Source organism: Paenibacillus sp. CECT 9249 (genome assembly GCF_918697855.1).
Taxonomy (GTDB): domain Bacteria; phylum Bacillota; class Bacilli; order Paenibacillales; family Paenibacillaceae; genus MSJ-34.
Map to the genome: position 1 here is coordinate 1 of NZ_CAKKLI010000026.1, position 57,671 is coordinate 57,671.

At 50.3% G+C, this 57,671-nt stretch carries 45 protein-coding genes, 1 pseudogene and 1 other annotated feature; of the genes and pseudogenes, 40 read left to right on the plus strand and 6 right to left on the minus strand.

The window, feature by feature from the left end; translation table 11 throughout:
* Positions 1-139: 139 nt before the first annotated feature.
* The 8 genes and pseudogenes from LQ229_RS17380 to LQ229_RS17415 all read left to right on the plus strand — a co-directional run.
* Positions 140-619: pseudogene (locus LQ229_RS17380) on the plus strand (AAA family ATPase); the annotation flags it as partial.
* A gap of 234 nt (positions 620-853) precedes the next feature.
* On the plus strand, positions 854-3,538 hold the full coding sequence (locus tag LQ229_RS17385) for a DEAD/DEAH box helicase (protein ID WP_230192380.1): 2,685 nt from the start codon (positions 854-856) through the stop codon (positions 3,536-3,538).
* Positions 3,539-3,762: 224 nt separating this feature from the next.
* Complete coding sequence (locus tag LQ229_RS17390) at positions 3,763-6,306, plus strand: DEAD/DEAH box helicase (RefSeq protein ID WP_230192410.1); 2,544 nt, start codon at positions 3,763-3,765, stop codon at positions 6,304-6,306.
* Between the two features lie 21 nt (positions 6,307-6,327).
* Positions 6,328-6,789 (plus strand): NERD domain-containing protein, encoded by a 462-nt coding sequence (locus tag LQ229_RS17395; protein WP_216540035.1) that lies wholly within the window; start codon positions 6,328-6,330, stop codon positions 6,787-6,789.
* 119 nt (positions 6,790-6,908) lie between these two features.
* Positions 6,909-7,115 carry a hypothetical protein gene (locus LQ229_RS17400; RefSeq protein ID WP_230192381.1) on the plus strand — a complete coding sequence of 69 codons (207 nt, stop codon included), beginning with the start codon at positions 6,909-6,911 and terminating at the stop codon, positions 7,113-7,115.
* Positions 7,099-7,686 (plus strand): hypothetical protein, encoded by a 588-nt coding sequence (locus tag LQ229_RS17405; RefSeq protein WP_216540036.1) that lies wholly within the window; start codon positions 7,099-7,101, stop codon positions 7,684-7,686. Before LQ229_RS17400 ends, LQ229_RS17405 begins: the two co-directional genes overlap by 17 nt.
* 52 nt (positions 7,687-7,738) lie before the next feature.
* Positions 7,739-9,532, plus strand: coding sequence for an AAA family ATPase (locus LQ229_RS17410; protein ID WP_216540037.1), 1,794 nt, complete (start codon positions 7,739-7,741; stop codon positions 9,530-9,532).
* Positions 9,529-10,896 (plus strand): nuclease domain-containing protein, encoded by a 1,368-nt coding sequence (locus LQ229_RS17415; RefSeq protein ID WP_230192382.1) that lies wholly within the window; start codon positions 9,529-9,531, stop codon positions 10,894-10,896. The genes LQ229_RS17410 and LQ229_RS17415 overlap by 4 nt, the downstream gene beginning before the upstream one ends.
* 297 nt (positions 10,897-11,193) lie before the next feature.
* On the opposite strand, the gene LQ229_RS17420 is transcribed toward LQ229_RS17415, so the two are convergent.
* From LQ229_RS17420 to LQ229_RS17430, 3 genes are read right to left on the minus strand one after another with little or no spacing between them, the layout of a single operon-like run.
* On the minus strand, positions 11,194-12,135 hold the full coding sequence (locus LQ229_RS17420) for a site-specific integrase (RefSeq protein WP_036715667.1): 942 nt from the start codon (positions 12,133-12,135) through the stop codon (positions 11,194-11,196).
* Positions 12,132-13,259, minus strand: coding sequence for a tyrosine-type recombinase/integrase (locus LQ229_RS17425; RefSeq protein WP_036715666.1), 1,128 nt, complete (start codon positions 13,257-13,259; stop codon positions 12,132-12,134). The genes LQ229_RS17420 and LQ229_RS17425 overlap by 4 nt, the downstream gene beginning before the upstream one ends.
* 10 nt (positions 13,260-13,269) lie before the next feature.
* A complete protein-coding gene (locus LQ229_RS17430) occupies positions 13,270-14,787 on the minus strand; it encodes a site-specific integrase (protein WP_216540040.1) in 1,518 nt (505 codons plus the stop codon).
* A 75-nt stretch (positions 14,788-14,862) separates the two neighbouring features.
* Here LQ229_RS17430 and LQ229_RS17435 point away from each other — a divergent pair, with 75 nt between their 5' ends.
* The 18 genes from LQ229_RS17435 (at position 14,863) to leuS (ending at position 32,717) form a co-directional block, all read left to right on the plus strand.
* Complete coding sequence (locus LQ229_RS17435) at positions 14,863-15,036, plus strand: hypothetical protein (RefSeq protein WP_156124784.1); 174 nt, start codon at positions 14,863-14,865, stop codon at positions 15,034-15,036.
* Positions 15,037-15,058: 22 nt separating this feature from the next.
* Positions 15,059-15,817 (plus strand): hypothetical protein, encoded by a 759-nt coding sequence (locus tag LQ229_RS17440; protein WP_230192383.1) that lies wholly within the window; start codon positions 15,059-15,061, stop codon positions 15,815-15,817.
* A gap of 270 nt (positions 15,818-16,087) precedes the next feature.
* Positions 16,088-17,731: a recombinase family protein gene (locus LQ229_RS17445; protein WP_290370046.1), complete on the plus strand. Its 1,644-nt coding sequence runs from the start codon at positions 16,088-16,090 to the stop codon at positions 17,729-17,731.
* The gene (gene sigK / locus LQ229_RS17450) at positions 17,685-18,221 is read left to right on the plus strand and encodes an RNA polymerase sporulation sigma factor SigK (protein WP_216540043.1); all 537 of its coding nucleotides are present in this window, start codon (positions 17,685-17,687) and stop codon (positions 18,219-18,221) included. The genes LQ229_RS17445 and sigK overlap by 47 nt, the downstream gene beginning before the upstream one ends.
* Positions 18,222-18,573: 352 nt before the next feature.
* The gene (spoVAE, locus tag LQ229_RS17455) at positions 18,574-18,924 is read left to right on the plus strand and encodes a stage V sporulation protein AE (RefSeq protein ID WP_216540044.1); all 351 of its coding nucleotides are present in this window, start codon (positions 18,574-18,576) and stop codon (positions 18,922-18,924) included.
* Between the two features lie 142 nt (positions 18,925-19,066).
* A complete protein-coding gene (locus LQ229_RS17460; protein ID WP_216540045.1) occupies positions 19,067-20,023 on the plus strand; it encodes a MoxR family ATPase in 957 nt (318 codons plus the stop codon).
* Between the two features lie 3 nt (positions 20,024-20,026).
* Positions 20,027-21,259 carry a DUF58 domain-containing protein gene (locus tag LQ229_RS17465; RefSeq protein WP_216540046.1) on the plus strand — a complete coding sequence of 411 codons (1,233 nt, stop codon included), beginning with the start codon at positions 20,027-20,029 and terminating at the stop codon, positions 21,257-21,259.
* Between the two features lie 2 nt (positions 21,260-21,261).
* Entirely contained in the window at positions 21,262-23,481 is a 2,220-nt protein-coding gene (locus LQ229_RS17470) for a transglutaminase domain-containing protein (protein ID WP_216540047.1), read from the plus strand.
* Between the two features lie 184 nt (positions 23,482-23,665).
* Positions 23,666-24,157, plus strand: coding sequence for a YqeG family HAD IIIA-type phosphatase (locus LQ229_RS17475; RefSeq protein WP_216540094.1), 492 nt, complete (start codon positions 23,666-23,668; stop codon positions 24,155-24,157).
* Positions 24,158-24,178: 21 nt separating this feature from the next.
* On the plus strand, positions 24,179-25,312 hold the full coding sequence (yqeH, locus tag LQ229_RS17480) for a ribosome biogenesis GTPase YqeH (protein ID WP_216540048.1): 1,134 nt from the start codon (positions 24,179-24,181) through the stop codon (positions 25,310-25,312).
* Between the two features lie 27 nt (positions 25,313-25,339).
* Positions 25,340-26,194, plus strand: coding sequence for a shikimate dehydrogenase (aroE, locus tag LQ229_RS17485; RefSeq protein ID WP_216540049.1), 855 nt, complete (start codon positions 25,340-25,342; stop codon positions 26,192-26,194).
* Between the two features lie 45 nt (positions 26,195-26,239).
* Entirely contained in the window at positions 26,240-26,530 is a 291-nt protein-coding gene (gene yhbY, locus LQ229_RS17490) for a ribosome assembly RNA-binding protein YhbY (protein WP_216540050.1), read from the plus strand.
* Between the two features lie 39 nt (positions 26,531-26,569).
* Positions 26,570-27,199, plus strand: coding sequence for a nicotinate-nucleotide adenylyltransferase (nadD, locus tag LQ229_RS17495; RefSeq protein WP_216540051.1), 630 nt, complete (start codon positions 26,570-26,572; stop codon positions 27,197-27,199).
* Positions 27,177-27,749 (plus strand): bis(5'-nucleosyl)-tetraphosphatase (symmetrical) YqeK, encoded by a 573-nt coding sequence (yqeK, locus tag LQ229_RS17500; protein WP_230192385.1) that lies wholly within the window; start codon positions 27,177-27,179, stop codon positions 27,747-27,749. Before nadD ends, yqeK begins: the two co-directional genes overlap by 23 nt.
* On the plus strand, positions 27,746-28,093 hold the full coding sequence (rsfS, locus tag LQ229_RS17505) for a ribosome silencing factor (protein WP_216540053.1): 348 nt from the start codon (positions 27,746-27,748) through the stop codon (positions 28,091-28,093). Before yqeK ends, rsfS begins: the two co-directional genes overlap by 4 nt.
* Complete coding sequence (locus LQ229_RS17510; protein WP_230192386.1) at positions 28,090-28,998, plus strand: S1-like domain-containing RNA-binding protein; 909 nt, start codon at positions 28,090-28,092, stop codon at positions 28,996-28,998. Before rsfS ends, LQ229_RS17510 begins: the two co-directional genes overlap by 4 nt.
* Before the next feature lie 11 nt (positions 28,999-29,009).
* Positions 29,010-29,789: a class I SAM-dependent methyltransferase gene (locus LQ229_RS17515; protein ID WP_230192387.1), complete on the plus strand. Its 780-nt coding sequence runs from the start codon at positions 29,010-29,012 to the stop codon at positions 29,787-29,789.
* A gap of 107 nt (positions 29,790-29,896) precedes the next feature.
* Positions 29,897-30,157, plus strand: a binding site (T-box leader).
* Positions 30,158-30,275: 118 nt separating this feature from the next.
* Positions 30,276-32,717 (plus strand): leucine--tRNA ligase, encoded by a 2,442-nt coding sequence (gene leuS, locus LQ229_RS17520; RefSeq protein WP_216540056.1) that lies wholly within the window; start codon positions 30,276-30,278, stop codon positions 32,715-32,717.
* Here leuS and comER read toward each other — a convergent pair.
* On the minus strand, positions 32,698-33,543 hold the full coding sequence (gene comER / locus LQ229_RS17525; protein WP_216540057.1) for a late competence protein ComER: 846 nt from the start codon (positions 33,541-33,543) through the stop codon (positions 32,698-32,700). The genes leuS and comER overlap by 20 nt on opposite strands.
* A 190-nt stretch (positions 33,544-33,733) precedes the next feature.
* Here comER and LQ229_RS17530 point away from each other — a divergent pair, with 190 nt between their 5' ends.
* The 6 genes from LQ229_RS17530 (at position 33,734) to holA (ending at position 40,703) form a co-directional block, all read left to right on the plus strand.
* On the plus strand, positions 33,734-34,318 hold the full coding sequence (locus LQ229_RS17530; protein ID WP_230192388.1) for a helix-hairpin-helix domain-containing protein: 585 nt from the start codon (positions 33,734-33,736) through the stop codon (positions 34,316-34,318).
* A gap of 108 nt (positions 34,319-34,426) precedes the next feature.
* Positions 34,427-34,933 (plus strand): dCMP deaminase family protein, encoded by a 507-nt coding sequence (locus tag LQ229_RS17535; protein ID WP_216540059.1) that lies wholly within the window; start codon positions 34,427-34,429, stop codon positions 34,931-34,933.
* Positions 34,934-35,061: 128 nt separating this feature from the next.
* Positions 35,062-37,656, plus strand: a complete 2,595-nt coding sequence (locus tag LQ229_RS17540) for a ComEC/Rec2 family competence protein (protein ID WP_230192389.1) — start codon at positions 35,062-35,064, stop codon at positions 37,654-37,656.
* 192 nt (positions 37,657-37,848) lie between these two features.
* Complete coding sequence (locus LQ229_RS17545) at positions 37,849-38,397, plus strand: sigma-70 family RNA polymerase sigma factor (protein WP_216540061.1); 549 nt, start codon at positions 37,849-37,851, stop codon at positions 38,395-38,397.
* A gap of 14 nt (positions 38,398-38,411) precedes the next feature.
* Positions 38,412-39,437, plus strand: coding sequence for a zf-HC2 domain-containing protein (locus tag LQ229_RS17550; RefSeq protein WP_290370047.1), 1,026 nt, complete (start codon positions 38,412-38,414; stop codon positions 39,435-39,437).
* 246 nt (positions 39,438-39,683) lie between these two features.
* Positions 39,684-40,703 carry a DNA polymerase III subunit delta gene (gene holA / locus LQ229_RS17555; protein ID WP_216540063.1) on the plus strand — a complete coding sequence of 340 codons (1,020 nt, stop codon included), beginning with the start codon at positions 39,684-39,686 and terminating at the stop codon, positions 40,701-40,703.
* A gap of 65 nt (positions 40,704-40,768) precedes the next feature.
* Here holA and rpsT read toward each other — a convergent pair whose 3' ends face one another.
* Positions 40,769-41,041 (minus strand): 30S ribosomal protein S20, encoded by a 273-nt coding sequence (gene rpsT / locus LQ229_RS17560; protein WP_216540064.1) that lies wholly within the window; start codon positions 41,039-41,041, stop codon positions 40,769-40,771.
* 196 nt (positions 41,042-41,237) lie between these two features.
* Here rpsT and gpr point away from each other — a divergent pair, with 196 nt between their 5' ends.
* The 6 genes from gpr (at position 41,238) to LQ229_RS17590 (ending at position 53,976) form a co-directional block, all read left to right on the plus strand.
* Positions 41,238-42,239, plus strand: coding sequence for a GPR endopeptidase (gene gpr, locus LQ229_RS17565; protein WP_216540065.1), 1,002 nt, complete (start codon positions 41,238-41,240; stop codon positions 42,237-42,239).
* Positions 42,240-42,474: 235 nt separating this feature from the next.
* Positions 42,475-43,722 (plus strand): stage II sporulation protein P, encoded by a 1,248-nt coding sequence (locus LQ229_RS17570; RefSeq protein WP_230192391.1) that lies wholly within the window; start codon positions 42,475-42,477, stop codon positions 43,720-43,722.
* A 7-nt stretch (positions 43,723-43,729) separates the two neighbouring features.
* Positions 43,730-44,209 carry a hypothetical protein gene (locus tag LQ229_RS17575; protein ID WP_230192392.1) on the plus strand — a complete coding sequence of 160 codons (480 nt, stop codon included), beginning with the start codon at positions 43,730-43,732 and terminating at the stop codon, positions 44,207-44,209.
* Between the two features lie 102 nt (positions 44,210-44,311).
* Positions 44,312-46,129: a translation elongation factor 4 gene (gene lepA / locus LQ229_RS17580; RefSeq protein WP_230192393.1), complete on the plus strand. Its 1,818-nt coding sequence runs from the start codon at positions 44,312-44,314 to the stop codon at positions 46,127-46,129.
* Positions 46,130-46,177: 48 nt separating this feature from the next.
* Positions 46,178-47,380 (plus strand): radical SAM family heme chaperone HemW, encoded by a 1,203-nt coding sequence (gene hemW / locus LQ229_RS17585; protein WP_230192394.1) that lies wholly within the window; start codon positions 46,178-46,180, stop codon positions 47,378-47,380.
* Positions 47,381-48,363: 983 nt separating this feature from the next.
* Positions 48,364-53,976 carry a family 10 glycosylhydrolase gene (locus LQ229_RS17590; protein WP_230192395.1) on the plus strand — a complete coding sequence of 1,871 codons (5,613 nt, stop codon included), beginning with the start codon at positions 48,364-48,366 and terminating at the stop codon, positions 53,974-53,976.
* 108 nt (positions 53,977-54,084) lie between these two features.
* On the opposite strand, the gene murQ is transcribed toward LQ229_RS17590, so the two are convergent.
* Positions 54,085-55,050, minus strand: a complete 966-nt coding sequence (murQ, locus tag LQ229_RS17595) for an N-acetylmuramic acid 6-phosphate etherase (RefSeq protein WP_230192396.1) — start codon at positions 55,048-55,050, stop codon at positions 54,085-54,087.
* A 212-nt stretch (positions 55,051-55,262) separates the two neighbouring features.
* Here murQ and LQ229_RS17600 point away from each other — a divergent pair, with 212 nt between their 5' ends.
* Together LQ229_RS17600 and LQ229_RS17605 are read left to right on the plus strand one after the other, a co-directional pair.
* Positions 55,263-56,456: an anhydro-N-acetylmuramic acid kinase gene (locus tag LQ229_RS17600; protein ID WP_230192397.1), complete on the plus strand. Its 1,194-nt coding sequence runs from the start codon at positions 55,263-55,265 to the stop codon at positions 56,454-56,456.
* Positions 56,457-56,559: 103 nt separating this feature from the next.
* On the plus strand, positions 56,560-57,417 hold the full coding sequence (locus tag LQ229_RS17605; protein WP_230192398.1) for a MurR/RpiR family transcriptional regulator: 858 nt from the start codon (positions 56,560-56,562) through the stop codon (positions 57,415-57,417).
* The last annotated feature ends 254 nt before the right edge of the window (positions 57,418-57,671 follow it).

A 57,671-nucleotide genomic window follows, 5' to 3' on the forward strand; every position in this document is an offset into this window, starting at 1 on the left:
AGGGGGAAAGTGTATCCACATAATGTTGACTTGAACCGAACGAACTGGGAAACCTCCACTTTTTTACAGTCCGCGAGGCAGATCCACTATATTCAGTGTTTGATATTACGGGCTTTCGAAATTTAGGGTAACTTTTAATAAAAAGCGTTCAAAAGGCGGAAAATTACATGATGAAACATTCTGGATTATAAGAAAAGTTAATAATGTTACTGAGGCTCAATCCTATGATACAAATCCAATAAAAACTTCATATGAGTTAATGTGGCAAGAACTTAGATTTGCAACACAGAGTAGTTCTTCAACAACGGTTCAAAACTTGATTCGTAGAATTATAGAAAACTATTTTAAAGTATTTGGTAATTTTAGTGAAGATGATATACTGAATAAATTCGATGAAGAGGAAAAGTTAATATGTAAATCGCTTTTATCCTGGGCAAATGACGGGTCACATTTTGCAAGTGATGATTTGTATATTGAACATCCATTAGATACAAACGCTAGATACCTTAATATATTTGAAAAAATATTCAAAGTTACAAATCATCATGCACATTATAAAATGATGATGGGAGTAGAAGAAGCTGATCAGAGTGAGATCCCTCATGCACAGGTATCGTGATTGATTGAGCCTTTCCCATTAACAATAACAAATATACAATACAATTTACCCAAACAAAGCGTTTCTTTATTACTTTGTTTGGGTTTTTCTTATTTTTACAGGACTTATTGCCTATATTGTCGAATTAGCAGCAAGGGGGTTTTATTCCATGAGAACGTATATTCTATGACAACATGTTGTCTAATCAGTATGTTCTAATATGATCAGCAGACATTAGCGATGGAGGGATTAGGAATGGCATTTCTGAAATGTTCCGCATGCACGAGTATGCTGAAGGCGATTCAAATTTCTAATAAGATCAGTCAAGTCGGGGAGCAACGGCTCCTAGAATATTCGCCAACCGGGATCAAATGCTCAGACTGGACTCCTGTAATTGAAAACCTCCGAGGATACGAAGAGGGAATTTACTGCCCTTCTTGTTTTGCTATCGTTCCTCTAGAGAAAGAAGAATTTATTCTATGTGAAGATAACCGAATTCCCGGCGTAGTAAGTCATGAGTTTTCATCCGATGATGTACTGGATAAGCTGAAGAAGTTGGCCGAGGAAGAAGTTGCCGAGATTTATGTTCATACACTTCCTGCGAAAAAAGCTACTTTTGCGGATATTCCTGAATCAACGCCAGAGCCCATCAAGGACGCCTTACATCGAATGGGAATTACGCAGTTATATTCTCACCAAGCACAAACAGCCGATGCAGTCCATTCTGGGTCGAATGTTGTCTTGGTCACTTCAACATCATCCGGAAAGACGTTGTCCTATAACCTGCCGATTCTTAGTCGTTTATATAACCATCCTGAAGAACGTGGATTATACATATTTCCAACAAAAGCGTTAGCAAATGATCAGTTGGATCAAATTAAACGTTTTGGCATGCAACGAACGGAGAATAATTCTTCCTTGGATGAGTGGTTTGAAACTCAATTGCACTTAGGAGATCGCCTGATTCATATCGGCCGGCTGGATGGGGATACCGAGAATGGGCCGCGGCAGCGAATCATGGAAAAAGCACAGGTATGGATGACGAATCCGGATATGATTCATTACTCCATTCTCGGGCAAGTTCAGAAGGTGAAGTACGCGACCGCACACCACATTCGAAATTATCTGCGGAACCTCAAATTTATCGTGCTTGATGAGATGCATATGTACCGAGGTACATTCGGAAGTCATGTCGCATTGGTACTCAGACGCCTGCTTAAGGTTTGTCGAGAACTTGGTAATACTCACAACATCCAGATTATTACGAGCTCAGCAACGATTGAAAATCCTATTAGATTAGCAGAGGATCTTACAGGTCTTAGCGGATTCACCCTCATCAATACAGATGGTTCCGCCCATCAGAAAAAGGGGATTGTCCTCTGGAATCCCGGTATGTCAGCCGATGAACAAGTCCGCCGCGCGCCTTCTACCGATGCCATTACGATGGCGAAACAGATCATGACTGTTGATCAGAAAGTGATTAAGAGCATCATTTTTCAACCTTCTCGCAGCCAGACTATGGTATTTACCCGTTATATCAAAGACGTCTTGCGCCAGCCTCTCCGACTACCAAAAGAGAAAGTGGAAGGAGAAAAACTCGCGGCATTTTATACCGGAATACTGCCGAATGATACTCGGAAACGGATTATTGAGAGACTCAAGTCCCACGACATTCATGTCATTATTACTACCAATGCCCTTGAAGTCGGGATTGATATCGGTGATTTGAGTCTTGCCGTTCTTGTTGGTTATCCCGGATCGAAAGCGGCATTCTCCCAACAGATCGGACGTGTTGGCCGCAAAGGCGAGGGTGTTGCCATACTGATCTGGCAGGATGAACCGCTTCAGCAGTATTACATGCGTAACCCGCTTGAATTTATCCATAAAGCTCCCGAGGTAGTTAGGATTAATCCAACAAATTACAAGTTGTTAGCCATGCACATCCCGTTACTAAGAGAAGAGCTCGGGAGAGAAGTCACGAAGGAAGACTTGCAGGACATGTTTCCTGGATTACTCGGAGATTATATTGAGACTGTACTGCAAGTAGCTGCAACAGCTAACGATGAGGCGACCGTTGATGACAAGTTTAGTCTTCGATCAATGTCTGGTAAAAATTACAGCGTAACCATTCGGGGACAAAATCAAACGATAGTAGACAGTTTGGATGAGTGGAGTGCTCTTCGTGATTTTTATGAAGGCGCGATCTATTGGACTCCTGGAGAGAAAGGCTATCGAGTAGACTCTATCAATCGCAGAAAAGGTGAAATTATTGTATTGCCTATTCAGGAACTAACCTATTACACTCAATCTACTTATCGCGATATCATCGATATTATGCAGACTTATCAGAAGCAACACATCGAAGGAATCGATATGGCTTATGGTGAACTGGAGATTAAGCGGAGTGTCTTCGGTTATAAAAAAGTTTACTTCGGACAGAAGCATGAGTCTGAGCAGGTTCAATTGGATCATCCGTCCGTCACCCGATTCACTCCGGAAGGAATGTGGGTTACACTAACGGATTCTCAATGGAGCCAATTGAAAAATGGCATTCAGGAGTTAGCGGATGAGGGCAGATCCATCGACTTATTGGCTGAAGCTTCCCTTCACGCTGCAGGTCACGCTATGACTTCGGTTATTCCTGACCTCATTATCTGCGACGCTAATGATTTTACAGGGTTTTCGGCGAGCGGGATGACGGCTTTTGCCAATAGACCTGTTATCGGCTTCTATGGCGAGAACGGGTCCGGTCTCGGGACCATCGAAGCGATCTATGAGAAACTTCCGCAAGTGCTTCGAAAGGCTCTTGAACTTATTGAGAGCTGCCCTTGTGCCGAAGGATGTCCTAGCTGCGTGCAGCTCCCAGGTAAAGGGAATATTGAATTGTTCAAACCTGGAGCCAAAATGCTGCTGAAGATTTTGATAGAAGGGATCGATTAAGAATGCCTGTAATCTGTTCCGCTTGCGGAGGCCAAAGACCTTACGGGGACTTCATTCAAATCAGCTATAAGGCGGATCCAAAGGGCTATTACCGTAAGATCCATCAACGGGCAAACGGGATTCGAGTTTCAGAATGGCGCTCCCTTGAACCCGATACGGAGTCCTATATAAACAAACCATCCGGCGTTTATTGTTCACATGATAGACATTCAATCTTGGACGACATGCTGACACCGGAAGAAATGGAATTGCTCACAGACCGAAGACTTCCTGTTCAACATGTATTCGATAGTGAAAAACTCGTCCAGAATTTGCTCGAACTCGGAACTCGTATTCGAAGTGACGTCCACGTGCATCAAATTGACGCCAACCAAGGCGCTTATGCTGACCAAATCCTTATGCCCAGTTGGCTGCAGCGGAAGCTTCATTCTCTGGGGATTAATAAACTGTATGAGCATCAAGGGGAAGCTATACAGAACATCCGTGAAGGCAGAAATGTCGTTCTCTGCACGAAAACCGCATCTGGAAAATCATTGGCGTACAATGTTCCCATCATCGAAAAATTGGTTGCTGATCCGAATGCCTGTGCGCTTTATTTGGCCCCGTTCAAGGCATTAGTCGAGGACCAGTACGCTCACTTGAAAAAATGGGCTGATGATGTAGAAGAGCAGGGGAATCAAATCTCGCTTAATGGATTTTCTCGATTCTCTGTTAATGGACAGCAATTATCCGTTGGGGTTCTCCACGGGCAACGTAACGTTCCAGAGCATATGAGAAAAGATCAGGCATCTAGCTTCGTGTTCTCTGAGGGGCGCTATTGGCTGACCAACGTACACTATCTGCATTTAATTCTTCAAGGTGCAGGTTCGCCTAAGGGAAAAGGCCCTGGGCTGTTGCGCTTTCTGCAAAATCTTCGGTTTGTCGTTATTGATGAGCTTCATCAATACTCAGGCTTGTTAGGTTCAAAGGTTTCTTTGGTCCTTCGCAGATTAAGAATGTTATGTGACAGGTTGGGAAATAAAAACGTCCAGTTTATTGCCTGCTCGGCTACAATTGCTAATCCAAAGTATCTAGCTGAAGAATTAACAGGAATGCGTGGAATGAAAGGATTTCATGAAATATCGGGAGTACAAGCGCCAGTAAAGAAGAAAGCGATTTTGATGTGGAATCCGGGCTTATCAGACGATGAGCAAAAGAAAAGGGCCGTTGTTTCCGATCTCTATGAGATTCTGCGCACGATCTACAAGGATGGAAGATGGCCGAGAAGTATCATTTTCACAAGCAACCGCCAGCAAGCCCAGCTTTTAAGTCGTGAAATAAACATGATACTGCGCAGCCACCTTCATGATCATGGCGGGCTTTCGGCAGACGAACCACATGAATTTTTTCTGCCGTACCATGCATACCTCACGCAAGAAGTTAAAGAACGAACCATACAAAAACTTGAGCAAGGCGAGATCCTTGGAGTGGTCACTACTAGCGCCCTAGAGGTCGGGATTGATGTGAAGTGTCTGGATGTATGTATCTTACTCGGATACCCTGGCTCCCAGGCTTCCTTTTGGCAGCAGGCTGGACGAGTGGGACGCAGCAGAGACGGTGTGGTGATTATGATGCTTCAGGAAGAGCCATTGCAGCAATACTTTGCCCACAATCCTGAAGAATTCTTTAAGCTCCCGCCTGAATCAGCAGCGATTAATACAACGAATCCCAAGCTATTAAAGGAGCATCTCGCATACGCAGCTCACGAACTGGGGGGAACGTTGACCAATGCTATGAATTATGTTCGCTCTTCGGCGCTTCGCAAGGTGGTTGCGGAAGCAAGCGACCAGTGGCAGCAGATCGAAGGAAAACTCCTCTATCATGGTGAAACGCCAAGATATCAAACTTTGTTTACAATGGGGGCTACTTATACGGTTGTAACCAAGAACGGCTGGAATGAGGACATCTTGTTTCAAAGTGTAGATGAGCGTTCCTTAATAAGAGATTATCACGTGGATGCAGTATTTCTGGGACCTGACAATCGTACCTTCTATAAGGTCAAGTGGGTCAACGGTAAGCAACGCAAAGTGGTTGTGGAGCCGGTAAGAACGGATTATCATACCCGCGGAATTGTTCGCGATAGCATTGAAATCCATGACATAACCAATCCACTGAGAAGTGACGCGGCGATCAAATCCAATCTTGGAAACATCATCGTAAAACGAAGCACATTTGGCTACAAAAAAATCTACAATCACGGCGCAACGCCTCCCGAAACCGTGCAATTGACAAACACATATCCTGTCAGTTTCCAAACCGAGGCGTTTTGGCTGATGTGGGATCACCAAGGAAGGGATGAACTTAAAGGTCTGCTCAATGATGTACTGGATCGCGATACCATTGACTTGGAGACCATGGCTGAGGGAAGCCTTCATGCGGTTGAACATGCCATAGCTTCGGCGATACCGGCCGTTGTAAGGTGCAGTATGGCTGATTTTCAGCACACCTCTTTTTATTCTGGCTCAGCATTGTTTGGAATGCCCGGAATGTTCTTCTACGACAGCCAAGCAGGAGGCGGTTCAGGTATAGTCGAGGTCGTTGCGGAAAAATTCGAGGTTCTCTTGGAGAAAGCCCAACAGATCATTAGCAGCTGTGGTTGTTCGGACGGCTGCCCATCCTGCATTCAGCTGTTTCATTGTGAGAAGCAGAATGAGCCGCTGCATAAGGCTGGGGCTTTGATTGTGCTGGGTGATTTGCAGAGGTCATTGCGGCCAAATAACAATAACTGAGATGCGGGAGGAAGCAAGAACTTGATCGCTGAAATTCATAACAAAATTTCAAGGTCCGGAAGCAATTTGTCAGATCGCCTTGAAGACCAATTAACCGGAGATTTTTTTGGAACCATTCGTTATTTACCTTTTCAATTCGGTTTGAAGCATGTATTGCAAGCTGTTCGCTTCCGGAATGATGTGCAAAACTCGGATTTATTATGGTGGAAGATACTTGGTTTAATCGAAGATTACGAATATAAAATGCATTTTTGGTTTCGCCATGCGGAAGGAGAAATTGATCTGGTCATAGATCATCCCAGAGTTGTTATTGGGATCGAAGTGAAATATTATAGTGGACTTTCATCTAACGATGAGGATACAGAGGAAATCGCTACTCCCGAAGAAAGCTGCCACCAGTTAGCGCGATACTCCAGGTTGCTTGAAGATATCGACAAGGACGCCAGGCTTATCTTATATTTCTGGCTCCCTGCGATATTCTGATTCCCGTTGAAGCAGAATTGATCGGTCGATCCATAATATCTCCAGATATCTCGTTAGGCTTCTTAGCTTGGCAAAACGTATTAGAACAACTGAAAAATATCGAAATAACCTCTTTGGATATGGGGCAGCAGCTGATAATCAAAGATCTCACCGATCTTCTCATTAAAAAAGGCTTTGAACGATTCAAGGGGTTTCTCAACGGTATCGAAAAATTAACAATTCATGAAAATGCATATTCATTCAATGGAAAATCACATGAACAACGAACTATGCATTGGCCAGTGCATATTTCAGTACAGGAGGGTAAATATGTCTTCAGCAAATGAGTTTGGTGGAAATATTAGTCTATCAGTAAGAGTGCTGCGAGAAACGTATAAAAATATAAATCTGCTCTTAAACGAAATGGACGTCATTGGTAAAGAACAAGGCTTCATTCCTCTGAATCCCAAATTCCTTCGTTGGAAATCAGACAGCTACGAGGATGGCTGGTTGCTTAGTAACTTTATCAAGGTATACCAAATGGAAGGCGGCTCTGCCGGTAATGAAATGGTTCAGGACTTGAGAGATGGGGATGTATTTGTCGTTGAGATTGATTTAGAGGGTGAAGAAGCTTATCCGGAGATAACATTGTCACGATTTCAATATGATCTGACGAAGTGGGAACGAATGCCCGCCATTTCGGATCACTGGCTTTTTCATGACCCCTATCGTCTAGATAATCATTTCTCAATTGAAGAAACAGATGGTTTATGGAGATGTAAGACAAAAGAAAAATCGATCCATCGTTACTGGGGGCTTAAGCAGGCAATTGGCAAGACAATCCCCCTAACTACAGTTTGTGACTCTGCTTCGATTAAAACTAATATATTTGAATCATTGTTAAAGTTACCGGAGTAGCATCCCTTGGCGGAGCTCGCCTTTAAACAACAATGAAAGGAAGTATAGGTTTATGGCACAATTTAAAGAATGGGATACAGCCGCTATTTACCATTACGCGAATCAATGGAAAGAGAAAAGTCTTGTTGAAGGAACATCATTGCTTTGGCCGCCTGAACAAATTTGGACCACAGCGAATTTGAATGCATTTAAGGCTTGCTTCATAGAGAACGTAGATGAATCATCAGAGATCTTTGAGAACAAACTGCAAGGACAACTGAAGGGTCAGAAGCAAGAGGTTGTTCAGCTTGCATGCGAACTCGTCTATCTCTACTTGCTGTTTCCCTCCACGATTACATTTCGAAGAAAAAAGGAACTTTTAAATACGATTGCATCATTTGCTGGACTTACACTGGACGATCAGAATGAGGCACTGACAGCATTGGAGCATGGCATAGGCGGACCGGGTATCGCCTACAATACAAGACGTTATTATGAAATACGTTATATAGCTATGTTCGCAGATGCGGTTCTGCAGAAACCTGAAAATGACCGGATTATGTTTTTATCCGACCATATCAAGGTACGAAATATGCTCGATACTATAAAGGAGGACACGAACCCGCTATCCCGACATATTATTTTGCACCTCCTATACCCTGATCAATATGAAAGAATGGCTAGTCAGGGTCATAAGCAACAGATTGTTGAGGCCTTCCTGGAAATTCTGGATGAAGACTCCGTGCCTGAAGATATTGATGATCGCATCCTGGCTATTCGAACAAAGCTCGAAGACATTCTTGGAGAAAAGGATCTTGATTTCTATCGAAGTCCACTCGTTGAATGTTGGGATTATAGTGACCATGATTCGGAGGTTCTCACCATTCAAGGGCTGCAAATCAAGAAGCAGATTGTTTTGTATGGACCTCCGGGAACCGGGAAAACCCATGAAGCAAAGCAATTAGCCGGACAGTTTATTCGCCAAGAGACGTTACGCCTGTGGGGAGCGGGGGAATTCTTTAAAAAGCAAGAGGATGTGAACAAGCTAGTAGAGCAGAGGATTCGCCGTGTACAATTCCATCCGGGCTATGGATACGAAGATTTTATACGGGGGATGCAGCTTGAACAGAATCGGACCATTTATAAAAAAGGCGTATTTCTACAGGTCTTAGAGGAAATTGAAGCAGCGGAAGGCGGAAACGGTAAAGGCTTGCCTTATGTCCTCATTCTCGATGAAATGAACCGGGCGGATCTCAGCAAGGTGTTGGGAGAGTGCTTTTCCTTAATGGAGGATCGTGAAAGTGCTGTTCTGCTTGCCGGCCAGGATGGCCAACCATATCCGCTAACTGTACCCGAGAATCTGTATATTATTGGAACTATGAATTTAATTGACCAATCGCTGGAACAAGTCGATTTTGCACTTCGCCGCAGATTTCTCTGGTTTTTCCGTGGGTTTGATCGTAATGATCTAGTCACTTTACTGAAGGGAAAATGGGAACGTTGGCCGCAGAAGTATGGAAAACCACGTAAATGGAACCGTGTGGAGGATGAATTTGAACTTCTAGCGGACCGTTGCGTCCAGTTGAATCATTTAATAGCTGGGCATGAACATATGGGACCGCTTTATGTCATTGGTCATACCTATTTCAGTGACGTGGTTTCATTTGCCCAGAAGTATATTTATTCACAACCGGGCGTTCAGCAAGTACTATGGAACCGGAATAAGCAAGCTCGTGGGCCTGTAACTGCTTTGTGGAATTATTCGTTGGCTCCGTTATTGGAACAGTATTTGTCCGGGGCCGATTCATACGAAAGAAAGCAATTTATGGAACAAGCGAAAAGCACTTTCCTGTGGGGGAAGGTATGAGGTCCGCACAAGGAAGAACAGAAATCATTGCAAATGACTTATCTGAGATCGAATTAATAAATGATGATGAGAAGATATGGTTGCAGAATTTGTGCCGTTATCTCGATAAAGAACTGTTCACAATTCGTCTCACTGACAAATCGGAGGATGAGCCGGTAATCGAGTTTCGCCACGGACGCTGGTATGCGGGAAGGTATGTTGGAGAAATCCAATATATGGGGAGGACCCTGCGTATAACACCACGTTATGAAAGCTCCTTTCATCGTTGGATTAGCACCATTTGGGGAGTGCGCATGATTCAAAGCAAGGGCTCCTATCGTAACGCGAATATGTGGCTGTGGGAGCTAATCGCCCGAATTTGGGGTGAGCAGCTTATCCGTGGAGCAAAGCATGGGTTACCGTATACTCGAATGGAAGAAACATTGAAGGCTCCATCGCTGCGCGGTCGTATGAAAGTGATGGAAACGGCTCTGGAGGTAGGCAAGGGGACGAATCGACTTGCAAGTCTATCCAGGTGCAAGGTTATTCATCCTGACATTGCGTACATACTCAGTAACGGTTATCGAAGAATTAAAAAGGAATTGGGGCATCGAAATGCACATAACTGGTTGTCCGACAGAGGAAGGGAAATCATAAGCCTTTTACTCCAATCCGAAGGATGTAAAAGCTATAAGACCATTTATAAGATTCCCAAAATTAAATATACCCCCATCCTTGAATCTTATCGTCCAGTTGTTGATTTAACTTTAAGAATCTTGCAACAAAAATCATTCGGGGTCTCTTTGAAAGGGGCCCAAGAAGTAACAGGAACCCTCCTGGATATGGCTGAAATTTGGGAGCTTTATGTTTATCATCTTCTAAGAAATGCTCTTGTAGGGGTAGAGGTGATCCATACTGGACGAGTTAGAGAAGCCGTTGGCCATTTGTTTGTAAACGGGAACGGCAAGAAGATTGCTGCTCAAAAGCCGGATTTTATTATACGGAGGCCATCTTCGAAACAAGTGTTAGCGGTAGTCGATGCAAAATATAAACACACTTTTGTAACTTTATCAAAACCAACGGGTTTGGAACGAAATGATTTATATCAGATTCATGCATACATGGATGCTTTCTCCAATCAGGGTTCTTCGGCTCCGGGTGTTCTGGTATATCCGGATGAAAACGATGCTGAAATTCGGCGATATCAACAAGGGAATCCGTGGTTTTCATCTCAACTGAAAAGCAATCTTTATTTTTATGGGGTTAATGGTGAATTAGGCGAAGAGAATTCGGATAACGGGTTGACCCCATCCGAGGAGCGATTCTGCATGGGAATTCGAGAATTGCTGATGGGGAATTTAAATAATGGGATTTGGGACGAGTGAATCGATTGGACACTACACATTGAAATTAATCATTACTAGATTTATAATGTAATTATTCTTTCTATCGCTTCTGTTCCCAACGGAAGCCTAATGAGTGGCCATCCTCTGGCCCAAATCATGTCCTCGCGGGACAGTTGATTGATACCATTTCCTCGAGCCAGGTGCTTTCGGTATCCAATTCCCTTTATGGTGATTAATTACAACACGGGAGTAGTCTGTCCTTGTGTACTATAATTGTTCAAATAATGAACCCGAATGAAGCATTTTTTCTTTGCTTTCTTCGGGTTCTTTTTGTTGTTATTGAAGAAGATCGGAACACGCGTCATTCAGCAGCTTCGCAGCGTCAACTGGAGGAACATATCGCAAAGTTGTTGATAACTGCTTATGGCGTAGTTGTCGTTTTATAGCGATAATGTCAATCCCACTGCTCTGCATCAAGTATGCCGTTGTATGTCGAAAACTATGGGCAGTGACTGTCTTTTGTATGCCGGCCTCTAGGCAAAGATTCTTGATGATTCGGTTTAATGCTGCTTTTGTTAGTGGTCGATTGTTTTCAAAGAAAACCTCGGAATGTCCGGAATTCCGCCATTCTTCTACAACCGGATGATGCAAATAACGCTCCAACTCAACAACGAGGGAATCGGGCATATAAACGACTTCGGAGGAGGTTTTCTGCCCTTTGTTCACCAGAATAACCTTGCGCTCAAAATCAATCTGTTCGTACGATAGCTGTATAATCTCCCTGTTTCGAAGAGCGGTCGTTGACATTAGCAATATGAGGATGTAGAACTTCCGGACAAATGGATCGGCTTTAAGCGCTGCTTGAAATAATCGTTGACATTCACCAATGGAGAGGGAACGATCTATTATTCGGCGTTCATAATACGGATTCGGATAGTTTTTCATGGGGTTATTTTTAATCATCCCAAGACCGTGGAGTAACGTGAAGAAGTGTTTCAGGTAAACAATGTTATTGAAAATGGTATTCTTTGATGCCTGAAAATTTTGCTTCAGGAACTGAATATAACCATCAATGCAATCAGCATCAATAGGTCGATAGGTCTCAGATTCCGTGTCGTAGTAAAATTTGTCGAAATCCAATTCTCCCTCAAAGTCTAAGCTCAGATATTGTTCAAACTTCATGAACTGGCGGCTATATGTGTAAATTGCTGAATCCTTGAGGTGAGTATGCTTCTTCCAGTTGGCATAGTATGTGGAATCCAATAATAAACGGTTCATTTGTTCTCCAGCCTTTCTCTTATTTTCTGAACAACCTCTTGAGCGAATGGGTGTTTGTTTATGGCGTCTCGCAGTTGATCGTCGAAAAGTCTCAAGTACTTCATCGTACTGTCGAGCGATTCATGACCGAGAAGCTTTGCAAGAGTATAGATATCGATTCCCGCTTCAAGGCCTTGAACGGCAAAAGAATGACGAAAAGAGTGAGGACCTAAACGATCTTTGTCTTCCTCTTTTATCGACCGAGACTCGCGAATAATACGTTTCATAAATTGCTGAATGGCTCTAGATGTAATGGGTTTATCCCCGGCAGTGCTTGAGAAGATATAGAGCCTCTGATAATCGGAATCTGGCATCACCTCGCGAGCGCGACTGTATTTTTTCTCTATAAAATCTGTGAGCATCATTAGGGCGAGCTCGTTGATTTTTCGGACTTTCTTGGTATTCTCAGCCCCTTTGGGTGTTACCTTGATTGTTTGAGTATCAGGAGTGATATCACCGATCCTTAGATGGCAGAGCTCGTTTATGCGAATTCCACTCCCAAGGAAAGTCCAGATAATTGCAGTGTAAAGGCTATCGTGGTTACGAGCTTGAGCGATCTGCAAGATTTCCGCGATCTGCACTTTAGTAAAGGCTTTTGGTGCGTCATCGTTTGACCATCGAACGCGTAGTATAGTCTTCAAGTCCCCGAGATCCTGATGACCAAAGAATATTTTGTATGTGGTCTTTATGAAGGTTCGAAGAAAGGAAGACTTCTTGGCTTTTGTATTAGGATCCTCATTAAGCTTAATATAGTCGGACAAGAATTCGCCGTTTGATACCTTTTCAAACTGCGGATCGTTGCCAAACTTTTCCTTCACATGTTGCTGGAAAAGTTTCATCTCTGACCGATACGTTGTTTGCGTGGTCCGGCTAAGTCCAGAAAACTTGCTGCTTTGATAGAAAGCATCAACGGCTTCGAGAAATGAAACGTTCCGCACTGCCGGGGGCATATTAGGTTTTGGCTGTGTCTGGACAGGCAAGGTTTCCATAACTTGCCGCATTTTCTCTGGACCATAAAGACATAACAGCTGATTCAGTTGTTCTTTAAGTTCGGTATACTTTGTATCGTTGATTACTTTAGGCATGGGAACCTCCTCAGTAATTGATTTTGTTTACAGCACTTGTTAATTGATTGGGGCTCCGGTGGACGTATCGTGCAGTATTTTCTGGCCGATCATGCCTTGCCAAGTACATAAGCAATTGTGACGGGCAATCTGTACGTTCCGACAACCTGCTGATGAAAGTGTGCCTCAGTAAATGGGGCCCCCCTGGATATTTCCATCCCGAGACAAAAGAATAAAGTTTGTACTGTGCCCTTAATTTGCGAATAGTTGATTGGCTGTTGTTTCCAAACAGATGGACATCTTGACCTTTGTTGACAACAAGCTTTTGAAAGTAATTCTGTAGCGGATCAGGTAAGGGTAGAATGGCCGATTTCTCGTTTTTTCCGAAGACAGAGATGGTTCTATTCTCGACATTGATATCCTGATAGCGAATGTTAGCAACTTCATGAATTCGCAAACCGAGACAAAGCATCAACCCAAAGGCTGCCAGTTCCAATGTGGGATGATCAGAATAGAGTTGGATATTATGAAAAAAACACTGGAGTTTAGCATCTGTTGGTAACTCGCGATAATAGTATCTCTCGTACGGGATTCCTGTAACATCCATTGTTATGTCTTTAGCAAGCCAGCCCAATTTATAGAGGTTAGCCAGAAGAAATCGGATATCGTAAAAACAATTGCTAACCGTTTGCTTGGTATATATCCCTTTATTTTCCAAACGGAGTAAATATTGCTTGAATTCGAGTAAATGCTCCTCAGTAACTAATGACAATGGTAATTCGTCGCATGAAGTGCTCTGGAACTGAACGTATGTTTTATTCAACCAGTTTAAAAATAGGGCGTAACTGATTTTATATTTACCGTTAACGCTTTTTTCCTTGACTCCTGAACGGTGTAAATCTTTAATATGCGCAGTGATAGCGGGATGATTTATATCTTGAGTCCTCTTTTTTGTAGAAATACCGTTTGTTGATTTCTTTAATTCGAACCCATTAGAGATTAATTTGCGAGCTATTGCTAGAATCATGTCACGTTGAACGAAATTGTAGGAAGAATGCTCAATGAAATTAATAAGTGCATCTTTATTTGCCAATTCTTTGTTTTGAATGGATCTAGCATCAAGCCCATAACGGGTTTTAAAAAAATCAATGATCTCTAGTGCGTATTCCATCAAAGAAAAGTAGCTGGTGGATTTGATCGACTTTTTATTATCAAGGTAATCCAGTAGCACGGGGGCAAAGATTTTGCCTTGAATCTGGGTTGAAAAGATCCATTCATTTAATGCAAGAGAACCACTTTCTGGTGAACATATCTCGACGTCCTCTTCAGGCCAACGAAATGCATACATTGTATTCAAGAACAACAGCACCTTCTCCCAACTTAAGCTCTTGATATCATGATTGCCATTTGGGGCGGTTTGTAAACATTCTTGCGAAGTAGAGTTCTCATAAGAAGCATTCTCTGAAGTAGTTTTCGCATTTTGCTTCCAATGACATGAATTCATGAATCCCAAAATATCGATATCTCTAATATTCTGAACGTTATCCATCTACATCTCTCCCTCAGATTCTGTTTCATCGACCGTTCAGACCGCAGTTTTTGCTTAGAAAGGAGGTGGGGCCCGATGGTCCACATCATTGATGTAAAGGTATCATTTGCTTTGACTTCTGTCCCGGTTGCTCCACATTTGGAGCAAAAACACGTTGATTTTCGGGTTGTGCGAGGATTTTGGTCGAAAGAAACAAGAATCTGCTCCATTTGTGGAGAGTTGATGATGGATGCATTGATACGGGATTAAGATGATGGAGTGTAAAGCTTAGTTGAAGGACGATCTTCTTCAACTAGCTTTTAAATTCATCCATGATGAAATAGATGAAATAACTTATGTCAGTAAGCACGATCGGGACTGGTATGAGGTTAAAGAATTGGCTTCTACCGATCCAGTAACTTTCGGTATTTTGTTACGGAAACTTTCTTTGCCTAATCGTAGAAAAGCAATGATACAGGCTTTTGGTTTAAGGACAGCGGAGTTAAGAACACTCTTGCTAGGAGAATTTTCGGAATCTTCTTCTACGATTTCCGACCTAACTAATCCTTCGAAATCCAGAAGATTCAGCAATGAATTGCTGGCCAAATTTGGCATTATCCACCGCGTGCCTTTTGATTGGGTATATAAGGATGGGCTTGTAATGGAACGATGGGATTTTAAAAATTTTGATTTTAGCGGGACAGTTTTAACTTGTATGGAAGACATAGTTCCGTTATTGAGACTGGCTAAGGATCGTAGCAGAGATGTAAATGGATATGTTCTTCAGCCAAATACGGATCAAGAACGTTTTATCCGATTAGAATCACGAGCGGATGTGATCGTCGTAGATCTTTATCATGGTGACTTATTAAGTTTGGATAATCTAATGACTACTCTAAAAACCACTTCCTTCAAATGGTCAGGATCTATTAGTCAATCCGTTGTACCTGGGCACCGATACTGGACATTCATTGGGGCGGATAATGAATCGGCTATTGTTCGAATCATGGAAACGGAGTTCAAGTATATCCAAAACACCATGCGCTTGTGATAGGACAAACCGCAGACGGAATAAGGTGTATTGAGGTGAAAAGTATGGAGCGAATGCCGACAATCAAAATCGTATATGTGCCTCATACTTTATGCAGTGATACAGCACAAATCTCAAACACCTTATCCGCTGCAGAAGCCAAAAATGCCGTTATAGATTACATCTTAAAGCGTTTGATCTTGAAACCGACTGAATAAGCCGGTTTTTTTGTTTCTCCCTTTGTCCATACTGGGAAGTATTAGCAGTAAGAAAGGAGAGTGGTGATACTCCATGTATACGGCCATATATCCACGGGTCTCTACAGGGATGCAAGCATCAGAGGGCACCAGCCTGGATGCGCAAGTAGAATTATGTATTCGGAAAGCCAAGGATTTGGGAATCCCGAAAGCCAATCTGAAAATTTATCGCGAAGAGGGTTTTACGGGTGAGGACATCGACCGTCCGGCGATGAATGAATTGAGACAAGACGTCGCACAGGGAAAGATCGCTCGATTGATTGTTACCCATCCCGATCGATTGACAAGGGACTTAACCGATAAATTAATCCTCTGCCGAGAGCTGGAGCGGAACCAGGTTGAATTGGTGTTCGTGGACACGGAATATCGGAATACGCCGGAAGGGCAGCTGTTTTTCAATCTCATGAGCTCGATTGCTCAATATGAGCTGTCCTTAATCAAGAAGCGGACGGTACGTGGAAGACTTAAAGCGGTGGAAAAAGATAAGAAGATCATGCCCATGCGTGTGGCTCCCTATGGATATGACCTTCATGAAAATACTTTGATTATCAATGAGCAGGAAGCCGAATTTGTCCGGAAGATATACCACTGGTATGTTCATGAGAACTATACGCTTCGTGAAATCGGGGATCGACTCTATTCCTTAGGGGCGGTACCCAAACGGGGGGAAAGCAGGAACTGGAGCGCCAGTTCTATTCGAAGGGTCCTTACTTCAGAGGTATACATCGGCAAATTCTATTACAATCGTAGAGAAACCCGGAAGATTCGCGGGGAGAAAACCAAGAACGGTACACCGAAAAAAACATATTCCTTTCGCGAGGAGAAGGATTGGATCGAGGTTACCGTGCCAAGTATCATTGACCCGAATCTGTTCGAATTAGCCCAGGTGCAGAAAGAGAAAAACATGAAACGGTCAGGGAATGTAAAATATGAGTATTTGTTAAAATCCATGATCCGGTGTGGGCATTGCGGCAGAATGTGGCAAGCAACTACTTATACAGGCCGAGTAAATAAAGAAACGGGAGAAAAGATCCGTTATACCTGCTACAGGTGTCCGAACCTATTCCCGAAGAAGTACGGTGAAGGAGTTGAGAAGTGCCCGACTCAAACGTTACGCGCCGATATGCTGGACCATTACGTCTGGAAGCTGATCTTGGAGACATTGTCGGATCCCGATGATTATATGGAAAGACTGCAAAGCAAATCGAATGAGATTAACCTGGAACTTCAATCCGCCGCGGACCACATCAAACGTCAACTGGAGCAGAAGGAGAAGGAAAAGGAAAAAATCAAAATCATGTTCAAGCGGGAGGTCATTGATGAGCAGGAGATGCTTACCGAAATGCAAAAGATTAATGCCGGACTAAAGCCGTTGGAGCAAGAGCTTGCCGGGTACGAAAAGCAGTTGTCAGAACAAGCGGAGAAGGAAATATCGGCCAATCGGATTGCAGAGGTCTCCAAAGCTGTCCGATACTTCATCGAGAGCGCCGGTCACGAGCTTACCCTTGAGGAGAAGCGACATATTGTAGAGACACTGGTTGATGAGATCGTTATCCGTTACGACGGGAATGAAGTGCAGGTTACGGCTGTGGGTGCCCTTGACGATTTGAAACGGCAACAGTTTCTTCAACATGAGAATGACATCGGTTCGTGTTCACAACCTCAAGAAATTCGATAATACCGGCGAGGATTTGGAAGATCTCATCTCGATTGGCACAATCGGGCTGATTAAAGCGATCGAGAGCTTTCAGCCGAACAAAGGGACGAAGCTGGCGACATTTGCGGCCCGTTGTATTGAAAACGAGATCCTGATGCATTTACGCAGTTTGAAAAAAACCCGCAAAGACGTCTCTTTGCACGATCCCATCGGCACGGATAAGGAAGGAAATGAAATTACATTAATTGACATTTTGGGAACAGATTCGGATGAAGTGATCGATAAAGTTCAGTTGAAAATCGAAAAAAGTAAAATATACAGAAATTTGGACATCCTCGACGACCGCGAGAAGGAAGTCGTGATCGGCAGATTCGGCCTTGAACAAGGGGGAGAGGAGCGGACGCAGCGCGAAATCGCGAAGGAGCTCGGCATCTCGCGTTCCTATGTGTCCCGGATCGAGAAAAGAGCGCTGATGAAGTTGTATCATGAGTTTTACAAGTCGCGAAGGTAATCTAAACCTGCAGGCGGTATCCATATCGTTTCGCATGACGCAAACGCTCCACCCTTCGCACCATTGCCGGCAATCTACATACTATGTAGCAGGTGACTAATTTTTCTCCTCCCGGAAAGGAGAGCGCGATGTCGAACAAGTATAGGAACCTGCTTATCATTTTAGTGCTCTTTATCCTTTTGGTCATCATTTTGCTTTGTTTCATGTAGCCATGCCGATGAAAGAAGCCTCGCAGCCAATGCGGGGTTTCTTTTCATTTTTCTAGCGATAAGCGCGGTCGCCCGTACATAAGGGGACACGGTTTGGCAAATAATGAAATCGATAAGTTTGACATTAGAGGAGGACATGCAGTATGCAGTTTTTATGGGCGTTTATTGTTGGAGGAATCATTTGTGTCATTGGACAGCTCATGTTTGACGTGGCAAAAATGACTCCGGCCCATACGATGACGACGTTGGTCGTTGCGGGAGCGGTGGTGGACGGAATCGGATTGTACGAGCCGCTCATTAAATTCGCCGGCGCCGGCGCGACCGTGCCGATTACCAGCTTCGGCAACTCCCTCGTGCACGGCGCGTTAACCGAGCTGCAGCGGGACGGTTGGGTAGGCGTCATAACGGGCATATTCGAAGTAACGAGCGCCGGGATATCGTCGGCGATCATTTTTTCGTTTTTGGCGGCGCTGCTCGTCAAACCGAAAGGGTAGCTAACGCCCTCAAGCCTTCGGCTTGGGGGTTTTTTGTAAGAAATGCCACCTAAGGCTATGCAACTCTACTATATACTCCCCCCTTCCATTCATGTAAAATAAAAGAAAGATGCATTATTTACTGTATAGGAGGGGTTTTCATTTGACTATACGCCAGGAGTCTTTACAAGCCGTTTCAGCCATTCGCGCGCAGTTGGAAGCTTGCATATTCGGGAAAACCGAAGAAATTCAACTCCTCTTAACCGCCGTTTTGGCAGGAGGCCACGTTCTAATCGAAGATGTGCCGGGCACAGGGAAGACTCAACTCGTCAAAGCCGTCGCGAAAACGATGGACGGCCAATTCCGCAGAATCCAATGCAATCCCGACTTATTGCCGAGCGATATTACCGGCGTTTCCATCTTTCATCCGAAGGAAGACCGGTTTATTTTTCGCCCCGGACCGATTATGACGAACATTATGCTCGCGGACGAAATTAACCGCGCAACGACGAAGACGCAATCCGCCTTGCTTGAAGCGATGGAGGAGCGCCATGTTACGGTAGACGGGGAGACCCATCCTTTGCCGCATCCTTTTATGTTGATCGCTACGCAAAATCCGATAGATTTCGAAGGAACGTATATGCTGCCGGAAGCCCAGTTGGACCGCTTTATGATGAAGATGACGCTAGGATATCCGGATGAGGAAACCGAGAAGCGATTGATTTTTTCGCAACATCAAGGCCAGTTAATCGACTCGGTTCAGTCCGTAACCGATATGAAGGAAATCGGCCTTATTCAGTCCGAAGTGCGGCAAGTGCATATGGATCTTGTAGTCGGAGACTACTTGGTACATATTATCCGCAAAACGCGCGACCATTCGGCTTCCATGCTCGGAGCGAGCCCGCGCGCGTCGATGGCGCTCATGACGGCGTCCAAGGCGCATGCCTTTATTCAAGGACGGGATTATGTCATGCCGGACGACGTGAAATATTTGGCTCCGTACGTTCTCGCCCATCGCGTCTTGATTCGCCCCGAGGCGAGAATGAACGGCATGACGCCGCACGCGTTGATTCAGTCCGTATTAGAGCAGGTGAACGTCCCGATTCGATTGGAGCGTTAACCGATGCGAAGCAAAATGTCCTCAACTTCTAAATTATATACATTTTCCAAACGGTTTTGGATTATTCTCGCTTTTTGGCTAGGCTCGTTGTTCTATTTGCTTTTTCAGGGCGGCAAAACGGCCTTTATGCTTCTCGGCATGGCAAGCGTTCTCACCGTCTATTTAACGATGGGCTACTGGAGCGGCATATCGCGCGCGCGCGGAACGAGAGTGTTGGAGCAGGGCGGCATCCCGCGCAACGTATTTCACTCGGGCGAACAATTGAAGGCAAAGCTTCATGTCCAAATCCCCGGCTTATGGACGACGCCTTACGTCGTGCTGAAAGACCGGCTCTTTCGCCGGAACGGGGAGACATTGGAATTCGAAACGCTGCTGCTATCCCATTGGAATCGAAGCGGAAGCATGGAATACGTGACGCCGCCGCTTCGAAGGGGGATCTACACGTTCGGGGAGACGGAATGCGTAACCGAGGACATATTCGGGCTATTCGAACATAAAGGCGTGTTTAAGGTGCCCGGCCACTTTTCCGTCTTTCCGCAAACGGTGGAAATCCGGAATTGGAAATTGTTCGACCGGCGAAGAGCCGGATACGCACGGCAGGCGCTGCTCAACCGTTCCTTCAAAGAAACGACCCAAATTAACGGGGTCCGGGAATATATATACGGCGACCGCATTTCGCGCATCCATTGGAACGCCACGGCGAAAACGGGCGAATGGAAATCGAAAGAGTTCGAGCGGGAGTCGTTGCCCGTAACGATCATCGTGTTTGACCGGAACAAGGACAATTACGCGGACGCGGAGCAATTCGAGCTTGCCGTATCCGTGACCGCTTCGCTGATCGAGTACGGTGCCAAGCGAAACATTCCGATGGGATTGTACTCGTACGGCAAATCGATTCAAATGTTCCAAGCGGTCCAGACGCCGCAAAACCGGAAACAAATTCTCGAACATTTACTCGAGGCCGAAGCCGACGGGGACGAACCGTTGCTCCCGCGCTTGCAAAGCGATGCAAGATCGCTTGGAAACGGGTCCGTGTATGCCATCGTCAGCCCAAGGGCGGACGATGCCATGCTGCAATTGCTCCGTTGGGCGCAGCGCATGCAGCTCGTTCCGTGCCATCTTCACATTGACGGTTCGCACGGAACGAGCGGCTGGCTTCCAATGATTCGCTCACAAGGACATCTTGGCTACTCCGTCTCCGCATTGGAAGACTTGCCGAAGGTATTGGGAGGTTGATCATGAAACTTGCAAATTCCCGCTTCGTTCGTTTGCTTGCATTGGAATGGCAATCTAAGCTCTCGCAATTATTTATCGTCATTATTTTATGGCAATGGCAGGCGATGGTCGAACCTGTCTGGTATAATGAAACGTTGGACATCTGCCGCCTTTCGTTAATCGCCGTTTTCGCGGTACATGCCTTGATGCCGATTCATATCGCTGCGCGCAGGACCATCATTGCCGTCCTTGTCGTCGCCATTCACGGTTTCGTACTGAACCGGTACGGATTGCTGCATTCCATAGACGGGAAGTTTCACGAGCGGCTCGTCCAATTTGGTCTCGATATCCTCCCTTACTTATGGTTTGCCCTTCTGATCTGGTTTTTATATGAATTCATTAATCATATCGTTGTCGGCAAAGGAAGAATTATCGCTTTTCTGGTTGTGGACATCGTCTGCTTGGGCATATTGGATTCCTTTACGATGGCGATGCTGTGGGAGGAAGTCGCCTTGACCGTTATCGCCGGCTTAGGGTGGCTCGCCGCCGAACATTTCAACCGGTTCAAGGCGAAATATCCGGAGGGCTGGAATTATGTCGCCAGCTATCCGCTTAGGCTGATTATGACGGTCATACTCATCTTCACGGCCGTCATACTATCCGGCATATTCATGCCGGAAGCCAGACCGCTGCTGATGGACCCTTATACGGCGTGGAAAACGATGAAAGGCGAGGAAGTGCCTGTCTTTATTAACGGCAAGGGAGAGGCGGTCTCGATATCGCGCAACGCCTCCTCCGGCTATAGCCGGGAGGACTCCGAGCTTGGCGGCGGTTTCGAATACAGCTTCGATCCGATTATGAAAGTGCAGACGACGGGCTCCAGCTACTGGCGGGGGGAAACGAAGTCGCTGTATACGGGAAAAGGCTGGGAAAATGCGGAAGAAGGGCGGTCTTCAGTCCCGGTGATATCGAATATGGAGTTGCCGTTGACAGGGAATAACTCGCTGGTGAAAACGCGGGAATTAACCCAAACTGTAACGATGATTGCCGATCAGCAGTTTCCCGTCCTGTTCGGGGCGTTTCCGATCGCCAAGGTGATGGAGATCGACGGCGAGGCGGAAATGCGCCGCGTGCGCTGGCAGCCTAAAGATATGGAGCTGCGCTGGGCAAGGCAAGGCTCCGGCCCGGCCTATCCGAGAACGTATACGATCGTCTCTCAAGTTCCGATCATGAACGAGAACGACTTGCGTCAGGTGACGTTTCAGCAAATCCGCAGCGAACAATACGAACTTTCGGATTATTTGCAGCTGCCCGACAATTTTCCGGAACGGGTAAAAGAACTGGCCGTCTCCGTCACGGAGGAGGCTGCAGGACCTTACGATAAAGTCAAAGCGCTGGAGCAATATTTGCGGATGTCGTTCATCTATTCGAATTCGCCGGATACGAGCTTGAAAGTGAGCGACGATTTCGTGGAAAGTTTTCTCTTCGAAATTAAGCAAGGCTATTGCGACTATTATTCCACCGCGATGGTGATGATGGCCCGCTCATTGGGCATTCCCGCCCGCTGGGTCAAAGGGTACGCTCCCGGCGTACGGGAAGGATACCGTCCGGAAATGTCGATGCCGCAAATGATGGACGAAACGATCGACGATTCGGGGACGTATACGGTTACGAACGCGGACGCACACTCCTGGGCGGAAGTATATTTTCCTAGCTATGGCTGGATTCCGGTAGAAGCGACTCCCGGTTTCGTGCTGCCGGCGTATTATGACTTAGAACAACCGGACGTCGAGACTTCCATTCCGCTCGTTCCGGAAACGGCCGAGACGGAGACGGCAACAAATGCCCCGGTTTCCTCCGGCTTGAAGGGCGTGATATGGATCATCGCGCTTAGCGCCGTCCTGGCGATTGGCGCGGGACTCTTGCTGTGGCGTTACCGTTCCGGACTTCGAAGCTTCATGCTAAGAATCGCGTATGGCAAAAAGCTGACAAGGGATCAAATGCTGATCGTCGAAACGGAAAGATGGCTTCGCTACTGCCGGCGCAAAGGGCTGCAAAGGGCGGATCACGAGACGGTCAGGGAAGCCGTCGGCCGATGGAGCAAAGAGCGAAGCTCGCTCGCGAAAACTTGGTCGGTGCTGTTGCAATTGTTCGAAAAGGCCAAATACAGTCCCGAATCGATTACGGAGCAGGAATTGGCGCTGGCGCAATCCGAGATCAAACATTTAAAACAGCGATTATAATGGGAAAGAACAACGGATTGCATTCTCATTAGCGCCTAATGAATCCGTTTGCTGCGATATATTTTGTCCGCCGCCTCTGCTGCGCGAAAAAAATCGGAGGCGGCGGCAATTTTTGCACGAAAAAGAAAGAATATGATATAGTTTGTCGTATGAAACCGAGGTGACGTGATTGTTAAGAAAGTTTATGCCCGATTTGAGGGTGAAGACCGTATACGATATCGATTTGCAATCGCTCTACGACCGCGGGTTCCGCGGAATCATTACCGATTTGGACAATACGCTCGTCGGGGCCAAGGAGCCCCATGCGACGCCGGAATTGATCGAATGGTTGGCTAAGGCGAAGCGGATCGGATTTCAAACGGTGATCGTATCCAACAATGTGCGCGAACGCGTCCATCTGTTTACGGAGCCGCTTAGTATTCCTTTCGTTTATTCCGCCCGCAAGCCGAAGGTTATGCCCTTCCGCAAAGCGCTGGCGTTAATGAAGCTCGAGCCGCAAGAGACGGTCGTCATCGGCGACCAACTGATGACCGACGTACTTGGAGGCAATCGGGCCGGATTGTTTACGATATTGGTACAGCCGATATCGATCCGCGACGAAGGATTCGGGACGCGGGTCAATCGTCGGATGGAGAAAGCGATCGTCGGTCGTTTGCGCAAAAAAGGAGATTGGTAACATGGAAGGAGGAGTTATCGTTTGACGGAACAACAAGAACGAACACCCGTTAACTCATGCGCCGGCTGCGGCGCCGCGCTGCAAACCGAAGCGCCGGACCGTCCCGGATACATACCCGCCAAAGCGTTGGAGCGTGAGCCGGCAATATGCCAGCGATGCTTCCGCATTCGCAATTATAACGATGCGGCGTCGGTGGCGATCGATCAAGACGATTTTCTGCGCATGTTGAGCCGAATCGGATCATCCGCCGATTCATCGTTTATTATCCATATCGTCGACTTGTTCGATTTCGAAGGCAGCCTGATTTCCGGATTGCAGCGGTTTGTCGGCAATAATCCGGTCATGCTGGTCGTCAATAAAGTCGACCTGTTGCCCAAAGTGACCAACTTCAACCGGGTTACGAATTGGGTGCAGAAACAGGCGAAGGAGCAGGGTTTGAAGGTTGTAGATATTGCGCTTGTCAGTGCCCGAAAAAATCAAGGCTTCGAACGGCTATTGGCCAAAATCGGCGAGCACCGGCGCGGACGCGACATCTATGTCGTCGGCGCTACCAATGTGGGCAAGTCGACTCTGATTAACCGGTTGATACGCGATTACAGCGATCTGGACCGGGAACTGACGACCTCGCGATATCCGGGCACGACGCTCGATCTGGTGCACATTCCGCTGGACGACGGAAAGTATATTATCGATACGCCGGGAATCGTCTATCCGTCCCGGTTGAGCGAACTGGTTACGCGCCAAGATTTGGGCGTTATTATGCCGGATCGGCCGTTGAAGCCTTCCGTATATCAACTGAACGCCGGACAAACTTTGTTCTTCGGCGCTATGGCCCGGTTCGATTTCGTGCAAGGGGAGCGCCAGTCGTTCACATGCTACCTGTCCAACGCGCTTGGCATTCACCGAACGAAGCTGGAAAAAGCCGACGAGCTGTACGCCGAGCATCGGGGCGGTTTGCTTGCCCCCCCAAGCCGCAAGCATGCGGACGAATTGCCGCCGTGGACGAAGCATGATATTCGCGTACCGCGCGGCGCCCGCTGCGATGTGTTCGTCTCGGGGCTTGGATGGATTAAAGTAAACGGGGACAGCGGCGCTTTGTTGAGCGTTCACGCGCCGAAAGGGGTAAAGGTGCTGCTGCGCGATTCGTTAATATAATATCGCATAAGGGGAGAGACGCTAGCGATGAGCAAGGATACAACGGTTCATATCGACAGCGATACGATATTGTTCGGCGTGATGGGCGATCCGATCCGCCATTCCAAATCGCCGCATATGCATAATCGCGCTTTGCGGGCGAAAGGGGTAAACGGCGTATACACGGCGCTGCATATCAAACCCGAAGCGCTTCGGGACGCGATTGCAGGCGTACGGGCGATGGGGTTCCGCGGGGTGAACGTGACGATTCCGCATAAAGTGAACGTAATGTCTCTGCTGGACGAAATCGACGAGGACGCGCGTTTGATCGGGGCCGTCAACACGATCGTGAACGACAACGGCAAATTGACCGGATACAACACGGACGGAATCGGCTACGTCCGCTCGCTTAAGGAAGAAGCCGAGCCGAACATAGCGGGCAAACGGATTCTCGTCATCGGAGCGGGCGGCGCCGCACGCGGAATCGTGTATGCGCTCGCGAAGGAGAAACCGGACGGCATTTGGATCGCGAACCGCACGGCGGAGAAGGCGCGGGAATTGGCGGCGGATTTTCAAGCGTTCGGACCGCTTGCCGGAATCGGCATGGACGACATCGGATCGTTGCATGGGGAGATCGACATCGTTATCAATACGACGTCGGTCGGCATGCATCCGCATGTCGACGCCATTGCGCTCGACCCGGATTGGCTGCGTCCGGATATGACGGTCAGCGATTTGATCTACAACCCGCTCCGGACGAAGCTGCTGAACGAGGCGGAACGGCGCGGCTGCCGAATTCACGGCGGTTTGGGCATGTTTATATACCAGGGGGCATACGCCTTCGAATATTGGACCGGGCTGCCCGCTCCGATCGAAACGATGCGCGGCGCACTATTGGAGTAATGGCCAGGGAAATTCGACAACAGTTTGAGGAGGACAATACCGAATATGCTTACCGGTAAACAAAAAAGATATTTAAGATCGCTTGCCCATCATTTGAATCCGATTTTCCAAGTCGGCAAAGGCGGCACGAACGATCAATTGGTGCGGCACATCGAAGAAGCGCTGGAAGCGAGAGAATTGATCAAAGTTTCGGTGCTGAACAACAGTACGGAAGATCCGCATGAAATCGCGCCGGAGTTGGCGGACAAATCCGGAGCCGAGCTGGTGCAGGTCATCGGGAAAACGATCGTGCTATATAAAGAGTCGCGGGAAAATAAACAGATCGAGTTGCCGTAGCCTCCGGCGCACCTCTCGTTGTTTGGAGGACGAAGCGATATGAAAAAAATCGGAATTATGGGGGGGACGTTCGATCCCGTTCATAACGGCCATTTGCTTGCGGCGGAAAGCGTGCGCGAACGAATGGGGCTGGACGAAATATGGTTTATGCCGTCGTTCCGTCCGCCGCATAAACCGGGCTCGCCCGGCGCAAACGCGGAGCAGCGCTGGGACATGGTATGTCTCGCGCTGCGGTCGAACCCGCATTTTCGCCCGCTCGACGTCGAGTTGAAACGGGGAGGCGTGTCGTATACGGTCGATACGATGCGGCAATTGCGGCAATCGTATCCGGAGCATTCGTTTTATTTTATTATCGGCGCGGATATGATCAATATGTTGCCGCAATGGCGGGATATCGAACAATTAGCCCGCGACATATCATTCATCGGAGTAAAACGGCCGGGCACGGCGCTGCGTCTAGACCGGCTTCCGGATTACTTGCAGGCCCGCCTCGCGCTTGCGGAAATGCCGCAATTCGAGATTTCCTCGACCCAAATCCGCACACGCACGGCAGCCGGGCAATCTATCCGTTACATGGTGCCGGAAGAGATACGGCAATATATTCAAGCGAATCGGCTGTACGAATCGATAGATGGGGGAGAAGTTCATGGACCGAGCGATATTGATTGACAAGGTGCGAGAGCAGATGCCGGCGCGGCGTTGGGAACATACGCAAGGCGTGATGGACACGGCCGTCATTCTGGCGGAGCGATTCGGCGCCGACCCGGTGAAGGCGGACTTGGCGGCCATTTTGCATGATGTAGCGAAATATTGGCCGACCGAACGGATGGAGCGCATTATTCGCGAACATCGATTGCCTGCCGACTTGCTGGAGCACGACAAACAGTTATGGCATGCCCCGGTCGGAGCGTTCGTCGCGGAACGCGATTACGGCATCAAGGACAGGGACGTTCTGGACGCGATCCGATATCATACGTCCGGGCGGGAACAGATGACGCTATTGGACAAAGTTGTTTGTTTGGCGGATTATATCGAGCCGGGAAGAGATTTTCCGAATGTGAATAATATTCGGGAACTGGCCAAACATAGCCTTGACGAAGCGCTTGTGGCAGGCTTTGATTCGACGATTCACTTTTTGCTGACCCGTAAGAAACGGATTTATCCGCTAACCGTCTTAGCCAGAAACGCACTAATCCAACAAATGGAGGTTAATGAATGACTTTAAGCTCAAAGGATGTAATGAATTTAGCCGTAGAGGCGGCGGACGATAAAAAAGGAATGAATATCGTCGCGCTCGATCTGCAAGGCATATCGCTCATCGCCGATTATTTCGTCATTTGCCACGGCAATTCGGATACGCAAGTCCAGGCGATTACGACCGAAATTCGCAAACGCGTGCAGGAAAGCGGCGGCACGGTACGCGGCATTGAAGGGATTGATTCGGCGCGCTGGGTGTTGATCGATTTAGGGGATGTGGTCGTTCACGTCTTTCACCGCGACGAGCGGGAGTATTACAGCATCGAACGGCTCTGGTCGGATGCGAAGGTCGTGAAAAGCGTATGAGTTTGATTGCCGGTACGATCGTAACTTTACCGGTTGCGCGCGAAGTTTCGCCTTACGGATTTTTCCTGACGAACGGAACGCAGGACGTATTGCTGCATTATACGGAACTCGCCGGAACGGTGGAGCCGGGCCAAGAGGTGGAAGTATTCCTGTACTACGATACGGAAGACCGCCTGGCGGCTACGATGCGGAAACCTTATCTTACGTTGGGGGAGCTTGCTTTGCTCGAGGTGGCCGACGTTCATCCCCGGCTGGGTTGTTTTCTGGAAATGGGTCTTGGGCGGCAACTGCTTCTGCCGATTCGCGAACTGCCCGAGATGAAGGAACTGCATCCGCAGGTCGGCGATAAAGTATTCGTCATCATGGAGCATGACAAGCAGGGAAGGCTCAAGGCGAAGCTTGCAGGCGAGAAAGATTTGGAGCCGCTCGCGGTCCGGGCGCCGTCCGCTTGGCTTGGCGAATGGAAAGAAGGAACGGTATACAAGCCGCTGCAAATGGGGACATTCGTGCTCGTCGACGGCGGCGTGCTCGGCTTCGGCGCGATCGGCATGATCCATTCGTCGGAACGGACGCGATTGCTTAGATTGGGCGAGCGGGTAAACGTTCGTATCAGTTTCGTGCGGGAAGACGGCAGAGTCAACTTGGCGATGGCTCCGCGCAAGGAGGTCGGACGCGTGGAAGACGCCGACCGGTTGCTTGCGTTTCTTAAGGAACGTCCGAACGGCGCAATGCCGTATTCCGACCAGACGCCTCCCGATTTGATTAAGCAGCGTTTCGGCATTAGCAAAGCCGCTTTCAAACGCGCGCTCGGGAAGCTGATGAAGGACGGGTTCGTCTATCAGAAGGAAAATTGGACATATTTGCAATCGAGCGACGCGCAGCGGAGTCCGAACGAACGAAAGTGATGTGATGCAGCATGAGATCTTACAAACGATTCGCGCATGTATACGATAGGTTAATGGAGGATATGCCGTATCCGGAGTGGCTTCGGTTCGCGCGAACGGGCTGGGAAAAGTACGGCATGCCCAAAACGGTCGTCGATCTCGGTTGCGGCACCGGCAGCATTACGGTTCCGCTAGCGAATTCCGGATTTCAGGTCACCGGCATCGATTTATCCTCCGACATGCTTGCCATCGCCAGACGGAAGATGGATCAATCGCCGTACGCAAACCGTATGTACCGGGAAGGCGGCGTGCTTTTTCTGCAGCAAGACATACGGACTTGGGAATTGCCCGGGCAGGTCGATTCGGTCGTTTCGTTTTGCGATTGTTTCAATTATTTGCTGGAAGAAGAGGACATCAAGCAAGCGTTCCGCCATACTTTTCAAGGGTTGAAGGCGGGCGGCACGTTTATGTTCGACGTGCATCAACCGGCGCAATTCGCCAAATACGCGGAAGAGCAGCCGTTCGTTTTAAACGAAAAATCGGTGGCATACATATGGACATGCGAGCTGGACGAAGTTCGCAGCGAGATCGAGCATCATATTACATTCTTCACGCGGGCGGAAGGCGCTTCGCTGTCGGAAGAGCTGTTCGAGCGCTTTGAAGAAGTCCATGTTCAACGGGCCTATCATCCGGATTGGCTGTATGCCCAATTAAAAGCAGCCGGCTTTGCGGACGTTCAAATATACGGCGACTTCAAATGGGAGCCTCCGCAAGACGACACGAGCCGCTTGTTTTATGTCGCGATCAAATAAAGCCGGATAAGGGAAAAATGTTCGAACATTCGGGCATCCGGGCATTCGAGCTTTCTTGACATCCGGGGCCGCAGTTTTTATAATCAATAAGTAAAGACGATATACGAAAAAGCGCGTTGATGAGGAATAGTAGTTTGCTATGGGCGTAATCAGAGAATCGGCGGAAGGTGCAAGCCGATCGTCACTTGCGAACGAACTCGCCTCGGAGTATTGCGATGAACTTGGCTCGCGGATCGGAGGAAGCGATTCCGCCGGCGAATTGAAATCGCAACGTCTTGCCCGCGTTAAGGGTCCAAAGGGAGCGAAGGCAAAGCATGCCTCTCGCTAACTAGGGTGGTACCACGGGAAGCGAACCTCTCGTCCCTAGCGATATTTACGCTATGGATGGGAGGTTTTTTTGGCACCATTGATTTTGCAAGTTTTCTCATTCAAACGAATACGAAACGAGGCGGACCCTATAGAATGCCGCCCTAAGGAGGATCATTGATGGCAGACGCAACACGTCAACAGCAAGGTTACAACCCGCTCGTCATCGAACCGAAATGGCAACGATACTGGGACGAGCATAAAACGTTCAAAACGACCGAAGACAAGGATAAGCCGAAGTTTTACGCATTGGACATGTTTCCTTATCCGTCCGGCGCAGGCTTGCATGTCGGCCATCCGGAAGGGTATACGGCGACCGATATCGTGTCCCGCTATAAGCGGATGCGCGGATATAACGTCCTTCACCCGATGGGATGGGACGCGTTCGGCTTGCCCGCGGAGCAGCATGCGCTCGATACGGGCGAGCATCCGCGCGACATTACGTTCAAGAACATCGACAATTTCCGCCGTCAAATCAAATCGCTCGGATTTTCTTACGATTGGGACCGCGAATTCAGCACGACCGATCCCGATTATTACAAATGGACGCAATGGATCTTCATCCAATTGTATAAGAAAGGACTCGCTTACGTGGCCGAGGTGCCTGTCAACTGGTGTCCCGCACTCGGCACGGTGCTCGCCAACGAAGAAGTCATTGACGGCAAAAGCGAGCGCGGCGGCCATCCGGTCATCCGCAAGCCGATGCGCCAATGGGTGCTGAAAATTACGGAATACGCGGAACGTTTGCTGGAAGACTTGGAGGAACTGGACTGGTCCGAGAGCATTAAAGATATGCAGCGGAACTGGATCGGCAAATCGAAGGGCGCCGAAGTCCGTTTTGCGATTGACGGGCATGATGCGGAATTGACCGTATTTACGACCCGGCCCGACACGTTGTTCGGAGCGACTTATTGCGTCTTGGCGCCGGAGCATGAATTGGTGGATCGAATTACGACGGAAGACCGGCGGAAGTCGGTGGAAGATTACAGAGAGAAGGCGGCGCGCAAGAGCGATCTGGAACGCACGGATCTGGCCAAGGAAAAGACGGGGGTATTTACGGGAGCCTATGCCGTTAACCCGGTTAACGGTAAGAAGACGCCGATCTGGATCGCGGATTATGTGTTGGCCGGTTACGGCACCGGCGCGATTATGGCCGTTCCGGGTCACGATCAGCGCGACTGGGAATTCGCCAAACAGTTCGATTTGCCGATTCTGGAAGTCGTAAAAGGCGGGGATTTGGCTAAGGAAGCTTATGCCGGCGACGGCGAGCACGTTAATTCGGACCTGCTGAACGGCTTAAACAACGAACAGGCCATCGCGCGCATGATCGAATGGCTGGAACAAAACGGCAAAGGGCAAGGAAAAGTAACGTACCGTTTGCGCGACTGGCTGTTCAGCAGACAGCGCTATTGGGGCGAGCCGATTCCGATCCTGCATCTGGAGGACGGGACGATGAAGACGGTGCCCGAAGATCAATTGCCGCTTGTCCTGCCTGACGTCGATCATATTAAGCCGTCGGGTACGGGGGAGTCTCCGCTCGCCAATGTCACCGACTGGGTGAATACGGTCGATCCGGAGACGGGCAAACCGGCGCGCCGCGAAACGAATACGATGCCGCAATGGGCGGGAAGCTGCTGGTACTATTTGCGTTTCATCGATCCGAAGAACGACAAGGAAATTTGCTCGAAGGAAAAACAAGCGGAGTGGCTGCCTGTCGACTTGTATATCGGCGGAGCGGAGCATGCGGTGCTCCATTTGCTGTACGCCCGCTTCTGGCATAAAGTATTGTACGATCTCGGCGTTGTATCGACGAAAGAACCTTTCCACAAGCTTGTCAACCAGGGCATGATTCTCGGCACGAACAACGAGAAAATGAGCAAATCCCGCGGCAATGTCATTAATCCGGACGATATCGTGAACGAGTTCGGCGCGGATACGCTGCGCATGTACGAAATGTTCATGGGGCCGCTCGAAGCTACGAAGCCGTGGAATACGAACGGCGTGGAAGGAACGTACCGCTTCTTGTCCCGCATTTGGCGCTTGTTTATTACCGAAGAAGGGGCGCTGAACCCGAAAATTACGGAAGCGCCGGCTGAGGGAGATTTTCTGAGAACATGGCATAGAACGATCAAAAAAGTGACCGACGATTTCGAACATTTGCGCTTCAATACGGCGATCAGCCAGTTGATGATCTTCGTCAACGATGCGTATAAAGCGGATCAATTGCCGCGCGAGGCGATGGAGAACTTCGTGCAAATGCTCTCGCCGCTCGCTCCGCATTTGGCCGAAGAATTATGGGAGCGTCTCGGCCGTCAACAATCGATCACCTATGTGCCATGGCCGACTTACGACGAAGCGCTGACCGTCGACGCCGAAGTGGAGATCGTCGTCCAGGTGAACGGGAAAATCGTAGAGCGCACCATGATTGCCGCCGATTTGGACGAAGAGGCGATGCGGGACAAAGCGCTGTCCTTGCCGGGCGTTCAAGCGGCGATGGCCGGCAAAACCGTCCGCAAAGTCATCGCCGTGAAAGGCAAACTGGTCAATATTGTTGCGGGTTAACCTTTTCGCTGCCAAACAGCAGATCCAACTTATCGAGATCTTCCTCGTATTTGGCATGCGTCGTACGAATTAACTGGTGGAACACGCCGTCGAGCTCGGCGCCGAGAATGCGCAGACCTTCGGCGGTAATTCCGCCGGGTACGGACACGCGGCGCTGAAGCTGTTCCAGCGTCAGTTCGCCCTCGGTCAGCAGCTTGCCCGTGCCGAATAACATTTCGCACCCGAGACGGGCGGCATGATCGCGGTTGATTCCGGTCTCTTCAACGGCAGCGTCAATGAATTTTTGCAAGAAAAAAGCGATAAAGGCCGGTCCGCAGCTGGAAATATCGGAAGTTACCCGAGTGAATCGTTCCTTGATTTCAATCGGGCGGCTGACCGATCCCATCAAATCTTCCAGCAGCAGCCGGTCTTCTCTATTGATGCGGCTTCCGTATATGCATAGCGATGGTCCGCTGCATACATAGTTGGTAATGCTCGGAATAATTTTGGCCACTTTGCATCCAAGCCGGCTTTCCAAATGCCTGATTTGCACCGGACTTGTAATCGAGACGACGATTTGCGTAGCGGCGACGAACGGTTCGATCTCGTCCACTACCGTTTTGAATTCAGACGGTTTCACACAGATGAATATGAGATCGCTTTCCCTGGCCGTCTCCGTATTGGAGGATGCGACCCTAAGCCCCGGATATCTCGTTGCCAATTGACGAACCTTCTGCATGGTTCGATTACTGGCGATAATTTGCCCCGGTTCAAGACTGCCTGATTGGATGAACGATTCGATCAAGATACTTCCCATGCTTCCCGTTCCTATAAATCCAACCGTCATCGTGATCCCTCCCACTCGATTCAAAATAGTTTGCAATGCAGTAAAGTAGTGAAGCCTGATGTCAAAAACATTTCTCCCCAGTATATGCGCAACGGTTTGCCCAATATTCGGATTTTTCCATATGTTTTGCAAGCAGCAAGATTCTCCCCGGGCGATAAGGCCCGAATATGTTTGCAAAGGAGCATTCGGTATGATAAGTAAGCTTAGGGAACTATGGTCGATGCAGAAATCGCTCGTGTATATAACGGCATGCGCCGGGCTGCTTGCCGTCGTCGTGATGGTCGCCCGCTCCCCCGGTCAAGCGGAACTTCCGGGTTGGACGAAATTAAACGAATCGATGCAGCAGGCTCTCGACGAGATCGAAGGCGCATCCGGGGGAGGCCCGGCGCAAAACGACCGTCTTTCCGTTCAAGAGCAAGGGGCCGGCGATATCGAAACCGCAGCCGTCAATACAACGGCCGATGTGCCGCAAACTCCGGATTCGGAACGACAAGTTGCAGCTTCGGCTTTATTGGAAGACGGCGGCAATGGGGACAATGCGGCCGCCGGCGGTACGGCAGTTGCGGGCGATGCGGACCAATCCGGGAAAATTAACGTGAACGAAGCGGGGATCGACAGGCTGATGGAGCTGCCGGGGATTGGCGAAGCGAAGGCGAAGGCGATTATTGCATACCGGGAACGGAACGGGAAATTCAAATCCGTCTCCGACTTGACGAAAGTAAAAGGAATCGGCCCGAAAATATTGGAAAAAATGCGCAGCAAGGTTGCTTTATAATATGAAACGAGCATGGAGCGCGTCATAGTGATTCCGCGCATATTTCCGTATCATTGACCCGGCGTGGTACAATAAAAAGAAACGATAACTGATGGAGATGAGTGTACGGTGCGCAAAGATTGGGATACGTATTTTATGGATATCGCTTATATGGCGTCAACCCGCTCGCGTTGTCCGCGCCGCCATGTGGGAGCGGTGCTGGTGCAAGGGAAGAAACTGCTCGGTACCGCATACAACGGCGCGCCGATGGGGGTGGACGACTGTACGGACGCAGGCTGTATGGTCGCGGAGGAATATGAAATGACGATTGTGGACGGGCGCGAGGAAATGGTCAAAAAGCAGCGCTGCGTGCGCACGATCCATGCGGAACAAAATTTGCTGCTGTTTACCGATCGGATCGACCGCGAAGGCTCGACCGTGTACGTTACCGATCAGCCTTGTTGGACATGTGCGAATATGCTTGCCAACAGCGGAATCGCCGAAATCGTATACGACAGGCCTTATCCGAAGGATAGCGAGAAGGTCGAAGCGATGATGCGGCAGAAAGGAATCGTATTCCGCCGTTTGGAGAGCTATCAGCCTCCGCGGGAGACGATCATGGACGTTACCGATTAATTGTTAAGTCTAATAACCGAATAGTCAACCGGATGATCGAATCGTTCGGGAAATGAGGAAGAACCTCTGCAATCCACTATCGATGGAACGGCAGAGGTTTTTTTGTATGGAATAAGGGGGATGAACGGATGGCGGATCGACGGCCGGTCGTATGGTTTGCAATCAGTTGGATCGCGGGCAGCGGCGCCGCATGCCTGTGGAACGGAATTCATTTGCCGGCGCTCTGCGCCGCGGCATTATGCTTCATACCGATTCTCGTCTATTATCGCGCCGTATCGGTTAGGTTGGCGCTGTTGTGTTGGGCCGCTTTTTGTGCGGCTGCCCTGTATTGGCATTGGAATGATATGCGCAATGCGAGCGGCTTGGCGGATGACATGCGCAACCTGGACGAGCGCGAAGTGCGGCTGGCCGGGACGATCGATTCGCCGGTCGACGTGGACGGGGATCGCGCCGATTTTCGCCTGCGCGGCCAATGGGTGCGATTTGCCGATACGAATGAGCATATTTCGATCAACGAGACATTGCTTGTTCAAGTGCGATTGACGGAAAAGAGCGGGCAGCAAATTGCGGGACGATGGGAGCGGGGAGACCGGGTCGAATTGGAAGGAATGTTGAAGCGGCCCGCCGGCGCGCGGAATTTCGGCGCCTTCGATTACGGCGCATATTTGCGTACGCAGCGCATTCATTGGATCGCAGCCGTAAAAGGAACGGATTCGGTCGTCGTCAAGCCGGAGGGGCGAAAGCGATGGAACCGGGGGCATCTGCTGCGCTGGAACGACAGGCTGCGCGCGAAGCTGGGGGACAAACTGGACGAATTGTTCGCGGAACGTTATGCGGGATTTATGAAGGGGCTTGTCATCGGCATGCGCGACGATTTGGACCCCGAGCGGTTTCGCGAGTTCGCCAAATTGGGGCTGACGCATGTTCTGGCCATTTCCGGGCTTCATGTCGCCGTGTTTATCGGTTGTTTCTTCTGGATATTCCGCAAGCTCGGACTGACGAAAGAAACGAGCCAACTGCTTGTTATGGCGTTGATTCCGTTCTACGTGCTGCTGTCGGGAGCGTCGCCTTCCGTCGTCCGCGCCGGAATGATGGCGATCGTCGCGTTGTACGCCGCGCGTCAACAGGTGCTGAAGGACGGGCTGCATATATTGTGCATCGCCGCGCTTCTGATGTTATGGTGGGATCCTTATTATTTGGTGAACGTCAGCTTTCAGTTGTCGTTTATCGTGACGGCGGGATTAATTCTCGGCGTGCCCCGCATGCAGAGATGGCTCCCGCTCCGGTCGAAGAAGGCCGCGGCTTTGATCAGCCTGAATGCCGTCGCGGAACTCGTTTCGTTTCCGATGTCGATCTATTACTTTCATCAATATTCTTTATTGTCGATTGCGGCCAATATCGTGCTTGTCTCATTCATCAGCCTAATCATCTTGCCGCTCGGCATGGCAACCTTATCGCTCGGCATCATCTACACGCCTCTCGGGCAATTCGCGGCATGGACGGCCGAGCGATTGACCGAGCCGGTTTTCCGCATCGTTTCATGGATGAACGGGCCGGACGCTTTCCTATTGATTTGGCCCAAGCCGGCGATTTGGCAAGTCATGCTGTACTATGCCCTGCTCGTCGCGTTCGCCTATTTGGCCGGACAACTCCATTCGCGCCGGCATGCGGCGAGCGAGGCCGCGGCGCGATCCGCGGGGGGCCCCGACGAAGACGAGACCGTTCCTTTGGCCGGCTTCGCGGGCGGCGGCAGCGCTGCCGGATCGCTCCCGCTTCGCAAATGGATCCCGTTATGCGCCGTCTTCTGCTTATGGGGCGGACTGCTTGCCCACATGTATCAACCCGCATTATGGGATCGCAACGGGTCGGTCCAATTTTTGGACGTCGGCCAGGGCGACAGCATTCTGATCCGTACCCCGCACGGCAAGACGCTATTGGTCGATGGAGGAGGAACGGTACGGTTCCGCAAGCCGGGCGACGAATGGAAGGAGCGGAAAGATCCGTTCGAAGTCGGGCAAAAATTGCTTGTTCCGCTGTTGAAGCAGCGCGGCGTGCATAAGCTTGACGCTGTGATTGCGACCCATCAGGATCAAGATCATATCGGCGGATTGCAAGCGGTGCTCGAACAAATTCCGACGCGAGCGGTCATTTTCAACGGAACGCTGAAACCGGGCGATGCGGCGGCGAAGCTGTTTCGCACGGCGAATGAAAAGCGGATTCCGCTATACGCGGCGGTCGACGGCCAAACGCTAACGCTGGATAAAGATACCGAAATAAAATTTATCTATCCGTCTGCGACATTTTCGCAGCAACCGCGTATAACGATTACGAAAGAACAAAACGACCGCTCTGTCGCATTTGTCATGAAAATGAAGGAATCGACCTTTTTATTCACAGGAGATATGGAGCGCAAGGCGGAACTTGCGGTCGTCGACAAATATGCGCGAACGGACGCCTTTCGTCCGGTGGACGTCATGAAAGTGGCGCATCATGGCAGCAAGACGTCGACGACCGACGATTGGCTGCGGCTGTGGCAGCCGAAAACGGCCGTCATTTCCGTCGGCGCCGCGAACTTCTACGGCCATCCGACCGCGCAAGTGCTGGATCGGCTCAAAGCGTTCGGAGTATCGACGCTGCGCACCGACAAGAACGGAGAAGTACAGATGCAGGTGCGCCGCGACGGGATTTATGTTCGTACGAAGCTTATAGAGGAAGCGATGTGAAACTATCTTTTTCATGGCATCGCTTTCTCAGAAGTTTCAGGTATACGGTCTATTTTTTTTCTGGTATTCTAAAACAAGAGCATTTGTCCGTGTCAATTTTCTATGGAAAGAACAGTCTAATTTAATATAATAATCAGTGCAACAAAATAACGGGAAATCACGTCTGTAATGTTGCAAGAGAGGGGGATCCTGGTGGTAGAGCAAGAACTCATAAGAGCTGCTCAATCGGGCGATCGCGACGCTCTAATATCTCTATTGCGTAAAATTGAAACCCATGTTTACCGTACGGCCTTTTATTTGTTGAATAACGAACAAGATGCGTTAGACGCTTCGCAAGAGGCGCTCATTCGGATTTATTCGAAAATTCAATCATACGAGGAAAAAGCGCAATTTAAAACATGGGTGCAAAGAATCGTTACCAATATTTGCATCGATAAGTTTCGCCGCAATAAACCTTCCGTTTCCATCGAGGAACATAATCTCGTTTTTACGGGGGATCATAGTGTGGAGAACGAGGTTATGGCAACTTATGTGGCGCAAGATATTCATGAAGCGATCGATAAGCTTCCCGACCATCATCGGGCCGTAGTCGTTTTGAGATATTTACAGGATTTTTCCTATAATGAAATTGCAGATTCGCTAAACTTGCCGCTCAATACGGTGAAATCGTATCTGTTTCGAGCGAGACAGCAACTGCAAACGTTACTTCAAGATTATCAGAAGGGTGGTGTTCGAGGATGACATGTCCAGAGGTGATGGAATTAATGAACAGATATATGGATCACGATCTGAGCGAGAGCGAAATCAACCACCTGAACGAGCATTTGCGGGAATGCTCTTCATGCCAAGTCATGTTCGAGCGGTTGAAGCGTTTGTCCGCCGAGCTGGAAAGTTTGCCGAAAGTCATGCCGAAATTCAGCATCGTAGATACCATTCTGCCGCAATTGGAAAACATCGATCTGGCTGCCGCGAAGGAACAATCGCCGGAGGACGGACAGCTTGAAGGCGGGGCCGCCTCCATCACGGCAGCGCCCGTGAAGCGGAGTTGGCGCGAGCGCTTTCCTCTCCGGGCGATCGGCGGCGTTGTGGCAGCCGGCTTCGTTGTCGGTTTGTTTATGGTGTTGTATAAACCGGAAGTGTCGCAGCAAGCGGATATGGAACTGATGTCTACCGCGAATCAAGCGGGAGTTGCGGCATCGCAGGATACGTTCGCGGCGGATATGCCCGGGGACGAAGCGAAGGACATGTCCAAAGTAACGACGGAAAGCGCGCAACCCGACAAGAAGGCGGATTCAAAACCGGAAGCAAACGGTCCGAAGGAGAAGGAGGCGCCCGCGAGCAACAAAGGAGACGAGCCGGCGGCGGGAGCACTGCCGCAAGAAGTGCATAAGTCCGGCGACGCAAACGAAGGGACCGGTTCTCAGGATAACATTGCGCAAGGATTCGCTCGAGATAATGCAGGCATTGCTTCCCAAGGGGAAGCAGCGAGTCCTGAGGCGGGTGTAGAAGATCCTGCCATGGATATGAGAATGGGAATCGCGAAGACGACTCGCCTTGAATCGCCTTCGCCCGATCTTCGCTTCACTGCGTTTTTTGAATCCGGCCTATTGAAGGTCACGGATACCGACAACAAAGTGGTATACGAGAAGGAACTGCCGAACGGTTCGGTTCATCGAATCGAATGGTCCGAAGACGGCAAGACGCTGACTTACGAATGGTCGCAAGACGGCGGCGAGACGGTGACGGAGACCGTCGCTGCCAGCGAATTCGCCAAGAAATAGGCGGCGGCAGACGAAAGTCGGGGCACGAACGCATGCACACATTGACGCATGCGATCGTATATTATATAAACGAGAAGTCATCGACGCCCCTTGCGTCGGATGACCGTCCGCGAGAAGAGCCTAGGACTTCTTCGCGGATGTTTATATAGATGTTCAAACAAAAAGGCTGCGCGCGGGTGCGCAGTCTTTTTGTTGTTGCCGCGCCCCGATTTTGCTACAATCGAATACAGCGAAGGAGGGACGAATGTGGATTATAAAACGGCTGCCAAAGAAATACAAAAAGGTATGGTGAAACCGATTTACGTCTGCTATGGGACGGAAAAATACCGTATCCGGGAATTTATCCACTTTTTATCTTCCCATGTGATCGGGCAGGAAAACCGCGATTTGGCGTTGACGAAATTCGACTTGAACGAAACGCCGATCGAAGCGGTCGTCGAAGAAGCGGAGACGCTTCCGTTTCTTGTGCCGCGCAAAGTGATCCTAGTTAGCGATTCCACGGTGTTCGCGGCAGGCAAAGATACGAACAAAATCGATCATAAAACGGACCGGCTGCTGAAATATATGGATAATCCCGCCGATTACAGCGTGATCGTCTTTTTCGTGCAGAACGAGAAGCTGGACGAGCGCAAAAAAACGGTGAAAAAAGCGAAGGAATGCGGAGCGGTCATTTCGTTTGCGCCGCTCGGCGCCGAGGAATTGCTGCAATGGATTAAGAAGCAAGCGCGCGAACGCCGCTGCGATCTTGCCGCCGGCACTGCGGAGGCGCTCGTTGCCTGCGCGGGGACGAATTTGCAGACGCTGGCGTCGGAAATCGAGAAACTTTGCTTGTTTGCCGGGGATGGCGGCGTCATCGAACCGGAAACGGTGGAACAGCTCGTCGCCCGGAGCAGCGAGCAAAATATATTCGTTTTGATCGAGCAAATCGCGCAATTGAAATTGGAAAAGGCGCTGGGCATTTTCTACGACCTGTTGAAGCAGCGGGAGGAGCCGATTAAGATCGTCGCTTTAATCGCGCGGCAATTTCGGATTATGCTGCAGGTGAAGGAATTGGCGCGGCAAAGCTATTCGCAGCAGCAGATGGCGTCCTCGCTCGGATTGCACCCCTATGCGGTGAAGCTGGCGGCGGAACAGGCGAAGCAATTCGACGCGGGCCGTCTTAGCCGGATTTTGGCCGATCTGGCTCAATTGGATTATGAAATGAAAAGCGGCCGCGTCGACAAAATATTGGGCATCGAGCTGTTCCTGCTGCGGCTGGCCGCTTGATGCGCATAACAAAAAGTCCTGAAGCTTCCATAGCTCAGGACTTTGTTTCATGTATAAGCGCTTGCTTACGCTTGCGCAGTAAGAGCGTTTAATTTTTTCGCCAAACGAGATTTTTTGCGGGCTGCTGCATTTTTGTGGAGCAAACCTTTCGTTACGGCTTTGTCCAGCTTTTTGGAAGCAACGATCAAAGCGGCCTTCGCAGTTTCCACTTCGTTATTAGCGATCGCGACATCTGCGGCTTTAACGGCTGTACGAAGCGCAGATTTTTGGGATGCGTTTAATAAACGGCGTTTTTCGTTCGTTTTTACACGTTTCACAGCGGATTTAATATTCGGCATTGCATTCACCTCCTGTAAGGCATAAGTATTGCATAACTAGAATCGATATAGATCCCACAACTTAAAATATTCTATCATGTGACTAGGCAAATTGCAAGACAATTGCTTTTCGGCCACTTTTCGAAAGCCGCCTGCATAAACGGGAGGCACGTCTCGCACAATATACAAAAAAGCGGTTTGGAAGGAGTTTTGCAGAATGGAACTGGATTTGCAGCGCTATTCGGTGCGAACGGATTTGGCTCTGGAAGCGAAGGAGATGGCCGAGGCTGTCCATGGCGGAGCGATCCCCGGCGTGGCGGAAAACGTCGAAGAAGAGGATGGGATTAAAATTACGCGGATCGACGTGGAAACGGAGGAAGGGGCGAGAGCGCTCGGCCGCATTCAAGGGCATTACGTCACGCTGGAGGTGCCGCAGCTCCGGAAGAAGGATTCCGATTTGCAGGACCGCGTTGCGACCAAGTTTGCCAAGGAATTCGAAGCTTTCCTGGAAAAAATCGGCGTCAGCCGGGTTGCCAAGGCACTCGTCGTCGGACTCGGCAACTGGAATGTAACGCCCGACGCCTTGGGGCCGATTGTAGTGGAAAATATTATGGTGACCCGCCATTATTTCGAAATTATGCCCGATCAAGTGAATCCCGGCTACCGGCAAGTCAGCGCCGTAGCTCCCGGCGTGCTGGGCATTACCGGCATTGAATCGAGCGAGATCGTGCAAGGCATCGTAGAGAAGACGAAGCCGGATCTGATTATCGCCATCGACGCGCTGGCATCGAAAGCGCTGGAGAGGATTAACACGACGATCCAAATCGCCGATATCGGCATTCATCCCGGCTCCGGAATCGGCAACAAACGCAAAGGACTAACGAAGGAGACGCTGGGAGTTCCGTGCCTCGCTATCGGCGTCCCGACCGTTTGTTACGCCTCGACGATCGTCAACAACGCGATCGAACTGATGCGGGAGCATTTCGCGAAGGAAACGACCGAAACGAAGCAAATTATGGGATTGCTGGACGATATCCATGAACAGGACCGGCTCGCGCTGGTCAGAGAAATTTTGCAGCCGCTGGGCCATGATTTGATCGTAACGCCGAAAGAAATCGACGAATTTATCGAAGATATCGCCAACATTATCGCCAGCGGTTTAAACGCCGCTTTGCACGAAGCGATCGACACGGATAATGTCGCCGCTTATACGCATTGACCGCGTCTAGGGCCCGCCCCAAGTCAAGAACATTGGCTTAGGGGCGTTTTTTGCTGTTTGGCCGTCGTCGGGGGGCGCCTTTTAGGCTGATCCTACTAAAATGTTCAATTATGTTTTGGTTCTATTTACTAGATTGTCCTCATAGATTTGAAATACATAGATTAAGAGGCGGGACACCGAAAGCGAAGCAGCGCAGCTCAAGTTCCGTCTATACGAACGATGGGGAGGACGATCCATGAAAGCGACGTTTCAGGCGATTCATGTGCCTAGAATGAAACAAAAATTGTTACACGGTTTAGCGACAGGGAGAATGTTCGTCATTCTCGCGTTATGTTCGATGTTCTTTTTTATATTGCTCGGGCTCGGCGGAATGGTGCAAAAAAACGTTAACACATCGCCGGTTGCTTCGATGAAAGGATTGGCCGCCGCCGTTTCAAGCTACTTCTTTATGGATATGATAGGAATGGAGGTACCGCATTTGAACGTTTCCGCGCCTCATTCCGAATTTGCGCGGCAGAATGTCGGAATGTTTCTGTTCCGGATGTTGACCGGCGTCAATCCGCTCGATCCGAAAACGCTGGTCGCCAGCGAAGTGCCCGGTTTGGGCGGCGATGAAGCGGTTCCGCTGCGGGTCGGCAAAGGCAACGAGGCGCTGACGGCCCCGGAAGATTACCATCAGGGCCCGGGATTGCCGGCGCCGGGCGGGGAGCCGGATCCGAACGGCGAGGCGGTACCGGAAGGCGAACCGAATAACGGCTCCGATCATACGGCCGAACATCCGGAAGACAATCCGGGGAACAAGCCGGCGGAAACGCCAAACGCCGATAAAAAGTCGGTGTTCATCTATCATTCGCATAACCGCGAGTCGTGGAACCCGGTGCTGCAAAAAGACGTGAAGGACCCTTCCAGCGCCACGAAAAATATTACGCTCGTCGGCAAACGGATGGCGTCGAAACTGGAGCAGCTCGGCGTAGGTGTCGTTCATTCGGATCAAGACTACGCATCGACGGTCAAAAATTATAATTGGAATTATTCGTACAAATATTCGCGCACGACCGTGAAAGAAGCGATGGCGGTCCATAAAGATTTGCAATATTTTATCGATATTCACCGGGATTCGCAGCGGCATGACAAAACGACCGTAACGATCGACGGCAAATCGTACGCGCAAGTCTATTTCATTATCGGGCACGGCAACGAGAATTGGCGCGAAAACGAAAAATTGGCTAACGAAATTCATACGGAACTGGAGAAGCGCTATCCCGGCTTATCCCGCGGCATATGGGGGAAATCGGCCAAGACCGGCAACGGAGAATATAACCAATCTTTATCGAGCAACAGCATATTGATCGAAGTGGGCGGCATCGACAACTCGCTTGAGGAATCGTATCGTACGGCGGATGTGCTGGCCGGCTTGATTGCCGAGCTGTATTGGGACGCGGAGAAGGCGAGCGCAGATGCCGACCCGCAAGAAACGGAGTGACGAAGCCATGTCGAAACTAGTGAAAAGAATATTGATTATCGGCGCTTTCATTACGCTTGGCATCATGTACGCGCTGGACTTGGCTTCGTCGGGCATCGAACGGATTCAAGGGCCGGTGCAAGGCCAAACGGCGCCCCCCGTCTGGACGCAAACGATCCCGCCGCAGCAATTGCAATATCCGCAGCAGCCAACGTATCCGCAGTACGGACAAGCGCCGCAGACGGGCGAGCAACCGCAGCAAATGCCGCAGCAAGCGCAGACGCCGCAATGGGGGTGGCCGCAGACGGGAGTACAGCAGCCTGTTCAATCGCCGTGGGCATACGTTCCGGTGCCGCAATCGGAGCAGCCGTTCCAGCCGGTTCTCGATGTTCCGGTGAAACAGGCGCCCGTCGACAGGCTGGCCGACCAGACGGCAGGGCTGCTGCAAACTTTGTCGCGCGGCGGCATTCGTTTTGTCGTATCGCTGTTCGGATCGATCGCCGAATAACAAAGATTCGCCCGGATTCGCGTTCGAGCATTGAAGCCTTATCTAACAACTGATATAATTAATTATTGGTTTTCATTTTGGCAATCGTGGTGGGGGTAAGGAATGACGGATATTCATGCTCGACAAAAGAAAATACGCAATTTCAGCATTATCGCTCATATAGATCACGGGAAATCGACACTCGCGGATCGCATTTTGGAGTATACGGGCGCCCTGACTTCGCGTGAAATGCAGGATCAGGTGCTTGATAAGATGGACCTGGAACGCGAACGCGGCATTACGATTAAGCTGCAAGCCGTTCGTTTAACGTATCGCGCCGACGACGGCGAAGAATATTTGCTTAATTTGATCGATACGCCGGGACATGTCGACTTTACGTACGAAGTTTCCCGCAGCCTCGCGGCTTGCGAGGGCGCGCTGCTCGTCGTCGACGCGGCTCAAGGCATCGAAGCGCAGACGCTTGCAAACGTTTATTTGGCATTGGACAATAATTTGGAAATATTGCCGGTCATCAACAAGATCGATTTGCCGAGCGCCGAGCCGGAGCGGGTGAAGCAGGAGATCGAAGACGTCATCGGTCTTGACGCCAGCGAAGCGGTGCTTGCGTCGGCGAAAGCGGGCATCGGCATTAAAGAAATTTTGGAGCAGGTCGTGCAAAAAGTGCCCGCTCCGAACGGCGATCCGGACCAGCCGTTAAAGGCGCTTATATTCGATTCGCATTACGATCCGTACAAAGGCGTAATCGTCTACGTACGCGTCGTCGACGGAACGATCAAAGCCGGTTCGAAAATTAAAATGATGGCGACGGACAAGACGTTCGAAGTCATTGAGGTAGGAGCGTTCAAACCGCGCATGACCATCGTGGACGAGCTTACGGTCGGCGATGTCGGCTTTATCGTCGCGGGAATTAAAAACGTCAAGGATACGCGCGTCGGGGATACGGTGACCGATGCGAAACGTCCGACGCCGGAACCGCTCCCTGGCTATCGCAAAATTAATCCGATGGTATTCTGCGGCTTATACCCGATCAATACGTCCGATTACAACGATTTGCGCGAAGCGCTGGAAAAGCTGGAATTGAACGACGCCTCTTTGCGTTTCGAACCGGAGACGTCGAGCGCGCTCGGCTTCGGTTTCCGCTGCGGTTTTCTCGGCTTGCTGCATATGGAGATCATCCAGGAGCGGATCGAGCGGGAATTCAACATTCCGCTGATTACAACGGCGCCGAGCGTTATCTATAAAGTGACTCTGACGAACGGAGAAGTTATCGAAATCGATAACCCGTCGAACTATCCCGAAGTGGGCAAAATCGACTTTGTCGAAGAGCCGTATGTGAAGGCATCGATTATCGTACCGAACGATTATGTCGGCGCGATCATGGAATTATGCCAGAACAAGCGCGGCGAATTCGTGAATATGGAATATTTGGATACGAATCGGGTGACCATTATTTACAATATTCCGCTGGCGGAAATCGTGTACGATTTCTTCGATCAATTGAAATCGAGCACGAAAGGATACGCTTCGTTCGATTACGAATTGTCCGGCTACCGCAAATCGAACCTCGTCAAGATGGACATTCTGCTTAACGGCGAGCAGGTCGATGCGCTTTCCTTCATCGTCCACCGGGAACGCGCGTATCATCGCGGCCGCCTCATCTGCGAGAAATTGCGCGAATTGATTCCGCGCCAAATGTTCGAGGTGCCGGTACAAGCGTCGATCGGGACGAAAGTCATCGCGCGCGAAACGGTGAAGGCGATGCGCAAGAACGTACTCGCCAAATGTTACGGCGGCGATATTAGCCGGAAGCGCAAGCTTCTTGAGAAACAGAAGGAAGGCAAGAAGCGGATGAAGCAGGTCGGCAGCGTGGAAGTGCCGCAAGAAGCCTTTATGGCCGTATTGAAAATCGACGACAATTAACAAGGAAGCCTTGCGCTTCCTTTTCGCATAGAGGGGGGAGAAGCGACGATGACAGGACGGGAACGGGAGACGGCGGCAACGATTCGGGCGCCGAAGGCGGTTTATATTCATATCCCTTTTTGCACGAATAAATGTTTTTACTGCGACTTCAATTCGTATGTGCTCAAAGGCCAGCCGGTGATGGAGTATTTGCGAGCATTGGAGCGGGAAATGGAACAGACGGTGAAGCTTCATCCGCCGGAGAGAATCGATACGATTTTTGTGGGCGGCGGAACGCCGACGGTGCTGCTGCCCGATCAGATGGACTATTTTTTGCGGTCGATCCGCACCTATTTCCCTAATCGCCATGCGCAAATCGAATTCTCGATGGAAGCCAATCCGGGCACGACCGATTTGGAAAAGCTGCACGTCATGAGAGAGGGCGGCGTGAACCGGATCAGCTTCGGGGTCCAATCGTTCAACAACGATCTGCTGAAAGGGATCGGACGGATCCATGACACCGACGATGTGTACCGCAGCATCGAGAACGCCCGCAAGGCGGGATTCGACAACATCTCGATCGACCTGATGTTCGGGCTGCCGAATCAAACGACGGAAATGCTGGCCCATAGCGTCACGAAGGCGCTGGAGCTCGACTTGCCGCATTATTCGATCTACAGCCTGAAAGTGGAGGAGAATACGCTCTTCCATACGATGTACCAAAAAAACGAGCTCCCGCTGCCGCATGAGGACGATGAGCTGGAGATGTATTTGCATATTATGTCGCGCATGAAACAAGCCGGATACGAGCAGTATGAAATCAGCAATTTCGCCAAGCCCGGATTTGCCAGCCGGCACAATATGACGTACTGGCGCAATGAAGATTATTACGGTTTGGGCGCGGGCGCGCACGGGTATGCGAACCGGACGAGGCATGTGAACATTAAGGGAGTTCAACCGTACAATACGGCTGCCGGCAAAGGGCTGCCGCGGCTGGAAAGCTATGAGATCAGCCGTGAGGAAGCGATGGAAGATTTTATGATGGTAGGCCTTCGCATGCTTGAAGGCGTGAGCCGCGCCCGATTCCGCGAACAGTTCGGCGCCGAGATGGACGATGTGTTCGCCGCTCCGCTGCGCAAATTGGTGCAGGCCGGCTTTTTGACGGCGACCGAGCATGGCTACCGCCTTAGCGAACGCGGCATCTTGTTCGGAAACGACGTATTTGGTGAATTTATCGGCGCAATGACAGTATCCGGGGAGATCATAGAGTAAGTAGCGTTCGGAATGTGGAGCGAGAGCGGCTTCTCCGCTCCTTCGTTCCTTTTGTCGATATCCCTCTCGTTCAGTGGGAAATTGAATAAAAATCATAATCAATTCGCTTCCCAGAGGGAAGCTTTTTTTGCGCCACCAGAATTTCCCATTCATCCCAAAGTTACTAATAACCAAGTAAGATTAGACGTTGTTTCCAGTTCCCCCTCGCAGTAACCACAAAAATCCATCTATTTCGCGCAAAACCGGCTTTTGTAAGCAATATAACTGCAAAAATCCATTTAATAAAGCTCGTTTTTCTCATTTTGGAGCTATTCAGGCAGGAGTAAATGGAGAACTGCAGTTAGTAAGGCAATATCCCTCCAAATCGGGTGATGCAACTGGATTTTTGCAGTTATATCACGTGCATGTCTGCATTAGATTTCGCTTTGACCCATTGGATCCGTCACATCGAAGTCATTGTACACCAACGATCGATCGCCGATGACCGGTGCGAATTTCCTACTAACCATTCTGATGTCGAAAGCCTTTAAGAGGCGCGTGTACAATATGCTCAAGATCAATCATCTCTAACCTGAACGAACGGGATTTCGACAAAAGGATGCATAATCGGATGCATGGATAGGAATAGGCAGGACTTTCCACTTAGAAAACGATGCCTGATTTTGTCGCAGGCTAGTCCGTTAGGATTCTTTTTTGGTCGTGAAAAATCAGGACTATTTGCATGATATACAAATCCCTGTGAAAAATTTATACTCTGAAATTGGAAGTGTATGAAATAATATTTCAAACACTGAGTTGAAGTTTTATCCGCAGTGGCGCTCAAATCAATCGTTCAGAAGAAAAAGAAAAGGGAGGTGTTGCCTTGCGCAAGAAGTTTCAGATCGCGAATCGATTAAAACTGGCAAAAGGAAGTGAGAACCGTGTTCCGTCGTATACACAGAGTTAGAAAAAGCGCGGCTGCAATCATTGCGATCATCGTTTTGTTGGGAACGCTATTTACAAGTTTTATTAGTATTGAAAGCGCTTCACAGTATGCTTACGCAGAAAATAGCGGCACGAAGGACGGCGATGTACCGGTGTTTGGCGAGGAGGAGAATGCCGGCAATGTAACGGATGACGTGTACGGCGAGCCGGGATTGCCGGATCCGCCCGTACCGCAAGAGATGGATTTTCCCGTTGCGGACGCGTTGGCATCGTCATTTGCGAAGTTAATCGAAGATTTTGAAGATATTTCGGATATTCAAGTTTCCGAAATTCGCACGGTGCCGGGCTCCACCAAGCTCGAAAGGAATGTCAGACCCGGACCGGTGAAATACGGACATGCTTCGGGCAAACTCACTTACGATTTTACCGGGACATCCGGCACTTCGGCGGCTTATATGAACTTCAAGGATGCCGGCGGAGCGCAGGGACGTTTGCTGGAAGGATATCCGAAGAAAATAGGCGCATGGGTGTACGGCGACGGCAATAATCATTGGCTGCGCGGACAATTGCAGGATGCGGCGGGAACGAAGCCGACACTTGATTTCACGAATTCCGGCGCATTGAATTGGGTCGGTTGGAAGTATGTGACCGCTTCGGTACCGAACGGTTTGCAGACTCCGATCAAGTTAAATCAAATCTATATCGTGGAAGCGAGCGATAATAACAAAAACGGCGGGACGGTATATTTCGACCAGATATCTGCGATTTACACAAGCTCCGATCCGGCGAACGTTGAAATTACCGGGCTTAGACAGATGCGGGCAGGCGACAGCTTGCAAGCCAAGGTGTTCGCTACCAATAGCGGAAGCACGGACGTGCAGGACGTGACCGCCGGCTCTACGTTCACCAGCAGTTCCGCGGAGATCGCCTCGGTTGACGAAACCGGTCTAGTGCGAGCCGTCGCGGGAGGCATGACGACAATTACGGCGCAATACGGCGTCTGGGAGGCAGTATATGAATTGACGGTAGGGGATGCGGCGGCGGAAATAGCCGCCATCGAGCTTGAGGGCAGCACAGGATTGGATGTCGGCTCACAGGAACGGGTGAAGGCATTGGCGTTCTATGAGGGGAGTTCGGAGCCGTCAGCGATCGAGTCGGGCGTCGAATTTAGCAGCAGCAAACCGGAAGTCGCCGCGATTGCGAATGACGGAGTCGTTACGGCGCTCAGCGAAGGAGAGACGATCATTGCTGCCTCGTATGAAGGCAAATCGTTCTCTTATACGTTAACGGTCGTCAAGCCGGTTCCGGTACTGCAGAGCATCCGCATCGCGGACTTGGCGCCGATGACGGTAGGCGAAGAGAAGCAGGCGCGCGTGCTTGCGACGTATACGCTGCTGACGGAAGAGCAGGACGTGACCGAGACGGCCGCGTTCCAGAGCAGCGATCCGGGCGTGGCCGAAGTAAGCGCGAGCGGGTTGGTGACGGCTAAAGCGGCCGGTACGGCGAAAATCAGGGCGACGTTCGAAGGCAAGCTCGTCGATTATTTGCTCATTGTTCATTCGCCGCAATCGCAGCCGCCCAAACGCGAGTTGCGCGCGGCGTGGATCGCCTCGGTCGAAAATATCGACTGGCCGCAAAGAGGCGTGACGACCGCCGAACAGCAAAAGAAAGATTTCGTCGCTTTATTGGACGAACTGGAAGCGACGGGCATCAATGCGGTCATCGTCCAAATTAAACCGACGGCGGACGCGTTCTATCCGTCCGATTACGGCCCGTGGTCGGAATGGCTGACCGGGGTGCAAGGGAAAGACCCGGGATACGATCCGCTTGCATTTATGCTTGAGGAAGCGCATAAGCGCAATATGGAGTTCCATGCGTGGTTCAACCCGTATCGGATCAGCATGCATAATGATAAAGACAAATTAGTGGCTAATCATCCGGCGAAGCTGCATCCCGATTGGGTGGAAGAATATGGAGGTAAGCTGTATTACAACCCCGGCGTGCCGGAAGCGAGAGATTTCTTCATCGGCAGCGTCATGGAAGTGGTGGATCGCTACGATATCGACGCCGTTCATTTCGACGATTATTTCTATCCGTATCCGGTGACCGGTGTGGATTTTCCCGATGAGGAGGAATTCCGGAAGTACGGAGCGGGCTTTGCGAAAAAAGAAGATTGGCGCAGAAATAACGTCGATACGCTGATCGAGACCTTGTCGCACAAAATCAAAGCGAGCAAGCCTTATGTCCAATTCGGCATCAGCCCGTTCGGCATTTGGCGCAACAAGGGAACCGATCCGGCCGGTTCGGATACGAACGGCCTGCAAAGTTACGACGCTTTGTACGCCGATACGAAGAAATGGGTGGAAGAAGAATGGCTCGACTATATCGCGCCGCAAATTTATTGGCACTTCGGAAACGGACCTGCCGCTTATGAGAAGGTGCTTGATTGGTGGAAAAAGGTAACGGAAGGGAGCGATGTGCATCTTTACATCGGGCAGGCGGTCTATCGCGTAAACGAATGGTCCGATCCTGAGGAACTGGCAAATCAGGTAACATATAATCGCAATTTCGCATCTGCGGTTGGCGGCAGCATGTTTTTCAGCGCCAAGGATGTGCTCTCGAATCCGAGAGGCATGAAGGACAGATTGGCGTCTGACTTCTATCGCTATCCGGCCTTGCCGCCAGCGCTGACGTGGCTGGACAATGAAGCTCCAAGCGCGCCGGTATTGAAGTTTGCCGGATCGGCCCGGGCAGACGGAGTCGAATTGCGGTGGGAGGACGCCTCACAGAACGAAGACGCGGCCTATTATGCGATTTACCGTCATGAGGGGAAAGACGCGCCGGATATGTCCGACCCGGCCCAATTATTGACAACGGTCCGAAAAACGCAAGGCGAAGCGCAGCAATCTTACGTTGACCGGACGGCGCTTCGCGGGCAAGCATATACCTATGTTGTCACGGCAGTCGATCGGGTGCATAACGAGAGCGCTCCGAGCAATGCGATGACAGCGGACAGCGAAGGCCCCGGCAACTTGCTGACCGAGAAGATCATGGCCAAAAACGCCGCCGACCGAACGCTGGAGCTGGAATACGCGGGCGTATTGAGACTGGCGGACAACTTGACGGTAGAGCAAGATTTGGACGGCCGCATCGTCCAGCGAACGCTTAATGAAGTGATGGTCGGCGCAAACAACGCGGACATTCATCTGAACGGCAGCGGCGAAATAGCAAAGATCGTGTTGAACGGCGAGACGCCGCGCGATCGGATGCGCGTCGGCATACGTTACGATATCGCCGATATTACGGATATGACGCAGTTGAACCATAACCGGATCGAGATCCGTTCCGATCAGCCGTTTCGTCTGACCGATAAAATCGGCGGCAAGCAGTTCGATATCGCGCGGAACGCTGCGATCGCGCTGACGGCAGCGGACGGACGGATTCGCATCGAGCAGAACGGCGAGGAACTGTACCGGACGACGAACCGCATTTATGTAGCCCCAAGCCATGCAAGCTCGTTGTTGGAAATCTCTTCGCTCAAGCGAGCGCATGGGGTGCCGAAATATCGCGGCGAGTTCGAAGTGTTCCTATCTCCCGAGCCGGGTAGGCTGCGCTTGATCAATGAGGTCGGAATCGAGCAATATTTATATCAAGTCGTTCCTAGCGAAATGCCGGCTTCCTTCGGCTTGGAGGCGTTGAAAGCGCAGGCGGTCGCGGCCCGGACGTACGCGCTCAGCGATTATTTCATCAGCCGTTTCGCCGATGAAGGCTTTCATATCGACGACAGCACGCTTAGCCAGGTGTACAACAACCAAGCGGAGAATAGTTTGACCCATCAAGCGGTCGACGAGACCGCGGGCAAGATCATGCTTAGCGGCGGCTTGCTGGTAGACGCCAGATTCTACTCGACGTCGGGCGGCTACGGAGCGTCCAAGCATGAAGTATGGTCGGATGCGGAAACGCAACGATTCCCTGGAACGGCGGTTCCGTATTTAACGGCGCGAAGCTATACGTACGATCCGAACAACAGCGGCAGCATGCTTGAAATCGATACGGCCGACGAACAAGCCGTCGCGGCGTTCTATCGCGATTTGTCGCTGACGGGATACGATTCCGATTCGCTGTACTTCCGTTGGAAAGTAGGATTAAGCCGCGCCGAATTGGAAAAGACGATTAGTAAAAATATTAAGCTGCGGCATGCGGCCGATCCGAATTTTATTTTGACGAAACAGGCTGACGGCAGCTTCGCCAATCTGCCGATACCGGACGAAGGAATCGGGACGCTGCAAAACCTCGTCGTCGCCAAACGCGGAGCGGGCGGCAACATGACCGAATTGATCGTAGAGGGCAGCACAGGCACTTATAAGCTGGTCAAGGAATTCAACATCCGGTTTACGATTCGTCCGAATAAAACCGATACAGGCAGCGAAACCGATATTCTCGCTTACCGCGCGAAAGGCGGATCGAGCGATTACGATCTTGCGCAGACGTTGAAAAATCCGAGCATTCTCTATTCCGCGTTCTTCACGTTCGATATCGAGAAAGGGGAAGCGGGCGACATCGAGCGTGTCACCTTCTACGGCGGCGGCAACGGGCATGGCGTCGGCATGAGCCAGTACGGTGCGCAAATGCTGGCGAAGGAAGGCTGGGCATACGATCGAATATTGAACGCTTATTATGCCGATATGAGCATTGCGGATTTGGACGCTCCTGTCGTAACGAGCCTGTCGATTGCGGGAGCCGGGGAACTGCCGGTCGGCGGGAAAGACCAAGTGCGCGTATATGGAAAATACAGCAATGGCGACACTGCGGAACTGAAGGCGGGCATCGGCTTCCTTAGCAGCGACGATTCCGTGGCGGCCGTTGACGAGCAAGGCGCCGTTACGGCGCGAGCGGCCGGCGAAACCGTGATTACGGCGACGGTCGGCAATTTAACGGCCGACTACCGTCTCGTGGTGAAGCGGGCGTCGACCGGCCCGGGCAGCGGCGGCGGAGGAGGCGGCGGTGGAAGCGTCACGAGTCCCGTCGGCGAGAAGAAGCCGGATGACAAGAAGCCTGAAGAACCGGACGGCGGCGGAGAAGAGCCGGGCCGGAAGCCGGGCGAGAAGCCGGCGCCTGCCGTGCAACTGACGGATATATCCGAACATTGGGCCAAAGACGCGATACTGCGAGCCGTCGAACTCGGTTTCGTCACCGGTTACGAGGACGGCACGTTCAGGCCGCAAGGCCAAGTAACCCGCGCCGAGTTTGTGACCATGCTGATGCGCGCGCTCGCGCAAGCGGATCTCGCGGCCGGAGCGGGCGGGGAGATCGATTTTGCCGATTCGGCGAGCATTCCGGCATGGGCTCGAAGCTTTGTCATGCAAGCGGTCGAGGCGGGCATCGTCACCGGCTATGACGACAATACGTTCCGTCCGAAACAGCGGATTTCCCGCGCGGAAATCGCCGCGATGGCCGTTCGCGCCGTCTCGCTGCAGCCGGATCCCGATGCGGCCTTGACGTTTGCCGATGCCGACAGCGCGCCGAAGTGGTCGCGCGGCTATATTGCGGCTGCCGCAGAAGCGGGGCTGATGAAAGGCCGAGGAGGCAATTCGTTCGCGCCGAACGATTTCACCACCCGCGCCGAAGCGGTCGTGTTGATCTTGGCGTTGTTGGATTACGAGAACCATTAGAATCGGGCGAACACAAAAAGCATCCCGTCTCACGGATATCGTGGGACGGGATGCTCCCGTTAACAAGGATATGATGGATAATTGCATCCGCGGGCGATACATATCGCGTTACGCCGGACCGTCTGCTGCCGCAGCTTCGGAATCGCCGGCTTGAAGCGAATCGGCATCGCTGCCTGCCCTCCTTAACGCCTCGCGGACGAATCCGTTCGACTGTGCGAGCAATTGTTCCGCGGCGCCGCGGTCCAGTCCGGCCAGCATCATGACGATGGCGAGCTTCACATTGCCGCCGGAAGCGGCGAACGCTTCGTTCACTTCGGCATCGGTGCCGCTCGTGGCGATTTGAACGATCCGCTTGGCGCGATGGAGCAGTTTCTCGTTGGAAGGCTGCAAATCCACCATTAAATTGCCGAATACTTTGCCCAGGCGAATCATCGCGGTCGTCGTCAACATATTCAGGATTTGTTTCTGCGATGTGCCGGCCTTCATTCTCGTCGAGCCGAGGATGACTTCCGGTCCGGTAACCGCTTCGATAACGAGCCGGGCGAATTGCTTCATCGGCGTGTTCCGGTTATTGCATAAACCGATCACGCTTGCCCCGAGCTCCGCCGAACGCTTCATGGCGGCGAGCACGTATGGAGTTCGGCCGCTCGCCGCGATGCCGATGACGCAATCTTGGGCGCATACGTCCCGCTCTTCGATATCGCGAATGCCCAATTGCTCGTCGTCTTCGGCGCTTTCGACCGATTCCGTTACCGCGCGCATGCCTCCCGCAATGATGCCCTGGACCTGCGAGGGATCGATCCCGTATGTCGGCGGACATTCGGAAGCGTCAAGGATACCGAGCCGGCCGCTCGTTCCCGCACCGACATAGAACAGTCTGCCTCCGTTTTGCAGCGAATGGACGATCATATCGGCGCCGGCCGCGATTTGCGGAATTGCTGCGCGGATGGAATCGGCGATTTGCCGATCTTCTTCGTGGATCAAACGAATAATCTGTTCGGTTTCCAGCCCGTCAATATGCGCTGTGCGCGGATTCAACTGTTCTGTCGTTAATTCGCCCAACAAATTCAGCATGACGTCTCTCTCCTTTTTCAGTATTTATCCCACTATTTTCCACTTTTAAGTATAAAGCATAAACGGTTATTTGTAAAATAAAATTTAAGTAATTTGATCTTTAATTGAAATTTTATTTCAAAAACGGTATAATAGGTCGTAAATGATGAAGCGCTTACTGCATATGAATTGAAATAATGAAAGAAAGTTACTTTATAGCGGGAGAGGATAGCATGTTGGAAACGTATATTCATAAAAATAGCCGTTTCGTCGTCGGTTTAATGTCCGGAACGTCGCTCGACGGCATCGACGCCGCCCTTGTGCGGATTGGCGGACAGGGGCTTGACGCGGACATCGAGTTGGCGGCTTTTACAACCGTTCCGTATAGCGGCGAAGTCCGCGAGAAATTGAAACAGGCTTGCAGTCTCGAGCATTCCAGCGCGGCGATGTTATGCGGAATAAATTTTTATTTGGGCCGCTTGTTTGCCGATGCCGTGCGCCGGTTGGCTGCACTGGCCGGCATTGCGCCGGACGAAATCGATTTGATCGGCTCGCACGGCCAGACGGTGTGGCATATTCCTGCCGCGAGCGAGGAGAGGTGGTGGGAAGTTCCTTCAACGCTGCAGATTGGCGATATATCGGTGATCGCCAAAGAAACGGGCATTCCGGTCGTCGGCGATTTCCGAACGGCGGATATGGCCGTCGGCGGGCAGGGAGCGCCGCTCGTTCCTTATTTCGATTATATGTTTCTGCGGCATCCGTCCAAAGGGAGAATTGCGCAAAATATCGGGGGAATCGGCAACTGCACCGTTATTCCCGCCGGCGCTTCGTCCAACGGGATTTTCGCTTTCGATACGGGTCCGGGCAATATGCTGATCGATCAGGCGGTATACAGGCTGTCGGGCGGCGAGCGGAGTTACGACGAAGGCGGCGCTTGGGCGGCGCGAGGGAAGGCGAATCAAGTTTTGCTCGACCGCATGTTGGAGCATCCCTTTTTTGCAATCCGTCCGCCCAAGACGACGGGAAGAGAAGCGTTCGGCGCTTTCTATGCCGAGCAATGGCTTGAAGAAGCTCAGTCCGCCGCGCTTGCTCCCGAAGATATTGTCGCAACGTTTACCGCCTTTACCGCACAATCCATCGTTCGCAATTATCGCGATTTTATTTTTCCCTCTTATCGCATTGAAGAAATTATCGTTTCCGGGGGCGGAGCTCATAACCGCACGCTAATGAAGATGATCGAGGAGGAACTGCCGGCAGGATGCAAACTTACGGCGTCCGAAGAATGGGGGATCGACGGCGATGCGAAGGAAGCGATTGCGTTTGCGGTGTTTGCCGATCATTATATGTTCGGGCTGCCGAATCATTTGTCTTCCGCAACGGGGGCCTCGCGCGATATCGTGATGGGAAAGCTGGCGCTGCCGAATTGACGGGGCATATCATGAAAAACCTAGCAGAAGCCTGAGGCGTATTGATATAATATTGGAAAGCCGAGTTTCGCAACGCTTTCACAATATTTGAAGAGGTGAATCCATGATTGCCGGTGGAATCGTCAGTTTGCGCGAAGCGCTCCAATCGTTGAAACCGATGGAACGGAAAGTCGCGGAATACATATTGCAGCATCCGAGCGAAGTCGTTCATTTATCCGTGCAGAAATTGGCAGAGTTGGCCGAGGTCAGCGAAGCGACGATCGTACGGCTGGCTCAATCTCTGCATTACAAAGGTTTTCAGGAATTGAAGCTGAAAATCGCGGCGGATTTGGCCCGCAATAAGGAATTGAAAGATACGTACCAAGAAATACAAATGGAAGGGCCGGTCGCTTCCTTGATCGACTCGGTTTCGCATAACAATATGCGGTCGATTCAAGACACGCTGTCGGTCTTGCAAGCGGATCAGGTGGAACGGGCGATCGAACATTTGACGCATGCGGGCAAAATCGCCTTGTTCGGCGTAGGCGCTTCCGCCGTCATCGCGCAAGATTTCAAACAGAAGCTGACGCGGATCAACCGTTGGTGCGAGAGCGCGTACGACTTTGATTCGCAAGCGACCATCGCCGCCAATTTGCGGGAAGGGGATGTCGCGTTCGGCATTTCGTATTCGGGGCGGACGGAAGATATCGTCCAATCGCTAACGATCGCCAAGGAATCGGGCACGACGATTGTTTCGCTTACCAAATTCGGCAGCAATCCCGTGTCGGAACTGGCCGACATCCGGTTATTCACGAGCTCGCTCGAGCAAAGCATCCGCAGCGGAGCGATGGCTTCGCGGATCGCGCAGTTGAACGTAATCGATATTCTGTTCGTCGGCGTGGCGCGGAACAATTACGAGGAAAACATTATGTCGCTCGAAAAAACGCGGCAAGCGGTAAAAATATCGAAGCGATACGAGTAAATGCTAAGCCCTCGTCCGCCCCGCCCGGGCCTGCTCAAAGAAAAATATAAGAGAAAACAAAGAATAGAATAAGAACATTTGTTCGTAATCATGATATTGTAATAGCATAGAGAATGGAGCACAGAGGAATCGGGTTGTTTGATTCGTTTGGGCTCCATCCTAAATACGATGCACGGCAAAGGCTGTCTTTTGGATAAAAGGCGGCCTTTTTGCCGTGCGGAAAAAGAGGTGATACGAGATTCTTACTACGCTAT

Excerpts from the sequence above, each read along its gene's own strand:
- LQ229_RS17385 (WP_230192380.1), top strand. The coding sequence starts at position 854 with ATGGCATTTCTGAAATGTTCCGCATGCACGAGTATGCTGAAGGCGATT.
- LQ229_RS17390 (WP_230192410.1), top strand. The coding sequence starts at position 3,763 with ATGCTGACACCGGAAGAAATGGAATTGCTCACAGACCGAAGACTTCCT.
- LQ229_RS17400 (WP_230192381.1), top strand. The coding sequence starts at position 6,909 with ATGGGGCAGCAGCTGATAATCAAAGATCTCACCGATCTTCTCATTAAA.
- LQ229_RS17405 (WP_216540036.1), top strand. The coding sequence starts at position 7,099 with ATGTCTTCAGCAAATGAGTTTGGTGGAAATATTAGTCTATCAGTAAGA.
- LQ229_RS17410 (WP_216540037.1), top strand. The coding sequence starts at position 7,739 with ATGGCACAATTTAAAGAATGGGATACAGCCGCTATTTACCATTACGCG.
- LQ229_RS17415 (WP_230192382.1), top strand. The coding sequence starts at position 9,529 with ATGAGGTCCGCACAAGGAAGAACAGAAATCATTGCAAATGACTTATCT.
- LQ229_RS17420 (WP_036715667.1), bottom strand. The coding sequence starts at position 12,135 with ATGAACCGTTTATTATTGGATTCCACATACTATGCCAACTGGAAGAAG.
- LQ229_RS17425 (WP_036715666.1), bottom strand. The coding sequence starts at position 13,259 with ATGCCTAAAGTAATCAACGATACAAAGTATACCGAACTTAAAGAACAA.
- LQ229_RS17430 (WP_216540040.1), bottom strand. The coding sequence starts at position 14,787 with ATGGATAACGTTCAGAATATTAGAGATATCGATATTTTGGGATTCATG.
- LQ229_RS17435 (WP_156124784.1), top strand. The coding sequence starts at position 14,863 with ATGGTCCACATCATTGATGTAAAGGTATCATTTGCTTTGACTTCTGTC.
- LQ229_RS17445 (WP_290370046.1), top strand. The coding sequence starts at position 16,088 with ATGTATACGGCCATATATCCACGGGTCTCTACAGGGATGCAAGCATCA.
- sigK (WP_216540043.1), top strand. The coding sequence starts at position 17,685 with ATGAGAATGACATCGGTTCGTGTTCACAACCTCAAGAAATTCGATAAT.
- spoVAE (WP_216540044.1), top strand. The coding sequence starts at position 18,574 with ATGCAGTTTTTATGGGCGTTTATTGTTGGAGGAATCATTTGTGTCATT.
- LQ229_RS17465 (WP_216540046.1), top strand. The coding sequence starts at position 20,027 with ATGCGAAGCAAAATGTCCTCAACTTCTAAATTATATACATTTTCCAAA.
- LQ229_RS17470 (WP_216540047.1), top strand. The coding sequence starts at position 21,262 with ATGAAACTTGCAAATTCCCGCTTCGTTCGTTTGCTTGCATTGGAATGG.
- LQ229_RS17475 (WP_216540094.1), top strand. The coding sequence starts at position 23,666 with ATGCCCGATTTGAGGGTGAAGACCGTATACGATATCGATTTGCAATCG.
- aroE (WP_216540049.1), top strand. The coding sequence starts at position 25,340 with ATGAGCAAGGATACAACGGTTCATATCGACAGCGATACGATATTGTTC.
- yhbY (WP_216540050.1), top strand. The coding sequence starts at position 26,240 with ATGCTTACCGGTAAACAAAAAAGATATTTAAGATCGCTTGCCCATCAT.
- nadD (WP_216540051.1), top strand. The coding sequence starts at position 26,570 with ATGAAAAAAATCGGAATTATGGGGGGGACGTTCGATCCCGTTCATAAC.
- yqeK (WP_230192385.1), top strand. The coding sequence starts at position 27,177 with ATGGACCGAGCGATATTGATTGACAAGGTGCGAGAGCAGATGCCGGCG.
- rsfS (WP_216540053.1), top strand. The coding sequence starts at position 27,746 with ATGACTTTAAGCTCAAAGGATGTAATGAATTTAGCCGTAGAGGCGGCG.
- LQ229_RS17510 (WP_230192386.1), top strand. The coding sequence starts at position 28,090 with ATGAGTTTGATTGCCGGTACGATCGTAACTTTACCGGTTGCGCGCGAA.
- LQ229_RS17515 (WP_230192387.1), top strand. The coding sequence starts at position 29,010 with ATGAGATCTTACAAACGATTCGCGCATGTATACGATAGGTTAATGGAG.
- leuS (WP_216540056.1), top strand. The coding sequence starts at position 30,276 with ATGGCAGACGCAACACGTCAACAGCAAGGTTACAACCCGCTCGTCATC.
- comER (WP_216540057.1), bottom strand. The coding sequence starts at position 33,543 with ATGACGGTTGGATTTATAGGAACGGGAAGCATGGGAAGTATCTTGATC.
- LQ229_RS17530 (WP_230192388.1), top strand. The coding sequence starts at position 33,734 with ATGATAAGTAAGCTTAGGGAACTATGGTCGATGCAGAAATCGCTCGTG.
- LQ229_RS17540 (WP_230192389.1), top strand. The coding sequence starts at position 35,062 with ATGGCGGATCGACGGCCGGTCGTATGGTTTGCAATCAGTTGGATCGCG.
- LQ229_RS17550 (WP_290370047.1), top strand. The coding sequence starts at position 38,412 with ATGGAATTAATGAACAGATATATGGATCACGATCTGAGCGAGAGCGAA.
- rpsT (WP_216540064.1), bottom strand. The coding sequence starts at position 41,041 with ATGCCGAATATTAAATCCGCTGTGAAACGTGTAAAAACGAACGAAAAA.
- gpr (WP_216540065.1), top strand. The coding sequence starts at position 41,238 with ATGGAACTGGATTTGCAGCGCTATTCGGTGCGAACGGATTTGGCTCTG.
- LQ229_RS17570 (WP_230192391.1), top strand. The coding sequence starts at position 42,475 with ATGAAAGCGACGTTTCAGGCGATTCATGTGCCTAGAATGAAACAAAAA.
- LQ229_RS17575 (WP_230192392.1), top strand. The coding sequence starts at position 43,730 with ATGTCGAAACTAGTGAAAAGAATATTGATTATCGGCGCTTTCATTACG.
- lepA (WP_230192393.1), top strand. The coding sequence starts at position 44,312 with ATGACGGATATTCATGCTCGACAAAAGAAAATACGCAATTTCAGCATT.
- hemW (WP_230192394.1), top strand. The coding sequence starts at position 46,178 with ATGACAGGACGGGAACGGGAGACGGCGGCAACGATTCGGGCGCCGAAG.
- murQ (WP_230192396.1), bottom strand. The coding sequence starts at position 55,050 with ATGCTGAATTTGTTGGGCGAATTAACGACAGAACAGTTGAATCCGCGC.
- LQ229_RS17600 (WP_230192397.1), top strand. The coding sequence starts at position 55,263 with ATGTTGGAAACGTATATTCATAAAAATAGCCGTTTCGTCGTCGGTTTA.
- LQ229_RS17605 (WP_230192398.1), top strand. The coding sequence starts at position 56,560 with ATGATTGCCGGTGGAATCGTCAGTTTGCGCGAAGCGCTCCAATCGTTG.